Genomic DNA, 56,946 nt, shown 5'->3' with positions numbered 1-56,946 from the left:
CGGCCGGGCCGCTGGGGGAGCTGCTGTGCGCCATGCTCGACGCGGACCCCACCCGGCGCCCGGCGGCCGTGCAGGCCCGGGACGCCATCGTCCCGCCGTCCGCTCCCCCCGCGCAGTGGTCCCGCACGGCCACCGGCGAGCGCTTCGTGGTCGCCGATCAGGTCGAGGCCGGCCACCTCCCCGAGGTGCCGCTGGATGGCCCGGAGAGCCTCGCCGGGCTGGCCCCCGGGCTGCACGAACGGATCACGGCGCGGTCCGCCCCGAACCCGACTCTCTCCTCCGACCCGAGCCCGAGCCCGAGCCCGCGAGCGCGGCACGACTCCACCGAGGAGCTCATGCACGATCCGACGCGGCGCAATCCCCAGTCATACCTGCCACCGCATCCGGTGCAGGCTGCGCCGTCCGGGCCCGCGACCGCGCAGCCGCCTTCCCCGGCGGCTCGGCGCTCCGGCGCCTGGATCGGCGTGCTCCTGCTGGTGGTCGCCGCGCTGTGCCTCGCGGGTGCGGCTGCCCTGGTCGCGGCCGCCCTGATGTGACAGGTGCCGCGGTTCGGCGCGGTTCCCGGCCACTCCCGGACGGTCGCTCCCGGACGGTCACTCGCCCGCGCGGACCAGCCCGGCCTCGTAGGCGGCGACCACCAGCTGGGTGCGGTCGCGCAGGCTCAGCTTGCCCAGCATCCGGGAGACATGGGTCTTGACGGTCTGCTCGGCCATGTACAGCTCGTCGGCGATCTCGCGATTCGATCGTCCCCGGGCCACCAGCCGCAGCACGTCCAGCTCCCGCTCGGTCAGGGCCGCCAGGCTCACGTCCGGGCGCGCGGACTGCTCCGGTCGGGAGACGAAGTCCGCGATCAGCGTGCGCGTCACGCGCGGTGCCAGCAGTGCCTCACCGGCGGCGACCACCCGCACCGCGTGGACGAGCTCATCGGGTGTGGAATCCTTGTGCAGGAATCCGCTCGCTCCCGCCCGCAGGGCGGCGAACACGTACTCGTCGGCATCGAAGGTGGTCAGCATGATGATCTTCGGTGGCGTGCCGGGCATCTCGAGCACCGCCCGGGTCGCGTCCAGCCCGCCCACGTTGGGCATGCGGATGTCCATGAGCACCACGTGGGGCCGGACCTCCTCGACCATGCCGGTGATGCCGGCGCCGTCCGCCGCGGTGCCGACGACCTCGATCCCCTCCTGGGCGTTCAGCAGGGCCTCGAAGCCACCGCGGATCATCGACTGGTCGTCGACGATCAGCACACGGATCGCGGAGGCCGGCTCGGCGGGGTCGGTCATGCGGTCACCGTATCCCAGCTTCCCGGGAGGAGCGCCCCATGCTGCTGGTCCCTGACCGCCGCGCATTGGGCCGCCTCGGCCATGACCTGGCCCTGGTCCTGCCGGGCCTGCCGCTGACCCTGGTCGCCGTGGCCATGCTGACCCCGCTGATGGCCGTCTCCTCGGTCCTGGCGATCGTCTGGGTGGGCGTGCTGCTGTTCCCGGTGACGCTCACCCTCGCCTCGGTCTGCGCGAGTCTGGACCGCTGGCGGCTCGCCCTCTGGGGAGTCGACGTCACTCCCCCGCGCTACCGCCCCCGCGGACGGGGCGTCGCCGGGGTGCTCCGTCTGATCACCGACTCCCGTCGCTGGCTCGACCTCGCCTTCGAGGCACTGATCGCGCTGCCGGTGCGCGTATTGACGGTGGGGACCACGGTGCTCTGGGCGGTCGGTGCGGTGGCGGGCCTCACCTCGTGGGCGTGGGGACGGCTCCTGCCGCCCGGCAGCGGCGACGTCCCCGGCCAGGACCTGCCCGGCGGGTGGGCGGTGGCCCTGGTCGTCGGCCTCCTGCTCGCTCTGACGTTCCCCGCCATCGTCCATGCCCTGGCACTGCTGGACGTCGCGGTCACTGCCGCCCTGCTGGGTGGTGCCGTGCCGGGGGCCCGTCGCAGCGGAGAGGCCCCGGCGACGGTCGGATCGGATGCCGACGAACGGCTGCGGGAGAACGCCTGGACCCGCATGACCATCGCCTTCATCGGCTTCGTCCTGGTCGTCGTGGGCTGGCCCGTGACCGCCACCCTCTACCACGTCCATCCGGCCCTGGCGATGGTCGTGACCGTGGCCCACAGCGTCGCTGCCCTGCTGGCGGTGCGCTGGAACTGGGCGGGCCTGTCCCTGGGGGTCCTCGCCGCGCTGGCCACGATCCTGATCACCGCCGGCGAGCAGACGCTGGCCCCCTGGCCGTGGCCCGTGACCGCGCTGCTGGCACACTGCCTCGTCCTCGCCGTGCTGGCGGTCTTCCACCGCTGGTTCTGGGCGGTCTCTGCCTGGTCCGCCGGGGCCGCACTGACCCTCGGGGCACTGCTGGAGACCGATCCGGCCTCGATGCCGAGCGGGACGCTGCGCGGGGTGATGACCAACGGCGTGGTGCTGGTGGCCATCAGCGGCGGCGTGGTGCTGCTCGGGCTGACCGTGCGCCAGTGGGTGCTGATCAGCGGCCGCGTCGAGCAGGCCCAGACCGTCAGCGCCGAGGAGGTCCGGCGCCGGTTCGAGCTGGAGGAGCGCAGCCGCATCGCCCGCGAGCTCCACGACGTCGTCGCCCATTCGATGTCGGTGATCACCGTGCAGGCCGGCACCGCGAAGTTCCGACTCACGGGCCTGGATGCGCAGGCCGAGCAGGAGTTCGAGGACATCGCCGCCTCCTCCCGGCAGGCACTCGGTGAGATGCGCTCACTGCTGGCGACCCTGCGCACCGACGACTCCCTCGACGAGGTCCCCATGCCGGGCCTGGCGGACATCGAGCAGCTGGCCGAGGCCAGCCGCGCCTCCGGGGCCGCGATCGACGTCGACCTCGATGACATCGACGAGACGGAGGTTCCGCCCACGGTGGGGCTGACGGCCTACCGCGTCGTGCAGGAGGCCCTGAGCAATGCGCTGCGCCATGCGCGCGGCGCCGCGATCCAGGTGCGGGTAGTGGCCACCGGCGCCTCCCTGGACGTCGAGGTCTCCAACCGCGCCGCCGACGCCGGGCACGAGCCCATCCCCGGCTCCGGACTGGGCCTGGCGGGCACCCGGGAACGCGTCACCGCCCTCGGCGGCACCGTCGAGGCGGGCCCCAACGCCGACGGCGGGTTCACCGTGGTGGCCAGGATCCCCATCGCCGATCCCCTACCCCGGTAGGGGGTCGAGGTTCGCTCCCCGGAGGGACGCGGAACCGACCTGGCGACCTCTAGCGTCGAGGGCATGACGACCACCGCCGCACCGCGCCCCACCGGCGCGCGGTCCACACCGCCCAACCGCGACTACTTCGAGCTCTCCGAGCGCGCCAAGGCCGCCGGGCTCATGGGCCGACGGGTGGGCACCTACATGGTGCGCACCGCCGGTCTTGCTCTCGCGTTCCTCGGTGCCACCGCCGCGATGTTCGCCCTCGGCTCCTCGCCGTGGCAGCTGGCCATCGGCGGCGTGTTCGGGATCCTGTTCACCCAGGCCGCGTTCCTCGCCCACGACAGCGCCCATCAGCAGGTGTTCGCCTCGGGCCGCCGCAACGAGTGGTTCTCACGGATCGTGGGCAACCTTGTGGTGGGGCTGAGCCTCGCCTGGTGGACCCGCAAGCACAACAAGCACCACGCCCATCCCAACACCATCGGCAAGGACGGCGACATCGCCGGCGGCGTGCTGGTGTTCGTCCCCGGTGACGAGAAGGGGCGCACCGGCTTCATGGGCTGGCTCGCCAAGCGCCAGGGCTGGGCCTTCATCCCGATGCTGAGCCTGTTCGCCTTCGTGCTGCACTTCGAGGCCATCTCCTCGGTGGTGAAGAACAAGAAGATGAAGCACCGCGTCGCCGAGGGCCTGCTGGTCGCCATCCGTCTGATCGGATTCCCCGCCCTCGCCGTCGCCGCGATGGGCCCGCTGTGGGCGCTCGCCTTCCTCGGCGTCCAGTTCGCCGTGTTCGGCATCTACATGGGCGGCTCGTTCGCCCCCAACCACAAGGGCATGGCACTGCTGCCGGAGGACCTCGAGGTCGACTACCTCCGGCGCCAGGTGCTCACCTCGCGCAACATCACCGGTGGCCGGCCCATGGACTGGGCGATGGGCGGCCTGAACCTCCAGGTCGAGCACCACCTGTTCCCGCGGATGCCCAGCTCGAACCTGCGCAAGGTGCGCCCGCTGGTCAAGGAGTTCTGCGCCGAGAAGAACATCCCCTACACCGAGACGGACCTCGTGACGTCCTACGGGATCATCATCCGGTACCTCAACCGGGTGGGACTGGGCTACGCCGACCCGATGGACTGCCCGATCGTCTCCCAGCTGCGCACCGGCGCCCCCGTGCGGGCCGCCTGAGCCCTGACGCCCCGGCGCGCCGCCCACCGGGCCGGGGGCGAGGCGGTATGGTCGCCCCATACGCCTACCCCTTCACGGGCAGCGCAGCCCCGGCTCGGTGGCCGGACGGTACGGGGCGTCCGTGGAGGCCGATCCGGCCGGGATCACCACCATGTCTTGCACCCCGCGCTGGTCGCCCGGCGACCAGGTGACCTGGACCTACTACACCCCACAGCACCCGACCCGCACCGTCCGCCCCGGCACCGTCGTGCTGGACGACGACCGCGGCATCGTGGTCTGGATCGCGCCCGGCACCGAAGTGCTGCTGCCGGTCCTCGAATCCGGGGCGGCGCTGCGCCGCGCCGGGGACGAGGGCATGTTCACCGCCCCGCGCCTGCAGTCCAAGCAGCTGTGGACCGGCAACGGCATCCTCATGATCGGGCTGCCCGAGAAGCCGTACTCGGTGTGGCTGTTCTACAAGGACGACGGCTCGCTGGGCTGCTACTACGTCAACCTCGAGACCCCGTACGAGCGCACCGACGAGGGTGTGCGCACCCGGGATCTGGTGCTGGACCTGGTGGTGCTGCCGCGCCGCGACTGGCACTACAAGGACGAGGACGAGCTCGAGGGCGCCGAGCGCACCGGATACTTCACTCCCGAGGAGGTCGAGGAGATCCGGGCGGCCGGCCGTGAGGCCGAGCAGCACATCGCCGAGTGGACCTACCCGTTCTCCGCCGGGTACGAGTACTTCTTCCCGGACCCGTCGTGGCCCCTGCCGACGCTGCCGGAGCACTACACCTGGGATCTGGACCTGACGCAGCGGTGAGGGGTCGTGCGCTCAGCGCGGACGCTCAGCCCAGCTGCTGCGCGAAGATCTCGGAGAAGCGGGTTCCCGGAGCGGCAAGCTGCTCGAAGCTGCCGGACTCGAGCACGCGCCCGTGGTCCAGCAGGTAGATGCGATCCATCCCGCGCAGGGTCCAGGCCCGATGGGAGACGACGATCGTGATCCGGCCGGCGGCGCTCTCCCGCAGCTGGGCGAAGACCTCCTGCTCGGCCTCGGCGTCGATCGCCGACGTCGGCTCGTCGAGGATCCTGACCCCGGCATCGCGCACGTGGATGCGCGCCAGGGCGATCCTCTGCCACTGCCCGCCAGAGAGGCCCACCCCGTCGAACTGGGGCCCGAGCATCGTGTCCAGCCCGCGGGGCAGACGCTCGACCAGTGAGCGCGCGCGGGCCGCCTCGAGCGCCTGCCGGATCTCCTCGTCCTCCACGTCCCGGCGCGGGGTGCCGAGTGCCACGGCCTCGCGCACGGTCATCTCGTAACGACCGAACTCCTGGGTCACCAGAGCGAAGCGCGAGAACCTCTCCGGCAGGCTCAGCTGCGAGGCATCGGCCCCGTCGAGCTGCACGAGGCCGCCGTCGAGCTCGACGATGCCCAGCAGAGCGCCTACGAGCGTGGTCTTCCCGGCGCCGTTGACGCCGACCAGCGCGATCATCTCGCCCGCCTCCGCGTGGAGGCTCGCGTCGCGCAGCGCGGGAGTCGACGCGCCGGGATACGTGACGGTCCCCTCGCGGACATCGAGTCGCCGGATGCCGGGGGCACGACCGCCCTGCTCCCGCTCACCGGCAAGGTTCTCCTGCTCCCGGAAGCGGGCGACCTTCGGGGCGACGGAGATGACGTCGCCGAAGGCGAAGCCTGCTCCGCGGGTCGCCTGGAGGCCGGCGATCACGCCCAGCACCCCGGCGCTCAGGCCCGCGGTTCCGCCGCCCTCGGCGAGCACTGCGATCAGGGCCCCACCGAGCAGGCCCGCGGTGAGGGCTCCGCCGATCAGGTCACCGCGCATCAGCCGGGCATAGATCTGGTCATTGTGCGCGGTGAACCGGGCATGGGCCGCGGCCGCGGCGTCGGCGACCTTCGGCCCCGACCCCAGCGTCGCGAGCTCCGTGGCGGTCCGAGCGCCGACCAGCTGCTCGAGCAGATAGCGGAATCGTGCTCCATGCTTCGCGCCGACCTCGAACTGTGCGTCCTGCACTCCCGCGGACCATGCGAAGTTCACGAGGCTCGGAATCAGTGCCAGCACCACCAGCACCGCCGCGAGCGGGGAGAACGGCCAGATCGCCGCCCCGAGGGCCGCCGCCGCGAGCAAGGAGGCGACGGCGCTGATCACGGAGCCGGGAGCCCGAGAGAGCTCGAACGTGCTGGTGCGACACCCGTCGAGCAGAGCGTGGATCCGGGGATCGGCGATCTGGCGCGGATCGAGCCGGGCCGCGGTGCGGGCCAGCCGCGTGTTGAGCTCCCGCATCAGACGGAGACTCGCGCGCTGGCCCATGAGGTTCTCCGCGCTGGAGACGATCTGTGCGAGTCCCACCAGCACCGTCAGCAGGAGGACGGGGACGAGCGCAGAGCGCCACGACCCTGCGTCCGCTGTCTCCACCAGCCAGGCGACGGCACGGACCTGCGCGGCGGGGACCAGGGCGAGCAGGAGAGAGGTCGCGGCGGTCAGGGCGAGCCAGCGGGGGCTGCGGCGGGCGGCTTCGGCAAGACTCCACCCCGCGCCGGCGAGGATCGTCCGGAGTCCGACGGCACGCGGTTCGGCGTCCGTCCTCTCCCTCGACATGTCGCGGACCTTACCCGCGATTCGGCACGACGGGCCCGTGATTTAGTGTGCCGGTGCCGAACGTGGGCGGGTACGCGCCAGGCATCGTGCCGCGGTTGCTCAGCCGAGATGCTCTCGAGACCTCGTTCCCCCAAGCGGTGCGCGCGCCGGTGGCAGGATGGAGAGCATGTCAACCGAGAACCTCACGCGCGACGAGGCCCGCGGCCGCGCCTCGTTCCTCAGCACCGATTCCTACGAGATCCGCCTGGATCTGACCACCGGCCCGGAGACCTTCCGCACCGAGACCACCATCCGCTTCTCCTCCGCCGAGGCCCGCGAGACCTTCGTCGACCTGATCGCGAAGGAGGTCCACGAGATCGAGCTCAACGGCGAGCTGCTCGAGGATCCCGGCTCCCGCTTCGACGGTGCCCGCGTCCGCCTGCCCGCCCTGGCCGAGGGCGAGAACGTCGTGCGCATCCTCGCCGACGGGAACTACATGAACACCGGCGAGGGCCTGCACCGCTTCGTGGACCCGGTCGACGACGAGGTCTACCTGTACACCCAGTTCGAGGTCTCCGACGCTCGCCGCATGTTCGCCTGCTTCGAGCAGCCGGATCTCAAGGCCACCTTCCGTCTGACCGTGACCGCTCCGGATCACTGGCGGGTCATCTCCAACGCACCCAGCCCGCAGCCGGCCCCGCTCGAGGGCCGCGACGGGGCCGCCACGTGGAGCTTCGAGCCCACCGAGCGGATCTCCACCTACCTGGTCGCGCTCATCGCCGGCAACTACCAGGGCGGCACCGGCGAGATCACCTCGCGCGACGGCCGCATCGTGCCGATGGGCGTGTTCGCCCGCGCCTCGCTGGCCGAGCACCTGGACGCCCAGAACGTCATCGACGTGACCAAGGCGGGCATCGACTTCTACGAGGAGGCCTTCGATCAGGACTTCCCGTTCCCCAAGTACGACCAGGTCTTCGTGCCGGAGTACAACATGGGCGCGATGGAGAACCCCGGGGCCATCACCTACGTCGAGACCTACGTGTTCCGCTCCGAGGTCTCCGACGCGATCCGCGAGCGGCGCGACCTCACCATCCTCCACGAGCTCGCCCACATGTGGTTCGGCGACCTGGTGACGATGCGCTGGTGGGACGACCTGTGGCTGAACGAGTCCTTCGCCGAGTACGCCTCCACGCTGGCCAGCGCCGAGGTCACCCGCTGGGCCGACGCCTGGACCACCTTCGCCGTCTCCGAGAAGGCCTGGGCCTACCAGCAGGACCAGCTGCCCTCGACCCACCCGATCGTCGCCGACATGGTCGACTTCGACGCCGTGGAGACCAACTTCGACGGCATCACCTATGCCAAGGGCGCCTCGGTGCTGCGCCAGCTGGTCGCCTACGTCGGCCGTGACGCCTTCTTCGCCGGAGTGCGCGCCTACTTCGCCAAGCACGCCTGGGCCAATACGGAGCTGACGGACCTCCTGGTCGAGCTCGAGGCCACCAGCGGCCGCGACCTGAGCTCCTGGGCGCAGCTGTGGCTGCAGACCGCCGGCGTGAACACGCTGCGGCCACTTATCGAGCGGGACGCGGGCAGCTCAGAGCGGGACGCGGGCAGCTCAGAGCGGGACGACAGCGGCGTGGTGACACGCTTCGCCATCGCCCAGAGCGCTCCGGAGGAGCACCGCACCGTGCGCCCCCACCGTCTGCGCGTGGCGGGCTTCTCGCTCCAGGACGGCGCGCTCGTGCGCACCGACGAGGTGGAGCTGGACGTGGACGGTGAGCTGACCGAGGTGCCGGAGCTGACGGGCAGACGCGCCGATCTGTGGCTGCTCAACGACGGCGACCTCGCCTATGCCAAGGTCCGCCTCGACGACGCCTCGCTCGCGGTCGCGATGGACAACCTCCGCACACTCGACGACTCGCTGGCCCGCACGCTGCTGTGGTCGGCCGCGTGGGACATGGTGCGTGACGGCGAGCTGCCCAGCGGCCGCTATCAGCAGCTGGTGCTGGCCAACATCACCGGTGAGGCATCCTCGTCGGTGGTGCGGACCCTGCTGCAGCAGCTCGAGGCCGTGGCCGGGCCCTACGCCGCCCCGGCCCGACGCGCGGAGCGGACCGCCGCCGCGGCCAGCGCCCTGTGGGAGCTGGCCCGGGCCGCCGAGGCCGGCAGCGACGCCCAGCTGCAGTTCGTGGAGTCGTTCGCGCGACTGGCCCGGACCGAGGAGCACCGCACGATCCTCGAGTCCCTGCTGGAGGGCAGCGTGGAGCTGCCCGGCCGCACGATCGACACCGACCTGCGCTGGAAGCTGGTGATCGCCCTGGCCGTCCTCGGCGGCATCGACGAGGCCGGGATCGACCGCGAGCTCGCCTCGGACGACACGCAGTCCGGCCGCAAGAGCGCCCTGACCGCGAAGGCCGCGCTGCCGACCGCGGAGGCCAAGGCGGAGGCATGGCGTCTCACCGTCGAGCAGGACACGCTGGCCAATGAGTCGATCACCGCGGTGATCCAGGGCTTCTCCCGCGTGAGCGACGAATCGCTGATCGCGCCGTACCGGGACCGCTACTTCTCGATGATCGAGAAGGTGTGGGAACGTCGCTCGACGGAGATCGCCAACCGCATCGTGCGGGGCTACTTCCCGTCCTCCTACGGCGGCCAGAGCGTGCTGGATGACGCCGACGCGTGGCTCGCCGACGCCGAGGAGGCCGCCTTCGGACTGCGTCGCATCATCGTCGAGGGACGGGACACCGTGGCCCGGCAGGAGCGGGTGCGCGCCGCCGACATCGAGTGAGGGCGGCCGAGGAGGCGCTCGGCTCAGGCGCCGAGCGCCTCCTCGATCTGGGGAACCATCTCCTCGAGGGCGTACTGCATCGACAGCACCGAGCCCAGCGAGTAGGCCGAGGCCAGGTCGCCGTCGATGACCAGGGCGCGTCCGTCGGCGACCGCCGGGATCTGCTGCCACTGCGGGTCCTCGGAGATCTCCGTGGTCTCGATGTAGATCGGGAAGGCGACGACCAGGTCCGCATCGAGCAGATCGAGCTGCTCGGAGGAGATGTCGGCCGAGAAGCCGGAGGCGCCCGCCTCCAGCTCGGCCACGGACGTGGCCAGTACGAAGCCGAGATTCTCGAGGAACTCCACTCGCTCGGTGCCGTCGATGTAGGCGCCCCAGCCCTCGGAGGTGCGGGTCGCCGCCGAGACGCTGCGCCCCTCCCACTCGGGGTGGTCGGCGGCGGCCTGCTCGAACTGGGCGTCGAGCTCGCTCTGGAGCCGCTCACCCTCGTCGGGCAGGCCCAGCGCCTGGGCGATCATCTGCAGCTGCTGCTCGGTGGTAGTGAGGTAGTTGTCGCCCCCGTCGGGCACGCCGACGGTGGTGGTGATCTGGCTCAGCCGGTCGTAGCGCTCCTGGTCCCCGGAGCTCTTCACGTCCAGGATGAGATCGGGTTCCAGCGCCGCGATCGCCTCGAAGGACGGCTCCAGGGTCTCGATGAGCGTCGGCGCCTGGTCGTACATCCCCTCGGCCCAGGGGCCGACGCCCTCCCCGCCGAAGGCCAGCCAGTCGGAGGCGCCGACGGGCTGGATGCCCAGGGCGAGCGCGGTCTCGGCATCACCCCAGCCCAGGGCGACGACGCGCTGGGGCGGGGCCTCGACGGTGACGGGGCCGAACTTGGTGGCGATCTCGGTGGGGAAAGCGCCTCCGCCGCCGTCGGACGCACCGGAGCCGGACCCCTCGCCCCCGCCCGAGTCGCTGCAGGCGGCCAGTGCGAGCCCGGTGCCTCCCGCGAGGACGGCCAGCAGGCCCCGGCGGGAGAGCCGTGGGCGCTGTGAGATCTGGCGGGACAGAGGGGTCTGAGAGAGCTGAGGGATCATGGTGGCTGCTCCGTGGGTGTGAAGGTGGTCCGGCACGAACCGTCGCTAAGGCTACCCTTACCTCAGCATGAGCCGACAAGCCCCCGACGTCTCCGGAAGCAGACTGTGAGCGGACCCTCCTCCCTCGCCCTCCCGCGGCGCCCTCGCCCCGGGACCGTTCCATCGCGCCCGCGGGCAGCCGTCGCACTCGTCCTGGCCCTGGTCGCCCTGGCACTGCTGTGCGCCGCGAGCCTGTATATCGGGTCGCGCCTGGTCCCGCCCGCGACCGTCGGGCGGATCCTGGTCGATGCGGCCACCCACGTCGGCTCCGAGGAATCGGTCCAGCAGCGTGCCGACGCGCTCGGGATCGTCGTGCAGGACTACTCGGCCGTGGCCTCGCTCCGGGTGCCGCGCACGGTGATCGCTCTGGCCGCCGGCGCCGCGCTGGGCCTGGCCGGGGCGCTCATGCAGGTACTGACCCGCAACCCGCTCGCCGAGCCGGGGATCCTCGGCGTCAACGCCGGGGCGGCCTTCGCCGTCGTGCTCGCCATCGTGCTGGTGGGCGCCTCCTCCCCCGCGGCGTTCGTGGCGGCGTGCCTGGTGGGTGCCTTCGTCGCGACCCTGGCCGTGTTCACCATCGGCACCCTGGGCGCCGGCGTCATCACCCCGGAGCGGCTGACCCTGGCCGGGGTCGCGCTCGGTGCGGTGCTGGCCGGGCTGACCTCGGCCTTCCGCCTCTCCGCGCCGCGCGAGTACTCCATCCTGTTGATCTGGGAGAGCGGCGATCTCTCCCAGCGCGGCTGGGACACGGCCGCTCCCTCCCTGCCGGTCGCCGCGGCCGGCGTCGTGCTCGCCCTCGCGCTCGCGGGTGCGATGAACGTGCTCTCCCTGGGAGAGGACATGGCGGCCTCTCTCGGCGCGCACGTCCAGCGCACCCGGATGCTCATGGTCCTCGCCATCACCCTGCTGGCGGGCTCGGCCACCGCTCTGGCCGGCCCGATCGTCTTCCTGGGTCTGATGGCGCCCCACGTGGCGCGCTGGACCGTCGGCCCCGACCAGACCCGGCTGCTGCCGCTGGCGGCGCTGCTGAGCGCCGCGATCATGGTGCTGGCCGACGTGCTCGCACGCGTGGTGCTGTGGCCCGGCGAGGTGCCCGTCGGCATCGTCACAGCACTGATCGGCGCGCCGGTGCTGATCGTGCTGGCCCGGCGCCGACGGGCGAGCAGCATATGAGCGCCCCCGACGCCTCCGCACGCACCGGGACCCCGCGCCGCAGGCGCCACGTCCTCGTGTGCGCCGTGCTGACCGCGCTCGCCCTGGCCATCACCCTGGTCTCCCTCTCCCGCGGCGACTATCCGCTGGATGCCGGCCAGCTGTTCGAGGCGCTGACCGGCCGCGGGGACTTCGCCTCCACGATCGTGCTGCAGTGGCGGCTGCCGCGGTCGCTGGCGGCGATCGTCTTCGGGGCGGCGCTGGCGCTGTCCGGGGCGATCTTCCAGACCCTGACCCGCAATCCGCTCGGCTCGCCCGACGTGCTCGGATTCTCCACCGGTGCCTACACGGGCGTGCTGGTGCTGACGCTCGCGGCCGGCGGCGCCGCCTCGGGTGCACTGGGCGGCGCTGCGACCATCGTCGGAGCCCTGGCCGGCGGCCTGGGCACCGCGGTGGTGGTCTACCTGCTGGCGCGGCGCGACGGCCTCCAGGGGTTCCGCCTGATCGTCGTCGGCATCGGGATCTCGGCCATGCTGCACGCGGTGAACGTGTGGATGCTGCTGCAGGCGCAGGACGAGGTGGCGATGGCCGCGAGCATGTGGGGCGCGGGATCGCTGTCGCTGATCGACTGGCCCGCGCTGCTTCCCGTGCTGGGGCTGCTCGTGCTGGCGGTGCCGGCGCTGATCGTCTGCGTGCCGCTCATGGCCCAGCTCGAGCTCGGGGACGACGTGGCCACGGTCCACGGCGTCGGCGTGGAGCGGAGCCGCCGCCGGATCCTGCTGCTCGCCGTGATCCTGGTCGCGGCGGTGACCGCTCTGTCGGGCCCGATCGCCTTCGTCGCCCTGTCCGCGCCCCAGCTCGCCAAGCGCCTGGTGCGCGGGACCGGGATCCCGCTGGCTGCGAGCGCCGCGATGGGCGCCGTGCTGCTCGGAGGCGCGGACCTGGTGGCGCAGCACGTGCTGCCGACCGCGCTTCCCGTCGGCGTGGTCACCATCGTCCTGGGTGGGATCTACCTCGTGGGGCTTCTGCTGGCTCCCGCCCTGCAGACACGATCCACCCCCGGGCGTTATCGTCAGGGGCATGCCTGACGAACCCCTCGATCCCGGTCGGCTGCTGGCTGCTCCCGGCGCCGACGAGGCCGTGTCCATCGCCGATTCCCTGATCCAGTGGGTGCTGACCAGCGGCGTCCGGATCGTGCTGATCCTCGTGGCGGCCGCGCTGGTCAGCCTCGTGGTGACGTGGCTGCTGCGGCGCTTCTTCCGCACCATGGTCGAGTCATCCTCGAAGCTGACGAACGTGGCCGGCGCGGTCGTCAAGCGCGACCCGCGCTCGCTGAAGGCCGCCCAGGCCCGCCGCGAGCAGCGCGCCGAGACCCTCTCGAACGTGGCCCGCAACGTGGCCCACATGGTCATCTGGGCCGTGGCGCTGGTGATGATCCTCTCCGAGATCGGCGTGGACATCGCCCCGGTGATCGCCTCCCTCGGCGTGATCGGCCTCGCCGCCGGCATCGGCGCCCAGACCATTATCCGCGACATCGTCGCCGGCATCGTGATGCTCTTCGAGGACATCGTCGCCGTGGGTGACTTCGTGGACATCGAGTACGCCAGCGGCACCGTCGAGTCCATCAACCTGCGGGTCACGCAGGTGCGCGCGATCGACGGCGTGCTGTGGACCGTCCGCAACGGCGAGATCATCCGCATCGGCAACATGTCCCGCGGCTACTCCAACGCCGTGGTGACCCTGGACATCGACGCCGGCGCGGACGACGACCGCGTCACCGAAGTGCTCGAGAAGGTCACCGGCGAGCTGGCGACGGACCCCGACTGGGTGGAGATCATCCAGAGCCCGGCGGACATCAGCGGCATGCTCGACGTCGACGGCAACCGCTACCAGCGCCGCATCATCATCCAGGCCGCCCCCGGCGAGCAGTGGACGCTCGAGCGCGAGCTGCGCGGGCGGATCCGCGTCGCCTTCGCCGAGGCCGGCATCGACTTCGCCATGCCCCGCTTCGGCGAGACCCTCAAGCCCTGATCGCGAGCACCCCGACATGACCAGCGAGCCCAGCGAGAGCACGCCGCCCAGCGAGAGCACACCGCCCGAGCCGGTCAGCTTCTACGAGGCCGTCGGCGGTCGCGACACGTTCGTCGCCCTGGTGGACCGGTTCTACGCGGGAGTGGCCGAGGATCCGCTGCTGCGGCCGATGTACCCCGAGGAGGACCTCACCGGGGCGAAGGAGCGGCTGCGGACCTTCCTCGAGCAGTACTGGGGCGGGCCCAAGACGTACGGCGAGCAGCGCGGCCATCCCCGTCTGCGCATCCGTCACGGACCGTTCCCCGTCTCCCCGGCCGCCCGGGACGCCTGGCTGAGGCACATGCGCGAGGCGGTGGTGTCTCTCGAGCTGGCCCCGCAGCACGAGGAGACGCTGTGGGAGTACCTCGAGCGGGCGGCGCACTTCATGGTCAACACCGACGACGGCGGCGAGGCACCCATGTCGGGGCAGTCCGTGCCCACGCGCCTGACCTGAGGCGCACACCGCCGGGCTGGACGGATCGAGTCCGGCGGAGCGGCCGGCGCGTCAGTCGCGGAAGACGAGGGGCTGAGCGGCGAACTCCTGCAGGCGCCGACGGGAGTCGTCGTCCAGTCGCACCGGGGCGCCGCTGTCGGCGTCGACCATGACCACCACGGTGCGGGCGCGCGCATAGGGCGCCTGACCCTCGGGATCCTCGCGCGTGAGCACCAGGTAGTCCACGGACAGGCTCGCCCCGCCGATGCGGGAGAGCCACAGCCGCACCACCGCGCCGTCGCGCCGGTGCCCCATCGAGCGCACGTACTCGATGCGCTGGGAGGCGATCACGGTGCCGACCGCGGAATCGGTTCCCCCGCCCGGAAGCGCGGCCACCGGCGCCGGTGCCCCGAGGGCGATCTGTTCGTCGGGCGCCTTCCAGAAGGCGGCGATGCGCGCTTCCTCGAGCAGCCGCACCATCGCGGCGTTGTTCACGTGCCCGTAGGCGTCCAGGTCCGTCCAGCGGACGGCGACGGGGATGTCGATCGGCGAGGACGCAGAAGAGGGAGCCGACGACGAGGACGGAGACGGAGAAGAAGCCATGGTCACCATCGTATGACCAGCGCCTCCGGTGACGCTCCCGCACACCGCAGCCCAGTACGATCGAGGACATGACCACGCCGTCCGCACCCGAGAATCCCCGGCACGATCCAGCGGCCGTCGCGTCGGGCCTGATCGACCTGCTCGATCTGCGCGCGATCGATCTGGATCCCGCCTTCGCCTCCCCCGCCACCGTCGCCGCCTACGAGGGCGACTCGTCGCCGCAGCCCGGCGGTCACGTCTTCGGCGGCCAGGTGATGGGGCAGGCGGTCACCGCCGTGGGCCGTACCGCCCCCGCGGGCCGCCGCATCCACTCGATGTACTCCTATTTCCTCGCCCCCGGGGATCCGGACCATCCGATCCGCTTCCAGGTCGACGCCCTGCGCGACGGCGGCTCGTTCTCGGTGCGTCGCGTTCTGGCCACACAGCCGGGCCGCACCGCCGAGGAGGGCGAGCGCACGATCCTGGCCATGACCGCATCGTTCCAGGAGCAGCAGGAGGGACTCGAGCACCAGGAGCGGGCCCCGCAGGCTCCCGATCCGGAGGGCCTCCCCACCACGGCGGAGGTGCTGTCCGGGATCGATCATCCCGTCGCCCAGTACTGGTCCACCCAGCGCCCGATCGACATCCGGCACGTGACGGACCCGATCTACTTCCGGCCGGACACCAATGCGGCCGGCTCCGACGCGCAGATGGTGTGGATGCGCACGATCGCCCCGATCGAGGCCGAGCCGCTGCTGCACGATGCGATCCTCGCCTTCGCCAGCGACTACACGCCGTTCGAGCCGATCCTGCGCCGGCAGGGACTGAGCTGGATCACCCCGGGCCTGCGGATGGCGACGATCAACCACGCCATCTGGTGGCACCGCCACGTCGACGCCAACGAGTGGCTGCTCTACGTCCAGCGCTCGCCCTCGGCCTCCGGCGGGCGCGGCCTCACCCATGGTCAGGTGTTCGACCGGGCCGGCGACCTCGTCGCGACGGTGACCCAGGAAGGCATGATCCGCGTCAAGACCGGCGGCTGACTCCACTCCCGCTGCCGGGACGGTGGAAGCTTCCTCAGGCGGTGGCGACCAGTCCCAGCTCCGCGCGTGAGGACAGCACCGGATGCTGCGGGGTGACCCGCACGGTGTACCCCACGTCACCGGGGACGGTGAGCGCGAACCGGGCGGCCCAGCGACGATCGTCGGCGCGCTGCAGCGGGATCAGCTGGGGCTCGGTGATCTCGCCGTCCGGACCGATCGGCCCCAGCACCGCTTCGACCACCACGTCCTCGTCCCGCAGGCCGCCGAGTTCGATGTCGGCCAGCAGCGTGACCTCGCCGCCGGTGGCGACCACCCCGCCCTCGTCCTCGCGCGCACCCTCGAGCGCCACGTCGGTCACGGACACCTTCGGCCAGGCCGCCTGGACGTCGGCCTTCCACGAGGTGAACGAGCCGGCCAGGGTCGGATCCGCGACGAAGGCCGAGGCCGCGCGAGCGGCCGGGAGATAGAGGTCGGTGACGTAGTCGCGGACCATCCGGGCAGCGGTGATCTGCGGGGCGATCGTGACCAGCGAGGAGCGGATCTTCGTCAGCCAGCCGTGCTGCATGCCCCGGGCGTCGCGCTCGTAGAACAGCGGCACGATCCGGCTCTCGAGGATCTCGTACAGCGCCTCGGCCTCGAGCCGATCACGCTCCGACTGCTCGGGGACGTGCGCGGTGGGGATGGTCCATCCGGCCTCGTCGTCCTTCATCTCGTCCCACCAGCCGTCGGAGATCGAGAACGTGAGCCCGCCGTTGAGCACGGCCTTCATCCCCGAGGTCCCGGAGGCCTCCTCGGGTCGGATGGGATTGTTCAGTCATACGTCCGAGCCGGCGATCAGCACGGAGGCCATCCGGATGTCGTAGTCGGGCAGGAAGACGATGCGGTGACGGACCCCGTGGTCGTCGGCGAACCGGACCAGCTGCTGGAGGAACTCCTTGCCCGGCCGATCGGCCGGGTGGGATTTGCCGGCGATGATGATCTGGACCGGGCGCTCGGGGTTCAGCAGGATGCGCCGCAGCCGCTCGGGGTCCGAGAGCATCAGCGTCAGGCGCTTGTAGGTCGAGACCCGTCGGGCGAAGCCGATGGTCAGCGCGCCGGGGTCGAGGATGTGATCGGTCCAGGCCAGTTCGGCCTCGTCCACCCCTCGGCTCAACCAGGAGTCCTTGACGTGGGTGCGGGCCATGTCGACCAGCTCCGCGCGCAGGGTGTCGCGGGCCTCGGTGAGCTCGTGATCGGTCAGCGTCGCCAGGGCGCTCCAGTCGCTGAGGGAGGAGACGTCCACGTCGCCGAGGGCCTTCTTGAACAGGTCGTCCATGGGGGCCGAGGTCCAGGTGCGCCGGTGGACGCCGTTGGTGACCGAGCCGATGGGGATCTCGGGGACGTCGAAGCCCGGGTAGAGGTCCTGGAACATCGCGCGGGAGACGGCCCCGTGGAGCTCGGCCACCCCGTTGGCACGCTGAGCGGTGCGGAAGCCCAGCTGGGCCATGTTGAAGATGTCTCCGCCCTCCTCGATGCCGAGCGCCAGAGCGGCCTCGACCGGGAGCGAGGGGATGAGATGGGAGATGCCGTTCTCGTCGGCGCCGAGGTAATGGCGCAGCTGGCCCGCCTCGAACCGGTCGATGCCGGCCGGCACCGGGGTGTGCGTGGTGAACACCGTGCCGGCACGCACCTCGCTGACCGCCTCGGCGAAACCGGCGCCGGACTGCATGAGCCGGCCGACGCGCTCGAGGCCGGAGAAGCCGGCGTGGCCTTCGTTGAGGTGGAACACGCTCGGGGCGGGGAACCCGGTGGCCGCGACGTAGGCGTCCACGGCGCGCACCCCTCCGATGCCGAGCACGATCTCCTGGACGATCCGGTGCTCGTGATCGCCGCCGTAGAGCCGGTCGGTGATCTGGCGGGCCTCGTCGTCGTTGACCTCGACGTTGGTGTCCAGCAGCAGCAGCGGGGCGCGGCCCACCGATGCCTGCCACAGGGCGATGGCGACCTCGCGGTCCCCGGGCAGGGTCACCGCGACGCGCAGCTGCTGCCCGTCGGCGCCGCGGACGGGCTGGACGGGGAGCTGATCGGGATCGTTGAGGCGGTAGTTCTCCTGCTGCCAGCCGCTGCGGTCCAGCGACTGCGAGAAGTAGCCCCACTGGTAGAGCAGGCCGACGGCGACCACCGGCACCCCCAGGTCCGACGCGGACTTCAGGTGGTCCCCGGCCAGGATGCCGAGGCCTCCCGAGTAGATCGGGAGCGTCGGGGTGATGCCGAACTCCATGGAGAAGTAGGCGACGGCCGGGGTCCCGGCGGCGGAACCCGGCGCGGACCCGGAGCCCGATCCGGGCACGGTGCGCTGGAACCAGCGACCGGAGTCGAGGTAGGTGCGCAGGTCGCCGACCTCGGAGCGCATCTTCGCGAGGAAGGACTCGTCACGGGCGGCTTCGGCCAAGCGGCCGGCGGGGACCCGGGAGAGCATCCCGATGGGATTCTCCCCACTGGCGGCGAACGCCTCGGGGTCCAGCGAGCGGAACAGGTCCAGGCACTGGCGGCGCCAGGTCCAGCGGAGGTTGAAGGCGAGTTCGCGCAGAGGCTCGAGAGCGGCCGGGAGCTGAGAGGACACCGTGATCGTGGAGATCGGCTTCATGCCTGCACGGTACCGGAGATCCGAGCGCTCGCTTGCACCCCTCGTGCGGTCCCCCGTCGGCCCCTCGCGACGGCATTCCAGCGCTGCGGCCTGCAGTGATACCCGCAGAGCCGGTGGCACGACCGCAGCGATCGGATCCGCGACTGCGCGCCTCGCACGAGTCCTCTGCCCGTGCCGGGGCGGCCCCCGGAGCCAGCGACGAGCCGCCGGCGGGCTCCGCCTGCGAGAATGGATCGGCATCGCGGGGCGAGGCCGTCTCTCAGCCGAACACGTGGAGGGGACCGATGGGGAGCGACACCCGGACCGGGGACATCCCGGAGGACACCGTGGACCTCCGGGAACGGCACGACCCGGTGCGCACACTCCTGCGTGCTGCCGCGCGCGGCGAACAGGGCGCCGCCGCCTCCCTGGTGGACGTGCTGGCCCCCCGCATCCATGGACTGGCGGTGCACGTGACCGGCTCCTCGGCCCGGGCCGAGAAGCTGACCGTCTCGGTGCTGCGGTCCTGCCTGGCCGACGCCGGCGAGCTCGCTGCGAGCGGCCTGCCCGGCGAAGTCGCCGTGCTGGACCGTGCCAGGCGCGCATGCGTGGCCACGCGCCCCAGCGGCGACGTCCGCTCCCTGGTGGCGTCGGACCCCGCCGACGAGCGCACCCGCGATCGCCGGGAGAACGAGGTCCTGCGCGTCCTGTTGAGATTGCCGGCGAGCCACCGTGCTCTCGTCGAATCCGCTGCCCAGGGGCGCTTCCACCACACCGGGAGCCGGCGCTCGGAGGCGGCCGAGGTGCTCGCCGGAGTGCTGGATCAGCTGGTCCCGCTCGGCGGACCGGTCCACGCCGAAGCGCCGACCCTCTCCGCGCTGGACGCGCTGGCGCTGGCCGATGAGAGTGAGCGCCGGCGGCTGCAGGAGCTCAGCAGCTCCCCCGCGACCTCCGCCGTGCGCCGCCATGCCATCGAGGCCGCGGCCCAGTTGACCCTGCTGACCGCGATCGTGCCCTCCCGTGATCTGCGACCGCCGGTGCTGGAGGGGTTCGGGCCGGGGCCGCAGCCGGGGCCGGAGACGGAGACGGAGCCGCAGCCGGAGACTGCGTATCGCGGTGACTACGCCACGCCGGTGCTCGGCACCGACTCGCAGCGCCGCGTCGTCGGCCCGCCGGCGATGCCCGGCTCCCTCCACACCATCTCCGCGGCCTCGTCCGCCTCGCCGCAGACGCACACCACGGACGCCGCGCCCCCGGGCGACGATGCCCGGCCGACGCCGGCGCCCGCCTTCAGCTTCCGTGACAGCGGCTCCCCGGCGGCCCGAGGAGCCTCGGGCAAGCGCCCTCGGCCGGAGCACGGTGACCGGCCCGCCCCGCGCGGCGTCCCCTGGTTCTCGCGTGCGATCGCGGCGCTCGCGCTGATCGGCGCTCTGCTGCTGGCGTGGTTCCTCCTCGACGCGCGACGGGAGCTCGCCGCCGCGCACGAGTTCACCTCGACCTGGACCGAGCTCAGCGTCGAGCCCGAGGCCATGCTCGTTCCCGGCCTCAGCGACAACGGCAGCTGGCAGGCCGTGATCACCGCGGACGCCATCGCGCTGCGGGCCGAGGGCGTCTCGGGCTATGAGGGCGAGGTCCTCCAGCTGTGGGGTGAGCAGGACGGGGTGCCGACGGATCTCGGTGTGCTCGAGCTCGGCCGCGACGGGCTGGTGCGCGCCACCCTCGCGGAGACTGCCGAGAGTCTGGTCGTCACCCGCGAGATGGCACCGCGGAACAGGTCCGGCACGCCGTCCGAACGGGTCGTGGCGAACCTGGACCCGGAGCTGACCGCGGATCCGGCGCCGCTCGGCGACTGACGGCCGCTCCTCGTGCGGCGATGAGTGGGCCGGCGGCCGGTGGACGGGCCGTGGACCCGATGCACCGGCCGCCGGACGACGGCGCCCGGCGGTGCGGTCCCCGCAGGGACGCGCCGCCGGGCGCCGTGGTCTGGGCCTCGTGGACCGCGGTCCCTCGCGGGTGCCGCGGAGTCAGTCGCGCGTCAGGCGACGGTAGGTCACCCGGTGCGGGCGGGCGGCGTCCTCCCCGAGTCGCTGGATCTTGTTCTCCTGGTAGGCCTCGAAGTTGCCCTCGAACCAGTACCAGTTCGCGGGGTTCTCCTCGGTCCCTTCGTAGGCCAGGATGTGGGTGGCCACGCGGTCGAGGAACCAGCGGTCGTGGGAGACGACCACGGCGCAGCCGGGGAACTCCAGCAGGGCGTTCTCCAGCGAGCCCAGCGTCTGGACGTCGAGGTCGTTGGTGGGCTCATCGAGCAGCAGCACGTTGCCGCCCTGCTTGAGGGTCAGTGCCAGGTTCAGGCGGTTGCGCTCACCGCCGGAGAGCACCCCCGCCTTCTTCTGCTGATCCGGGCCCTTGAAGCCGAACTGGCTGACGTAGGCGCGAGAGGGGATCTCGACCTTGCCGACCTGGATGAAGTCCAGCCCGTCGGAGACGACCTCCCAGAGGTTCTTCTCCGGATCGATGTTCTCGCGGTTCTGATCGACGTAGCTGATCTGGACGGACTTGCCGATCTTCAGCTCACCGCCGTCCAGCGGCTCCAGGCCCACGATGGTCTTGAACAGCGTGGTCTTGCCGACGCCGTTGGGACCGATGACGCCGACGATGCCGTTGGGCGGCAGGGAGAAGGAGAGCCCGTCGATGAGCACGCGCTCGCCGAAGCCCTTCTTCAGGTCCGTACCGTCGATGACCTGGTTGCCCAGGCGCGGCCCCGGCGGGATGGTGATCTCCTCGAAGTCGAGCTTGCGGGTGCGCTCGGCCTCCGCGGCCATCTCCTCGTAGCGGGCCAGACGGGACTTGGACTTCGCCTGACGCCCCTTCGCGCTGGAGCGGACCCACTCGAGTTCGTCCTTGAGCCGCTTGGCCAGCTTGGCGTCCTTCCGGCCCTGGACGGCGAGCCGCTCCTCCTTCTTCTCCAGGTAGGTGGAGTAGTTGCCCTCGTAGGGGTAGAGGTGGCCGCGGTCGACCTCGGCGATCCACTGGGCGACGTGGTCCAGGAAGTATCGGTCGTGGGTGACGGCGATGACGGCGCCCTCGTACTGCTGGAGGTGCTGCTCCAGCCACAGCACGCTCTCGGCGTCGAGGTGGTTGGTGGGCTCGTCCAGCAGCAGCAGATCCGGCTTCTCCAGCAGCAGCTTGCACAGCGCCACGCGGCGCTTCTCGCCGCCGGAGAGGTGGGTGACGGGCTCGTCGCCGGGCGGGCAGCGCAGCGCATCCATGGCCTGCTCGAGCTGGGAATCCAGGTCCCAGCCGTTCGCGGCGTCGATGTCGGTCTGCAGCGTGCCCATCTCGGCCATCAGCGCATCGAAGTCGGCGTCGGGCTCGGCCATCTCCTCGCCGATGGCGTTGAAGCGCTGGACCTTGCGGAACAGGTCGCCCAGCCCCTCCTGGACGTTCTCCAGGACGGTCTTGGACTCGTCCAGCGGGGGCTCCTGCAGCAGGATGCCGACGCTGTATCCGGGCGAGAGGCGGGCCTCGCCGTTGCTGGGCTGATCGAGCCCGGCCATGATCTTCAGGATCGTCGACTTGCCGGCGCCGTTGGGGCCGACCATGCCGATCTTCGCGCCCGGGTAGAAGCTCATGGTGACGTCATCGAGGATGACCTTGTCGCCCACGGCCTTGCGGGCCTTGTACATGGTGTAAATGAACTCTGCCAACTCGTTGTCCTGTTCGGAGGGTTCTGTGCGGAGGAATTCGGGGATCGGCCGGCGCGCCGCAGCTCGGCGCCGCACGGGACGTGTCGCGGTGTCCGACTCTACCCGCATCGGGTCGAGCTCTCCCCGGTGACGGTGAGCCGTGCCACCGGTCTCCGTGGGGCTCAGTCCAGCGGGACGCCGCGCTCGGTGAGCACGCGACGGGCCATGGTCGCCCCGTGCTCGGGCGGCTCCGACCCGGCGGGCGGCTGCTCGCCGTTGCGGGGCCACAGGTGCGCATCGATGCCCAGCGCCCGGGCCGCCTCGACGTTCTCGGCGCGGTCGTCGAAGAAGATGACGGCCGAGGGGATCGACACTCCCCCGGTCTCGTGGGCGAGCACGTCCAGCAGCATCTCGTAGATCTCCCGGTCGGGCTTGACGGCCCGCTCCTCGCCGGAGATCACGGCGAGCGTGAAGGCCTCGAACCAGTCGGTGCGCCGCACCGCCTCACCGAAGGCCTGGGAGGCGTTGGACAGCAGCGCCAGGCGCACCCGGTTGCGGGCGAGATCGTGGATCAGCGCCCGGGAGGCGGGGTCCAGCTGCAGGAAGTAGCGGTCGTCGACGTCCTGGAGCTCGGCGACCTCGTCATCGCTGAGCTGGTCGATGCCGGCCGCGGCCGCCACGGCGCTCCAGTACTGCGACGGCGTGCTCGCGCCGCGGTCGTAGGCGGGGCGTCGTTCCCACAGCTCCCGGCGCACGGCCTCGATGTCGCCGCCGAGGAGGTCGTGGACGTCCGGGACCGGGTCGTGCCCGGCACTGAGAACTCCTCCGAAGTCGAAGACGACGGTCGGTTTCGGCGGTGTGCGGCGTCGGTTTCGCTTGCTCATCGGTCCTCGTGGTCCTCACAGGTGGGCAGGCCGTCGGTGGTGCCGGTCTCGGCGATCGTCTCGGTCGCCTCCAGCGCCTCGTCGAAAGTGGACACGGCGACGACCTCGAGCCCGTCGGGCTCATAGCCCACCACCTGATCGCAGTTCTCCGCGGGGGCGAGGAAGTACTCGGCGTCGGAATCGTGGGCGCCGACCATCTTCTGGCGGATCCCGCCGATGGGGCCGACGGCGCCGTCGGCCGAGATGGTGCCGGTCCCTGCGATCTCGTGTCCGCCGGTGAGGGCGCCCGGGGTGAGCTCGTCGTAGACGGACAGCGAGAACATCATGCCGGCGCTGGGGCCGCCGATCTCCCCGACGCCGATCTCGACGTCCATCGGGAAGTCGTAGCCCTTGGCGAGGACGACGCCCATGCGGGGCTCTCCCTCGACCATCTCGGTGGGGACCTCGAGGTCGGTCTCCTCCCCGTCGCGCCGCACGGTCACCGCCACGGGCTCGCCCTCGGGCGTGGCGGCGGCCAGCTCCTGGTAGCCGGCGACGTCCTCGGCGCTCTCGCCGCCGATGGAGACGACGACGTCCCCGGGCTCGAGGACCCCGTCGGCCGGGGTGCCCTCCTCGACGCCGGCGATCATCACCACGGGCTCGTAGTCGACCCCGACCTCGTCGAGGGCGACGGCGACGGCGCCCTGCTGCGACGTGCTCATCGAGACGGTGTTGGTCAGGGTCGTCTCTTCACGGGTCTGGCCCTCGGGGAAGAGGAGTTCCCGCGGCATCACGGACCGGGTGCGGTCGAACCAGGAGGCGACCACCTCGACGGGAGTGACCCGGTAGCCGGGACCGCCGTCGACGGAGACGGTGGTCATCATCAGCGATCCGTCCGTCGGGTGGGTCTGGGTGCCCGTGATCTCGAGGACCTGCTCGTCCTCGTACTCGCCGAGCACGTCGATCGCCGGGCCGGGTCGTTCGATCACGTAGGGCACCGGCATCAGGGAACCGCCCAGGATCATCAGGCACAGCAGCGCCATCGAGACCAGGGCGAGCCGCGGGCGGGCCAGCTGGGCGTCGTCGACCGAGCGCGAGATCGCCGAGCGGACCCGCTGGAGGCGGGCAGGCCGGGGCTGGTCGTCAGTCACCCGGACATTGTGCCCCACGCTCCTCGTCCCTCCCGCGCTTCCCGCTCGCCCCGGTTCCCCACTCACCCAGCCGCGGTCGATACGCTGGACCTTCACGGACTGCTGGAGGTGGCCATGAGCGACGAGCCGAGCCCGGGAGGACCCGGGGACATGGACGAGGAGGCGCTGAAGCGCTTCTTGAAGGAGACGTTCGGGGACGCCCTGCCCGAGGGTGCCCTGGACGGACTGGACCTCTCGGCGCTGGCCGAGCAGGCGCAGCTGCCGCAGGATCCGGCCCAGCTGCGGGCGGCGGCCGCCCAGATGCAGCACCTGTTCGCCGCCCAGGGAGACAATCCCGTGAACTGGGACATGGCCGAGGACATCGCGCGCCGCACCGCCGCGGGCATGGCCGGCATCCCCGGCACGCCGGAGCCCACCGGCACGCCCGGCGACCCGAACCCCAGCGAGTCGCAGATCGAGGACCTGCGCCAGGCGGCGCAGGTGGCGCGGCTCTGGCTGGATCCGGTGATCGCGATCGACGTGCCCGCCCATGAGCTCGGCGTGTTCAGCCGCGGCACCTGGCTGCACCGCACCCTGCCGCACTGGAAGACCATCGTCGAGCCCGTCGCGAAGTACATGGCCGGCGCCATCGGCGAGGCGATCGCCTCCCAGATGGGCCAGGACGGGGAGCTCGGCGGGCTGGGCGAGGCCGGGATGCCGATGCCGGGTGACCCGGCCGCGATGATGGAGCGGATCGGCGGGACCATGTTCGGCGTGCAGTTCGGTCACGCCATCGGGTCCCTGGCCCGGGAGGTCTCCGGCACCACGGACCTCTCGCTGCCGCTCGGCCGCGAGGGCGAACCGGCCCTGGTCGCCAACAACGTCGAGGACCTCATCACCGCGCACGGCCTGGACGCAGGGGCCGCCCGGATCTTCCTGGCCGCCCGCGAGCTGGCCCACACCGCACTGTTCGACGCGGCGCCCTGGCTGGGCAAGGCACTGTTCTCGGCGATCGACGACTACGCGCGCGGGATCACCCTGGATCTCGACGCCCTCGACGAGATGGTGCGCGGACTGGATCTCTCGGACCCGGAGGCGCTGCAGGCCCGTCGCCCCGAGGAGATGTTCGTCTTCACCCGCCGGGCCTCGCAGGAGCGGGCCCTGGAGGAGCTCGCCACCACCCTCGCCCTGATCGAGGCCTGGGTCGACCACGTCACCACGCGCGCCCTCGAGGGCAAGCTGCCCGAGCTCGAGGCCATGCGCGAGGTGCTGCGCCGGCGCCGGGCCGCGGGCGCTCCGGCCGAGCAGATGCTCTCGCGCACCATCGGCATCGAGCTGCGTCCCCGCCGCGTGCGCGAGGCGCTCGCCTGGTGGGACAGCGTGCTGGCGACCGAGGGCGAGCAGGCCCGCGAGAGCAAGTGGGAGCACCCCGACCTGCTGCCGACCGCCGAGGTGCTCTCCGGGCGTCCGCAGGCGCCGCAGCCGGCCGCGGAGGACGAGGCCGAGGCCCTGGCCGACGTGGACATCCCCGCCGACTTCGACGCGGAGCTGGAGCGCCTGCTCTCGGACGTCCGCGGCAGCGGTGAGGCGGCGGGCACCGACGGCACAGCCCCGCAGGACGACGCCGGGGAGGTCGACCGGGAGGACGACGGCAGCGGCGGCGACGGCGAGTCCGGCGACAGCGGGACGGACCCGGGCCGGCCCGATGCCCGCTGAGAGCGCTCGCACCGAGCTCGGTCTCGCCCGCGAGGCCGTCTCCGGTCCGGAGGTCGCCGAGGACTACCTCGCACTGCTGGGGTCCGAGCCGCGGGCGCTGTACCGCGACGGCGGACCCCGCCACCTCACGGCGAGCGCCGTGGTGATCGACGCCCCCGCCGAGCACGTCGCACTGGTGTGGCACCGCAAGGGACGATTCTGGGTCCAGCCGGGCGGCCACCTCGAGCAGGGTGAGACGAGCTTCGAGCAGGCCGCCCGCCGTGAGGTCGCCGAGGAGATCGGCCTGACCGTTCTCGAGCGCGTCGGTGCGGGGCCGGCCATGCTGCACCGTCACCGGCTCGATGCGGCCTTCGGCGCCTGCAGCGAGCACTGGGACGTGCAGTACCTGCTGCGCGCCCCGGCCCCGGCATCCGAGCTGCCGCTGACCGCGAGCGAGGAATCGCCCGAGGTCACCTGGGCCCCGTGGCCGCTCGTGGGCGAGGGGCCGCAGCGCTCGAGCGCCGCCCTGCCCGAGGGCACCGTCACCGACCTGCCCGGCACCCTCGACGGCCTGGCCCCGTTCGTGGCGCGCTACGCCGTCTGATCCGCGCGGCCCGGGGCCTCGTCGACGTCGCCGCCGACGGGCAGGTTCTGGGCCCAGGAGACGCCGTCGAGGAAGCCCTGGGCCTTCTCCGCCTGCGGATAGCGGTTCATCAGCGCGCGGAACTCCGGGCCGTGCCCCGGCACCAGCAGGTGGACCAGCTCGTGCATGAGCACCGAGCGCACCACGAAATCCGGCATCCCCTCGAGGTTGTGCGACAGGCGGATCGTGGCATCAGCGGGGGTGCATGACCCCCAGCGCTGGTTCTGACGTGTGGACCAGGTCACCGAACGGGGCCGGGCACGGCCGTCGAGATAAGCCTCACTGAGCTCCTCGGCCATCGCCGCCAGGGACGCGTCGCTGCGGCGCGCCGGGGCGGAGCGGGCCTCCTTGCGGCTCAGCTGGTCGACCATCTTGCGGACCCAGTCGCGCTCCTGACGACGGCTGAACGACGCCGGGATCGCGATCACCAGGTCCCCGTCGCGGCGCGTGATCGAGACGGTGCGGCGCCGGCGCTGCGAGCGCCGCACCAGCACCCGCTCCCCGCGCGGCCCGGTGACGTGCTCGTGCTGGACCAGATCGTTCATGGACACCAAGCCTGGCACGTCCGGTGACCAAAAGACTTCGTCCACACCTGTGCGCCGTGGAAGTGCTCGTCACAGCGTCGTGACCGCGGTGGACGGACCGTCCTCCACACTGGCCGCACCGCCACGGCACGGATGTCCACAGGCCCTGGCGAGTTGTCCACAGCCGGTCCCCCGGACTCCTTTGACCCGCCCGGTGCGCAGGGGCTAGGTTTCCCTGCACGTGGGACCCCGGGATAACTAGCAGGACGCACACGGGGAAGGTGCGCGTGGTGCTGAGCGCCCCCGGGGCCCCACGGCCCTCCAGGCCATCCTCACCTGCGTCCGGGCCTTACGATGTCGGCTCGTCGCGCGCACTTCCTCGGCTCCGCGGAGCCCCTTGAACCCGAAGCGCGCGACGGGCCGACCCGGCCGGCGAGGTCCTCCGGATCGTCGTCCGGAGCGGTGACGAACCCGTCCCGGGCCTGCGCCGCCCCCCCTGCTCGGTTCGTGCGGCCCCCTCGCCCCCGTTACAGTGGATCGATCCCGGCCTCGCGGCATCCGCGGCGCGTCCGGGGAACCGAACACCACCGACGATTCTTACGAGGAGCGGATATGGCCGACGAGACCTATGCCGGAGAGTTCTACTGCGTGAAGTGCCGCGAGAAGCGGGAGGCCGAGGGCGACGTCGTCGTCTCCAACGGTCGTCGTATGGCCAAGGCCGTGTGCCCCGAGTGCGGCACCAAGCTGAACCGGATCCTCGGCAAGGCCTGATACGGACCGGCCGGTTCGACCCGGCGCACGACGAGGGGCGAGGCACCGCAGCGGTGCCTCGCCCCTCGTGCGTCCGGGAACGTCGGTCAGGACGCCGTTCAGGCGGCGTCCTCGCTCCGGTCCGGCTCGCGGTTCTTGCGGGGCCGCCCGCGGCCGCGCTTGACCGCGATGATGCGGCCGGACTCGAAGATGGCGCCGCCCCACACGCCCCAGGGCTCAGCGCGCTCCAGGGCGCCCTCACGGCACTCCTGGATCAGCGGGCAGTCGGCACACAGGGCCTTGGCCCGCTCGAGGTCGGCGGGCCGCTCCGAGAAGAACAGGTCAGCGGCGTCGGCGTCGTGGCACGGCAGCATGTGCGCCGCCGTGGTGACAGGGCTGGGGAAAGTGGTGAAAAGAGAAGTCATCGTCTCGCTGCTTCGAAGATCGTCGGGGACGAGCCCGTGAGGGCGAAGGTGCGGCGGCGGTGCCGCACCGTGCAGCGAGAAGTGGTCTCGTCAGCTGGAAGCGGTCACCGTCGGGGCGAAGGCCCGTTCGCGTGGCAGAAGGGTGGGCGCGCCGATGTGGCCGCCGTACTCCGCGAGATTCCTGGTATCGATCACGGATCACACCCCCTTTCTGCTGCGCGTTCCCCGGTGTCCCGGGTCACGATGCGGACGATTGACGATGATGAGTCTACACACGGCCCGGCGATCGCACATCTATTTTTTGACCTGCACTTTCGCGCGCTCGGGCCCGGGTCGAGGCGCCGGCCGGACTGATTCTCGCGGCCTCCCCCGCTCAGGATCCCGTCCCGCTCCAGGACTCCTCCCGCCGGACGGGGACCGTCCGTCTCACGACGTCTCTGGCGACTTCTCGGCATCGCCCGTCTCGGCGGCCAGCAGCTCGAGGAGCTCGCCGCCGAAGGCCTCGACCTTGGCGGGGCCCACGCCCGGCACCTCCAGCAGCTCCGCCCGGGTGCGCGGCCGCCGCTCGGCGATCGCCTCCAGGGCCGCATCGGTGAGGACGGTGTACGCCGGGGCGCCGCTGCCGCAGGTCCTCTCCCGCCGCCAAGCCCGCAGAGTCTCGATCAGCGTGTGAGCGGCCGTGGCCGGGCAGCCCTGGTGGCGGCCGATCCGCTGCTCGCGGGGGCTGACCAGTCCCTGCCCGCACACACGGCACTCCGCGTAGACGGTGGCGCCGCGCCGTCCCGTGCGCCGGGGACCGGCGCCGGGAGCCGTGCTCGGGGCGTCGGGATGCTCGAGGACCCCGTCGAGGAAGCGGGAGGGCTTGCGGGACCCGCGGGCCCCCGGGGTGCGTGCGGCGGACCAGCTCACGGTGAGCAGGTCCCGGGCCCGCGTGAGGGCGACGTAGAACAGTCGCCGCTCCTCCTCGATCTCGGCGGCGGTGCGGGCCATGGAGATCGGCAGCAGGCCGTCGCTGGCGCCGACCACGTGGACCACCGGCCACTCCAGACCTTTGGCGGCGTGCACGGAGGCGAGCGTGACGCCGTCGACGACGGGGGCGGACTGGGCCTCGGCGCGCTCCTCGAGCTCGCGGACCACATCGGCCATGGTCGCCCCGGGACGGGAGGTGATGGTGTCGGCGAGGGAGACGAGCGCGTTCAGGGAGTCCCAGCGGTCCCGGACAGCGCCCGTGGTCTCGGGGGCCTTCTGCGACCAGCCCTGCTGGGAGAGGACGTCGCGCACGGCGCGGGCGGGGTCGAGCTGCTCGACGCGGGTGGCCGCGCGCAGGGCCACCATGGCCCGCCGCACCTCCTGGCGCTCGAAGAACCGGTCCCCGCCCCGCACCAGATAGCCGATGCCGCGAGCGGTCAGCGCCTGCTCGAAGGCCTCGGACTGGCTGTTGGTGCGGAACAGGATCGCGACGTCGGCCGCCGGGCGGCCCTCGGCGACCAGGGCCGCGATGCGGTCGGCGACGCCGTCGGCCTCGGCGGGATCATCGGCGAAGGACTCCACCACCGGGGGCGGGCCCGCCTCCCGCTGGGAGACCAGGGTGAGGCGGCTGTCCCGCGTGCGGCCCCGGGCGCCGTCCAGCACGGTGTTGGCCATCCGCACGATCTGCGGGGTGGAGCGGTAGTTGCGCTCGAGCCGGATGGTGCGGGCGCGCTTGAACTCCCGGGGGAAGTCGAGCAGGTACGAGGCGCGGGCCCCGGCGAAGGTGTAGATGGTCTGGGCGGCGTCGCCCACCACGCAGACGTCGTCGCCCGAACCCAGCCAGAGACGCAGCAAGGTGTGCTGGAGAGCGGAGACGTCCTGGTACTCGTCGACCACGTAGTGGCGGTACTGGCTGCGCACCTCGCGGGCGACGTCGGCGCGCTCGGTGAGGAAACCGACCATGTGCAGCAGCACGTCCTCGAAATCGATGACGCCGCGCTCCTTCTTGACCTCCTCGTACTGGGTGAGGATGCGCGCGATGGAGCGGGAGTCGAAGCCGGAGACCCCGGGACGCTTGGCCGCGGTGGCGGCCTCCGGATAGGACTCGGGGGTGAGCATCGAGACCCGGGACCATTCCACCTCGGCGACGATGTCGCGCAGGGCGGCGCGGTCCACGCTCATGTGCAGCCGCTGGCAGGCCTCGCCCACCCCCGGGAACTTGTTGGGCATGATCTCCGGCATCCCTCCGCCGACCACGCGCGGCCAGAAGTGGCGCAGCTGACGCAGAGCGGCCGCGTGGAACGTGCGGGCCTGGACGGCCGGGACCCCGAGATCTCGCAGCCTCGAGCGCATCTCGGCGGCGGCCTTCGCGGTGAACGTCACCGCCAGCACGTGGCGGGGATCGAGCTGACCGGTCGCGACGCCGTAGGCGATGCGGTGCGTGATCGCTCGGGTCTTGCCGGTGCCCGCACCGGCAAGCACGCACAGCGGGGTGCCGAAGCTGCGCGCGACCTCCTGCTGCTCCGGGTCCAGCGCCGCCAGGATGCTCTCGGCATCGGGCGGCGGGGCGGGAGCCGAGGGCGTCTCGTGCGCTGCGGACTGGGGTGGGTGGGTCATCACCACTCATCCTGCCAGCGGGAGCCGACGGATCGCGGCCCGGTGTGGACGGTGGTGCCTCACACCTCGGCCGGGGCCCCGTACCAGTCGTCGATCAGGGCTCGGCCCAGGGAGGCCTGACCGGGAAGCTCGACCTCGCCGGCCTCGAGCGCGGCGGCCAGCTCCTGACGCGTGAACCAGCGGGCCTCGGCGATCTCGTCCTCCTGCAGGGTGAGCTCGACCGAGCCGGGCACCCAGGCCCGGAATCCCAGCATCAGCGACCGCGGGAACGGCCACGGCTGGCTGCCGACGTACTCGACCTCCTCGACCCTGACGCCGACCTCCTCGGCCACCTCGCGCGCCACCGCATCCTCGAGGCTCTCCCCCGGTTCGACGAAACCGGCCAGCACCGAGTGGAACCGGCCGCGGAAGTTCACGTTGCGCGCCAGCAGCAGCCTGTCGGCGCTGTCCCGCACGGCCATGATCACCGCGGCGTCGGTGCGCGGGAAGTGCTCGGTGCCGTCCTCGCGACAGCGCAGCACCCAGCCGCCGGTCTCGGCCTCGAGCAGCTCGCCGCACAGCGGGCAGTGCCGCATGGAGCGGTGCCAGGCGCCCATGGCGACGGCGGTCAGGGCGAGGCCGGCGTCCTCCGCCTCGAGCTGCTCCGCGACGCGCCGCAGGTCACGCAGATCACGGCCGGGGTCGTCGAGCTCGGGGCTGGGCTCGGGGATCTCGACGGCGAGGACCCGCATGCCGTCTCGACGGCCCAGCAGCACGAGCGGCTGGCGGGCACCGCCGCGGGGGTCCTCGGTCTCCAGCGCGATGGCCAGGGTGCCGTCCTCCTGCTCGTGCACGGCCGCGGCGCCGCCGCGGGTGACGAGGTAGCGGGCGTCCTCGCCGGGAGCCACCATCGCCGGGTCGATCCGACTGGCCGCCTCCCGGTCCGTCGCGAGCAGGGTCAAGGGGGTGTGCAGAGAGGGGCCGCGGAGCTTCGCCATACCCTCGAGCCTACGCGGCGTCCAGGGGTGGGCCGGGTACGGTGGAAGGGTGCATCGCAACTCCTATTCCTTGGCTGCTCTCGCCGCGGCGGCGGTCCCCGGCCTGGTCCCGGCGCGGACCACGGCGATCGCGACCCCGGCTGAGGATCTGGACGTCGCCGGGGTGGTCGGCGACGACGACCGGCGCGTCATGGTCCTCTCCCCCGCCTCGACGTCGGCGGGGATCCGTCTCGAGCGCGACCTGAAGGTCACCGACGCGCTCTCGGGGACCTCGCTGCGCGGTGTGATCCCGCCGGTGCTCGGTTTCGTGAAGCTCTCCGAAGGTGGCCGGGCGGCCGTCACCGAAGCTCCCGTCGGGCGCCCGCTGATGCTCGAGGATCTGCACCGGTCCGCAGAGCTCGCGCGGTCGCTGGGCCGGATCCTCGCTCGCATCCACACGGTCCCGCGCTACGCCGCCGAGGCGGCGGGGGTGGAGTCCTTCACGCCGGAGGTCCTCCACGCCGAGCACGTCACCCGGGTGCGCACGGCCAAGGAGGGCGGGCATCTGCCGGCAGCCGTCGCCCAGCGCTGGGAGGCGCTGCTGGAGGACACCGAGCTGTGGGACTTCTCCCCGCAGTTCATCCATGGCGACCTCTCCGAGGAGAGCCTGTTCCTGACCGGTGACCGGGTCAGCGCGGTGCGCGACTGGTCCTCCTCCAAAGTGGCCGATGCCGCCACCGATCTGGCCTGGCTGATCTCCTCGCTGGACCCGGACCGCTTCGACGACCTGTACTCCGCGTACCGCGAGGAGCTGCCGACCTCGACGCATCCGCGGCTGATGGAGCGCGCTCAGGCGCTCGGCGAGTTCGCCGTCGCCGAATGGCTGGCGCACGGCCTGGAGACCGGCGACGAGACGATCGTGGCCGACGCCCGCGGCATGATCGCCGACCTCGATGCCGATCTGGCGCAGATCGCGCGGGACGAGGCCGAGCGGGCCTATGAGGAGATGAACCCCCGCCAGGACGAGGCCTGAGCGACTCCTCACCGGGTGCCGCCCGCGCAGTCCGCGGCTGGTGGACGGGCTCGCCCGCCGGCGAGCGCGGTCAGTCGCCGGTGAGCATCTGGGCGATCCGGGCGCGCGAGGGATGGCGACGCACCTCGTGCGTGACACCGTCGGCCACGAAGTGGAAGGCCGTGCGGATACGCCCCAACGGGATCCCGGTTCGCTCGTGCCAGGCGATGCGGTACACGGACAGCTGCAGGGAGCGCTCGCGCAGCTGAGCCGGTCGTGGCAGCCGTCCGGTCTTCCAGTCCACGATGATCACGCCCCGGGCGTCATCGGGATCGGGGAAGACCGCATCGATCACGCCGCGCACGGTGATCTCCCCGACCCTGGTGGTCACCGGCTGCTCGACGGCGAGCGGGGTGCGGCCTGCCCATTCGGAGGCGGCGAAGGCTTCTCGCAGGGCGAGCTCCTCGGCCCGGGACCCGGATCGCCCGTCCGGGGCATCGTCGGAGCCGCTCGGGCCCGGGACGTCCGAGCTCTCGGCGACGTCCCCGACGTCGGCCAGATCCGCCAGGTCCTCGTAGTCCAGCAGGGTCGCGCTGTCGTAGCGGGACTCCAGCCAGGCGTGGAACGCGGTGCCGCGGGCCGCAGCGGCCGAGGGCCGCCGGGGCAGCGGCCGCAGCAGGTCGATCGCGGCGCCGTGGGGGTCCCGCGCCTGGTGGACCACCTGCGAGGCCGACAATCGCGGCGGGGAGTGGACGACCGGGGGCGCGGCCTGCTGCTCGAGATCCGCGACGGCCCGGCGCACGATCTCCGCGAGGTGCGGGTCGGCCAGCGCGGCGAGATCCGGCCCGGGACCGGCGGTGCCTGCGCTGGGCGAGACGCCGGTCCCTGCGGGAGCCTGCGTGGCGGAGCCGGCCTCCTCATCGCCTGTGCCGGTCGCCGCCTCGAGCAGCTCTGCGGCGCGCCGACGGGCCAGCTCCGCCTCACCGGGAGCGGGCGGCCACTGGGCCTGCGGCCGTTCGGTCTCCATCGGGTTGTGCTCGGGGACCTCCTGCACGGTGCGCAGCTGCGGCGGAACCAGATTCGCGACCTCGATCAGGTAGCGCGAGCGGGGCCGGGCGGTGGCCAGCCCGGCGCGCCAGGCCGCCGAGGTCAGCAGCAGCCTGCGGCGGGCACGGGTGACCGCGACGTACATCAGCCGCCGGTCCTCGCGCAGGGACTCCTCGCCCTGCGCGAACCGGTACTCCTCGATCAGGGACTCGGCATCGACCTGCGTGTCGGCCTCCGCCCAGGCCAGTTCGGGCAGGGTGTCCGCGTCCCCGCGCAGCGCGGTGGGCACGGACGCGGAGGCGAGCTTGTCCAGCCACCCGTTGGCGGGGACCCGCACTCGGCCGGCCTCGTCGACCTTCGCGCGTCGCAGGTCGTAGGAGGGCACGCTGCCCTCGGTGAGCCCGGCCACGGCGACCAGGTCCCATTCCAGTCCTTTCGCGGAGTGCATGGTCACGATCTCGACGGGCTCCGCCCCGTCATCGCCCTCGGACGCAGCGGCCTGGGCATGCTCGGGGGCGGCGTTCACGGCGAGCCCGGCCTCCTCGTCCTCGCTGATCTCCAGCAGGTCGAGGTAGGCGCCGAGGCCGCCTCGGGGAGCGGTGCGGTCGAAGGCGGCGGCGTGATCCCGCAGGGCTTCGAGGTCGGCGAGGGCGCCCGAGGCGGGGTCGCGCTCCTGCAGCGCCAGATCCACCTCGAGCACGCGCACGGCGGCGGTGACCAGGTCCGGCAGGGGCAGGGGCAGCAGCCGGCGCATCTCGCGCAGCAGCTGCTGGACCTGCTCGAGCCGGGCCCTGCCCGTGGCTGTCAGGGAGCGCCCCGAGGGATCGCTCCAGTCCGCCGGCGGGAGGTCGTCGACCGCGTCGATGAGGGAGACGGACTCGGCCTCGTCCTCCCCGCCCGGGGTATCGGCATCCCGGCGCAGGCGAGAGGCCAGCCGGTCCCGCCATCGACCCAGCACGGCGAGGTCCCGGGCCCCCACCCGGAACCGAGGGCCGGACAGCAGCCGCATCAGGGCATCACCGCGGCCAGGGTCGTGCGCGCATTGCAGCACGGCGCGCACGTCGGCCACCTCGGGGCGATGCAGCAGGCCGCCGAGCCCGACCACCCGGACCGGGAGTCCCTTCTCCTCGAGTCCTTCGACCAGGGCGGGGATCTGGCGGCGGGCACGGACCAGCACGGCGGCCGAGGCCTGGTCGTCCTCGGCCTCGGCGCGACGGGCGAGGACCCAGTCGGCGATGGCCCGGGCCTCGGCGCGCTCGTCGGAGGCCTCGCTGATCTCGGCGCCGCCCTCCCCCGCCCCGGGCCGGGCCGCCAGCTCGGGGATCCTCAGCCCGGCGGCTCCGCTGCGCAGGGGGGCGGCCAGCGTATTGGCCACGGCCAGGACGGCCTCGTCGTTGCGCCAGGAGGTGGACAGGGTGCGCTGCAGGACGGGCTGCTCGTCCGTGGCGAAGGCCTCGGCGAAGCCGGCCAGGGACGCGGCCGAGGCGCCGCGCCACCCGTAGATCGCCTGCTGGGGATCGCCGACGGCGCAGGCGGCGTGCCCCGGCCCGAAGAGGTCGGTGAGCATCTGCAGCTGGGCGACCGAGGTGTCCTGGAACTCGTCCAGCAGCACCACCCGGTGCATGCGCCGGGCGAGCCGGCCCGCGGCGGGAACCTCGCGCGCCACCCGGGCGGCGAGGGAGACCTGGTCGGCGAAGTCGAGGGCGGCGGACTCGGCGCGGACCCGGGCGAAGCGTTCGAGCAGCGGGATCAGGGCGAGCCGGGACTCGAGCGCGGACAGGACCGAGGCGACGGCCTTGGGTGTGGTGCGGCGACGTCCCTCGACCTGCAGCGGGATCCCGGAGAGGTGGTCGCGGATCGTGCTGAGGTGCTCCTGCAGCTGCTCGGGGCTCACCAGGTGGTCGGCGAGCGAGGAGGTCAGCGACAGCAGCGCCGCGGTCAGGGTCGCCGGGGACGCCTCGAGGTCCAGGCTGTCGTCCCAGGACTCGACGATGGAGTGGGCCAGCTGCCACGAGGCCGAGGTGGACATCATGGTCAGCTCGGGGTCGATGCCGACGGCCAGGGCATGCTCGCGCACCAGGTCGAGGGCGAACCCGTTGTAGGTGCCGACGGTGGGGCGCTGGCCCACCAGGTCGTCGTGGCCGCGCTCGAGCCCGGCCGGCAGCGTCAGCCCCTCCTCGCGCATCGCGGTGGCCAGGGTGCCCAGGCGCGCCGAGATTCGGGCGGAGAGCTCGTGGGCGGCCTTGCGGGTGAAGGTGAGGCCGAGAACCTGGCGGGGCTCGACGATGCCGTTGGCGATCAGCCACACGACCCGGGAGGCCATCGTCTCCGTCTTGCCGGAGCCGGCCCCGGCGACGACCAGCATCGGGGCGAGCGGAGCCTCGATGACGGCGGTCTGCTCGGCGGTCGGTGTGGGCTGGCCGAGCAGGTCGGCCAGCCGCTGCGCCGACAGCGCCGGCGGGGCTGCCGCGGCTGGCAGGGCTGACCGGGTCGAGGGGTCCGACGGGCCGTGCCCCGGAGCCCGGGTCGGGCGGGAGGCGGACGAGCTCATAGCTGCTGTCCTTCCGGCTGCAGGGGGCAGCTGCTGCGCACGGCGCAGTGGGCGCAGTGGGCGTTCAGCCGGGCGGTGACCTGCGAACCGGACACCTCCGTCGCGACCGTCTCCACCAGGTCGTCGAACCACGCGGGATCCTCGGCCCGCGGCAGCGCGTTCTGGGTGCGCACCGCGGCCTTCTTCCCTCCGGTGCCGACGTAGACCAGCTGGGCCCCGCCCAGCCGTTCGGGGGCGTCCTCGCCGAGCTGCTCGGCCAGGGCGCCCTCGCGCACGGCTGCCTGGTACGCGGCCAGCTGCAGGTCGCTCTCGGCCGCGGCGGCGGATTTGGGATTCCTGCCGGTCTTGAGATCGACGACCCGCAGTCCGGTCGCGTCGCCCTCGATGCGATCGATGCTGCCGCGCAGCCGCACCCTGCCCAGCTCCACCTCGAAGGGGGCCTCGACGGCCAGCGGGGCGGGGGCGCTGCGCAGGTGCTCGGCGAGCAGCCGGGCGGCGTCCTCGGCGTGGCGGATGCGGCGGCGCCCGGACCAGGTCTCGGTGCCGGGCACCGAGCGCAGCAGCGCGTGCAGCTCGCGCAGGAGGTCCTCGGTGCCGTTCTCGGGGCCGCGGGGATGGACCTGGGCCAGATGGTGCAGTGCGGTCCCGATCAGCTGTGCGGGCCCACCGGCGCGGGTGCCGCCGGAGCGCTCCATGAGCCAGGACTGGGGGCAGTCGACGGCGCGCTCGAGCGCCGAGGGCGACAGGGCGATGGGGGCGCCGGGATCGTGCAGGGGCTCGGTGGTGCTGGGCTCCTGGTGGTACCAGCGCGCCGGGTCCGTGCCAGGGGCGCCGGCGCGGCCGAGGGCCGCCAGTGCGATCGCGGCATCCCGCGCCCGCTGCGGGTCGTCCTCGTGCAGACGGCGGCGCAGGGCGGCGACGAGCCGGCGGGCATCGGGCGCGGGGCCGGGGTCCTGCCGCAGGGTGTCCAGCTGCGTCCAGGGCTCACCGGGCAGCGTCTCGACGGCTTCGACCAGCGCCGACGGGGCCAGCTGATCGTCCTCGACCGCAGTGACCAGCACTCGGGTGCGGGCACGGGCGACGGCGCTGACGGCAAGACGCAGTTCGTCGGCGACCACCTGGGAGCGCTGGATGGCGCGCAGCGATTCGGGGTCCTCGAGGCCGGTGGGGATCCCGGCACCGGCCTCCGTCCCCGCATCGGCGCCGGCACCGGCCAGCAGCGAGAGCTCCGCAGCACCGAACAGGGTCGAGCGCAGGCGCAGGTCCGGCCAGGCTCCTTCCTGGACGCGGGCGAGGACGACCGTGTCCCGGTGCTCACCGGCGAGCTGGGCGGGTGTGAGCACGCTCAGCCGTCCCCGCGGGGCGGCGGCCGGGGCGAGGGTGTCCTCGACCACGGCCTGGGAGCGGATCTGCTCGACGAGATCGAGTGCGCCGGCGCCGGGACGGCGATCGGTCAGACGCTCCGCGGCGGCGAACAGCTCCAGCAGGGCGTCGAGCCGGGATCCGGCCAGGCGGGAGCGGGCACCGTCGACGTCGCCGGGGGCGCCGAGGGCGGCGCGGCGCCAGCCTGCGGCCAGCCCGGAGGCATCCCAGGCGTGCCAGATCACCTGCTCGGCGTCGGCGTCGCGGTGCTCGCGGACGGCGCGGATCATCGCCCGCACGCGGTGGACCGGGGCGGCGGCCCGGTCCCGGGCATCCGGGGCGGGCAGGCCCGGGACCTCGTCCTCGGTGAGGGCGCGGGCCAGCAGCTGCTCGCTGGCCACCTCCTGCCCGGTCCCGGCGGCGCGGTGCGCAGCCAGCAGCAGCCGGCGGATACGGCGCAGACGCAGCGTGTCGGCGTCGCCGAAGGGACCGCGCAGCAGGCGATCGGCCACGAGGGGATCCGGCACGGTCCCCTCCGGGGCGAGCCCGGTCTCGAGGATCGTGAGCAGGTCGGCGATGGCCGGGACGTCGCGCAGCGGCTGGGGGCGGCGCGGCGTGCGCACCGGCAGGCCGGTGCGCGAGAGCAGATCCGCGACGTCGGCGACGGCGGCCCCGGAACGGCACACGACGGCCATGTCGTCGTAGGGGATCTGCTCGCGGTGGTGGAGATCGCGCAGGGCGGAGCCGATCAGTCGAGCCTCGTCCAGCGGGTCGCTCGCCCGCAGCACCGCGATCCCCGTGGTGCCTGCGGTGCCTGCGGTGCCTGCGGACCGAGCGTCGGAGGACGGGCCTGCGGGCGCCTCGGGAGCGCGAGCGAGGGACACGGCATCGGGCCGCGGGCGACGGGAGGCCGCCGGGGCACCGGCCAGCGGGAGCCGGCCGCGCAGTGCGTCGACTCCCGTGACGATCCGCTCCGACGCCCCGTGGGACCGGCGCAGGGTGACCTCGGTCACCGGGCGGCGGAGGAGCCCGCGTATGCGGTCGGCAGCATCGGGCAGGGCGCCCCGGAACGTGTCCACCGCCGCGTCCGGGCAGCTGCACACCAGCACCGGCGCCCCCGCCCCCGCCAGGGCCGCGACCAGGGAGATCCCGGCCGTGGTCAGATCCTGCGCGTCATCGATCACGACGGCCCGGAAGGGCGCGGGCGTCCGCGGGTCCTCCAGCAGGCGGGCAGCGCGCCGGACCAGGCCGCCGGCGTCGAGCCGCGGCCCCGCGTCCAGGGCGGCCGAGGACTCGAGATCGAGGACCCCGAGATAGTCGCGCAGGATCGCCGCGGCGTCCCGCCAGGCCGGGCGGTCCCGTCGGCGGCCCAGCTCCTCGAGGTCCGACGGGGCCAGGCCCAGCTCGGTCGCTCGCGTGATCAGGTCTCTCAGCTCGGTGCGGAAGCCCGGCAGAGCGCGCGCCCCCGGATCGGCGTCCAGATACCAGGATTCCCGGTCCGCGATCAGCTCGGCCAGCAGGGCGTCCTGCTCTGCGCCCGTGACCAGGGTCGGCTCCCCCAGCCCCCGCTCGAGCGCGTCGGAGCGCAGGATCGCGTGGGCCAGGGCCGGCGGGGTCATGGCTCGCACCTCGCCGGCGCCGCCGGCGCCGAGAGCGTCGCGCAGATGGCCGGCGGCGAGGCGGCGCGGGGCGAGCAGCAGCGCGCCGTCCCCGCGTGCGGCCGCGGCAGCCAGGGCGAGAGCACTGCGCCCGCTGGCCGGTCCGCCGTGGACGATCACGTCATCGCCCGCGGTGAACGCGTCCAGTGCCCGGCGCTGATCCCCGTCGAGCTCCTCACGGTCACGCAGCGGCGGCAGCGACCCGAGATCCGGCCCGAGCAGACGGATGCCCTCGCCCGTGGTCGCTCCTGCTCGCCTCGCCATGGCCCTATTGGACCGCACCGGGCCGACACCTGTCGGGGGCCGACCGTGCCCGCCGGGACGGTAGAGTGTCACGGATCACCGCGGATCAGCCACACCCTCCGGAGGTCGACGCCATGTCTTCGCCGTCCAAGGCGCCCACGGTCCGGATGCCTCGCGCGCAGCGGCGCTCCCAGCTGCTCGAGCTCGCCACCCGTGTCTTCACCGAGAAGGGCTTCCAGGCGACGTCGATGGACGACATCGCCGCCGCGGCGGGCGTGACCAAACCGGTCCTCTATCAGCACTTCGACTCGAAGGAGACGCTGTACGTCGAGGTCATCGACATCCTCGCCGGGCGGATGCTGGACGAGGTCCGGGCGATCGGGGACCACGCGGGCGGCACGGCGGCCCGGGTGCGTCACGGTCTCGGGCGCTTCTACCAGTTCGTGTCCCTGGAGAACGCCCTGCGCCTGTTCACCGGCCACGAGTCGATCTCCCCACGGGTCCAGGAGCGCGTGGACCTGGTGCTGGACGAGATGGCGATCGAGCTCGCCGGGGTGCTGACCGCTGCACGCCGCTTGAGCACGGTCCAGGCACGGGTGGTGGGCCGGGGGTTCATCGCCATCGCCCAGACCACCGCCCTGCTGCTCCATGCCGCCGCCGACGAGGCCGAGCGGGAGGAGGTTCTCGAGACGATGACCGCGGCGATGGTGCACGGACTCACCGGATTCGAGCCGCTGGAGCACCCGCAGGTCGCCGGGCCCGTGCTGGCGGGGGACGGGAGCGCACGCCCCGGTTCCGAGCGGTAGACTTCCGGCGCACAGCATCGGACATCCGCCCCCGAGGCGGAGGGAAGGATTTCGACATGGAGATCCGCATCGGCATCCAGCACTCCCCCCGCGAGATCGTCGTCGAGTCCGGGGAGAAGGCCGACGAGGTCCTCGAGCGCCTCAACGCCGCCGTCACCGACGGCACCCCCGTCACGCTGGTCGACGACAAGGGCCGCACGGTGCTGATCCCCGGTGCGAAGCTCGCTTTCGCGGAGCTCTCCACGGAGGAGCCCCGCCGCGTCGGCTTCCTCGGCTGACCCACCGTGGCCGCCGCCCACGAGGACTCGCCGGGCGAGTCCTCGACGGATCCGGATGCCGCGGCCGCGCACGAGGACTCGTCGGCCACCGCTGCGGACGCGCCCCCGGAGGACTCCGCGGCCGGGCGTCGCCGGCGCAGACGGCGCAGCATCCGTCTCCTGCATCTGAGCACCACGGTGCTGGTCGCCGCCCTGGGGGCGGTCGTCGGCATCCTGCTGACCCCCGCGACCCGGGTCGACGTCGGCCCGCTGACCGCGACGGTCCACCTGCGTCCCTCGTTCGCCTCCGAGACCGTCCTGCTGCTGCCCCCGGTCGGCGAGATCGCCTTCGACACGCACGTCGCCCCGGTCAGCATCGAGGCCCGCGTGCAGGGCGTGGACATCGACAAGGCCGAGGCGCTGTTCTACTCCGACCAGGGCCTGAGCGACCTGACCCGGACGGCACCCGAGGCGCTCACTGCCGCCGCCGCCACGAATGCGGCCCTGAACGCGCTCTGCGGGGCCGCAGGGGCCGGCCTGGCCGTCGGCCTCACGTTCCGCCGGGTACGACGCTCGCTGATCGCCGCCGGCGGAGTGGTCGCCGTGGTCGGGGTCTCGGTGGCCGCCACGTCGGTGACGTTCAGGCCCGAGTCGCTGTACCAGCCGAAGTTCGAGGGACTGCTGTCCCAGGCCAGCTACGTCGCCGACATCGGCCAGGGCAAGGTCGTGGACTACGAGAACTACCGCGACACGCTCGCCGAGTTCGTGGGGCAGGTCTCCGCTCTCTACATCGCGGCGGACTCCCTGCCCGTGGGGATGGACGCCGAGAACGTCATGACCGTGCTGCACGTCTCGGACATCCACGACAATCCCCAGGCGTACGACGTCATCGAGCAGCTGGAATCCCAGTTCGCGATCGATCTGGTCATCGACACCGGCGACATCATCTCCTGGGGGACGTCGCTGGAGAACGAGCTGCTCAGCTCGATCGGCGACCTGGATGTGCCCTACGTCTACATCGCCGGCAACCACGACGGGGCGAGCACCGCCGCCGTGATCGCCGACCAGCCCAATGCGACCGTGCTAGAGAACGAGGTCACCGAGGTGGCCGGGCTGCAGATCGCCGGAATCGGCGATCCCCGCTTCGCGGCCGACGACGACTCGGACGCCGGCGGATGGCGTGAGGGGAAGGAAGCCGTCGCGGCCAGCGGGTTCCAGCTCGGCGAGACCATCACCGACTACGACCGGGAGCACCCCGAGGACCCGGTCGATCTCGCCCTGATCCATGACCCCACCCAGCCGGAGGGCCTGCTCGGCCGGGTGCCGCTGGTGCTGTCCGGCCACATGCACACCTCGAACGTCGAGCTGGACGTCGAGAGCTCGGGCACGAACTGGCTGACGGTCGGCTCCACCGGCGGGGCGCTCGCCTCCGGCGGGATCGCCCCGGTGCTGCAGGGTGACGACCCTCTCGATCTCACGGCCCGGATGCTCTATTTCGACAAGGAGACCGGGGATCTGGTCGCCTACGACGACATCGTGATGGGCGGGATGGGCCTGGTCTCGGTGTCGATCCAGCGCTCCCAGATGCCCGCCGAGCAGCCTGAGCTACGGATTCCCGAGGAGGACCGGACGCCGGAGGCGCCCGTCCCCTCCGAGCAGGAGGTCGAGCCGGGCGAAGGGCTGCCGGACGAGGAACGCGTCACTCCCACGGATCCCAGCAGCCCGCTGCCTGCCTCCAGCGACGGCGGCGCCGGCTGAATCGGGGCACTCCCCCGGCGCCCCGCGGGCATGGGGGCTACCATGGCAGTGCACATCCATGACTTAGAGAGTTGAACGGTGCCTGAAACCATCCCGCACACCGATGAGGCCGTGTCGGCCTCCCCCGCCGTCGAGCAGAGCTCCGGCAACGCTGCTGACCAGACGACCGACCAGACCGGTCGGACCAGCGCGCCCGAACAGACCTTCGCGGACTTCGACGTCCGCTCCGACATCATCGATGCCCTCGCCGCCAAGGGCATCGTCACTCCGTTCCCGATCCAGTCGATGACTCTGCCGGTCGCCCTGCGCGGCCGCGACATCATCGGCCAGGCCAAGACGGGCACCGGTAAGACGCTCGGCTTCGGCATCCCCCTGCTGCAGGCAGCGGTCGCACCCGGTGAGGACAACCCCGACGGGCGCCCCGTCGGGAAGCCGCAGGCCCTCGTCGTGCTGCCCACCCGTGAGCTCGCGGTGCAGGTCGCCGCGGACCTCGAGGCGGCCTCGGCGAAGCGTCCGGTGCGCATCCTGACCGTGTACGGCGGTCGCGCCTACGAGCCGCAGATCGAGGCCCTCGAGCGCGGCGTCGAGGTGGTCGTCGGGACCCCCGGCCGCCTCCTGGACCTGCTGCGTCAGAAGTACCTGGACCTGTCCCAGGTGCGCACCGCGGTGCTGGACGAGGCCGACGAGATGCTGGACCTCGGCTTCCTCGAGGACATCGAGAAGCTGCTGCAGGCGGTGCCGACCACACGCCAGACCATGCTGTTCTCCGCGACGATGCCCGGGCCGATCATGGCTCTCGCCCGCCGCTTCATGAGCCAGCCGACGCACATCCGTGCGCAGGATCCCGGCGACGAGGCGCGCACCAAGGCCGACATCAAGCAGGTCGTCTACCGCGCCCACCAGCTCGACAAGATCGAGGTGATGGCGCGCATCCTGCAGGCCCGCGAGCGTGGGCTGACGATCATCTTCATGCGCACCAAGCGCCAGGCGGACCGGGTGGCCGGCGATCTCGCCGACCGCGGCTTCGCCGCCGCCCCGCTGCACGGCGACCTGGGCCAGGGTGCCCGCGAGCAGGCCCTGCGCGCCTTCCGTCACGGCAAGATCGACGTGCTGGTCGCGACCGACGTCGCCGCCCGCGGCATCGACGTCACCGATGTCACCCACGTCGTGAACTGGAACTGCCCCGACGACGACAAGACCTACCTCCACCGCACCGGCCGCACCGGCCGCGCGGGCAAGAAGGGCACCGCGGTGACCTTCGTGGACTGGGAGGATCTGGCCCGGTGGGCGCTGATCGCCCGCCAGCTCGGCCTGGAGTCGACGGAGGCCGTGGAGACGTATTCCACCTCGGAGCACCTCTACGCCGAGCTCGATATCCCCTCCGATGCCAAGGGCTCGCTGCCCCGTGACAAGCGCACCCGCGACGGCCTGGACGCCGAGGCGATCGAGGATCTCGGCGGCCCGGACTCCGGCTCCCGCGGGCCGCGGGACAGCGGACGCGGCGGAGGCCGCGGCGGTCGTGACAGCGGCGGCCGTGGTGGCCGTGACAGCGGCGGTCGCAGCGGCTCAGGACGCGGCGGTGAGCGCCGCGAGCAGTCCTCGAGCGAGGACGGGAAGACGGAAGGCTCCGGCGACCGCTCGCGCCGCAACCGGTCGCGCTCGCGCACCCGCCGGGTCAACGGCGAGGTCGTCGCCGAGAGCAGCTCGGGCCCGGCTGGACCCCGCGAGGGCTCCGACGCCGCGGGGTCCAGCGAACGTCCCCGCCGTCGCCGCTCCCGTGGCGGCCGCGGCCGCAGCGGCGGCAGTGGTGGCAACGGCGGCGGCTCCTCCGCCCCCGCCGAGGGCTGAGCGCGCCGAGAGCTGAGCATCGAGAATGCCCGCGACCCGAGTGATATCCGGGTCGCGGGCATTCGTGCTCTCACGGGGAAGGTCCTGACGAGGAACGCCCCGATAGGGCAGATCCGCAGGGCAGATCCGCAGAGCGGCTCCGCACGTCAGGCCGGGACGACGCCCCAGGCGGCGAGGAAGGCGTGGATCGCGTCGAAGATCATCTGCGTGCTGATCGCGGCCAGCAGCACGCCGGAGATGCGGGTGACCAGCGTGACCCCGCCCTCGCCGAGGATCCGGGCGATGACGCCCGCGAACCGCATCGCGAGGTAGATCGCCACGGCCAGCAGCACCATGGCGATGGCGAGCGAGCTGATCCGAGCGACCTCGCCCTCGGTCTGCTGGACGAAGAGCATCACCGCGACGATCGCCCCGGGGCCGCCGAGCAGCGGCGTGCCCAGCGGCACGAGGGCCACGTTCACGCCCTCGCTCGCGGCCATCTCCCCCATCTTCCCGGTCAGCAGCTGCAGCGCGACGATCAGCAGCAGGAGCCCGCCGGAGAACTGCAGCGCCGGCAGCGAGATGCTCATGTAGTCGAGGATGAACCGCCCGAACAGGGCGAACACCGAGATGATCAGCATCGCCACACCGACGGCCACCAGCGCCGCCCGGTGCCGCTGCTTCGCGGTCATGGTGCTGGTCAGCGACAGGAAGATGGGCACCGTGCCCGGCGGGTCGATGATGACGAAAAGGGTGACGAAGACCCCGGTCAGGAAGCTCGGATCGACCAGGTTCACGGGCGGATGACCTCGGTGGTGCTCGTGGCGCGCTCGGTGATCGCCGCTAGGACGGACGGCTGCGTGAGGTTCTCCCCGAGCCGGTTGGGTTTGCCGGCGCCATGGTAGTCGCTGCCACCGGTGATCAGCAGATCGTGGCGGCGCGCGAAGTCACGCAGCCGGGCGCGCTCGGCCTCGTCGTGCTCGCGGTGATCGACCTCCACGCCGGCCAGGCCCGCCTCGACCATGGACTCCAGCAGCTCCAGCGGAAGGTCCCCGTCGCGGGCGACGGAGCCCGGGTGAGCGACCACGGCCACTCCCCCGGCGTCGCGGATCGCGCGCACCGCGACCGTCGGCGAGGGCGCGTAGTACGGCACGTAGTACGGCCCGGAGGGGCTGAGGATCTCGCGGAACGCGGCGGAGCGGTCCGGGATGCTGCCCTGGGCGACCAGGGCGTCGGCGATGTGGGGGCGCCCGATCACGGTGCGCTCACCGGCCACCTGCGCCTGCACGTCCTGCCACGTGATCGGATAGTCGGCCGCGACCAGCTCGACCATCCGGCGAGCGCGCTGGGAGCGGGAGGAGCGCGCACTGGCCATCTCCATCGCGAGCTCCGTGTCCGGAGAGGGGTCCACCAGCAGCGCCAGGATGTGCACGCTGAGGCGTTCGTGCTCGGAGGAGACCTCGACGCCGGGCACGGCCGCCACCCCGCTCGCGCTGACCGCGCCGGGCAATTCCGCCCAGCCGGCCACGGTGTCGTGATCGGTCAGTGCGAGAGCGCCCAGCCCCTCCTCGCGGGCGCCCCGGAACAGACCGTGGACATCGCACGTGCCGTCGGACCACGAGGTATGGGCGTGCAGGTCGATGCGCTCCGCGCGGGTGGGATCGGACCTGTCGCTCATAGTTCCAGGGTAGACCGGCGCGTGAGACCATCGGGGGGTGAGCACCGAGAGCACCGACACCAGCACGCCCGCCACCGGCAACGGTCTCGCCTCCCGCGGCGATGCCCGCTCGCAGCGCCCCACCAACGAGGCGTTCCGCGAGTTCATCGCCTCCGGATGGGACGAGACGGTTCCCGACGCCGAACGCCGCGAGGCGGCGGATTTCACACCAGCGCGACGCGACGCGCTGGTGCGACGTCTGCCCGCCACCCGCATGGTGCTGCCCGCCGGCGTGCTCAAGGTCCGCTCCAACGACACCGACTACCAGTTCCGCCCGGACACCGCCTTCGCCTACTACTCGGGCCTGGGCACCGACGAGGAGCCCGACAGCGTCCTCGTCGTCGAGCCCTCGGCGGAGGATCCGGGCACCGCGCAGGCGACCTACTTCTTCCGGCCCCGCGCCGGCTTCGACAGCAGCGAGTTCTATGCCGACTCGCGCTACGGCGAGATGTGGGTGGGTCGCCGGCCGACGCTCGAGGAGGCCTCGCAGCGCCTCGGCATCGAGGTGCGGCACATCGATGATCTCCGCGACCACCTCGCCAAGGACGTCGGCGCGCAGCTGTCGCTGTCGGTGATGCCGGGCGTCGATGCCGCCGTGGAATCGATGGTCCAGGAGATCCGTACCCAGAACGGGCTCCCCGGCGGGGACGACGCCGCCGCGCAGCACGCCGAGCTGAAGGAAGCCACCAGTGAGCAGCGTCTGGTCAAGGACGAGTACGAGGTCCGCCAGCTGCGCAAGGCCGTCGACGCGACCGTCCGCGGCTTCGAGGACGTCATCGCCCACCTGCCCCAGGCCGTCGCCCACGCCCGCGGCGAGCGCGTGATCGAGGGCGTCTTCGCCCGCACCGCGCGCGTCGAGGGGAACGGCGTCGGCTATGACACGATCGCCGCCGCCGGCGACCACGCCTGCACCCTGCACTGGATCCGCAACGACGGGACCGTGCACGAGGACGATCTGGTGCTGCTGGACGCCGGCGTCGAGGTCGATTCGCTCTACACCGCCGACGTCACCCGCACCCTGCCGGTCTCCGGCACGTTCGCCCCGGCGCAGCGGAAGGTCTACGACGCGGTGCTGGAGGCGGCCGACGCCGCCTTCGCGATCGCCCGGCCCGGCGTGCGCTTCCGCCAGCTGCACGCGACTGCCATGGAGGTCATCGCCGCCCGGCTCGAGCAATGGGGGCTGCTGCCGGGGACCGCCGAGCAGTCGCTCTCGCCCGAGGGTCAGTGGCACCGGCGCTGGATGGTCCACGGCACCAGCCATCACCTGGGCATGGACGTCCACGACTGCGCGCAGGCCCGTCGCGAGATGTACCTCGACGCGGAGCTCCGGCCCGGGATGGTCTTCACGATCGAGCCCGGTCTGTACTTCAAGGAGAACGACCTGCTGGTCCCCGAGGAGCTGCGCGGCATCGGCGTGCGCATCGAGGACGACGTCCTGGTCACCGCCGACGGCGTCGAAAACCTCTCGGCCGCGGCTCCCCGTCGGGCCGAGGACGTCGAGAAGTGGATCGCCGAGATCAGCGGCCGGCGGCCGTGAGCAGGTCCGGGGCAGTGAGCAGCGCCCAGCTGGCGCGCTTCTACGCGGCTCGGCTCGCCGGCACCACCGTCTTCGATCCCATCGGGGACGTGGTGGCGAAGGTGCGGGACGTCGTCGTGCTGCCCCAGGCACGCAGCTCGGCGCGGGCCGTCGGGTTCGTGGTCGAGGTCGCGGCCAAGCGCCGCGTGTTCCTGCCCATCACCCGCGTCACCTCCATCTCGCCGGGCCAGGTGATCTCGACCGGGGTGCTGAACGTGCGCCGCTTCGAGAAGCGCGCCGGCGAGCTGCTGGTGATCGGTGACCTGCTCGATCGCGCGGTCACGCTCAACGACGGCTCCGGCGAGGCGACGGTGCTGGACATCGCCCTGGACCAGAACCGGCACAAGGACTGGGAGGTCTCCCGGCTGCACGTGCGCCGCCGTCGCCGCGGCAGCTCGCTGAGCCGCCTGGTCTCGCGCGGGGAGACGCTCACCGTCCAGATCACCGAGGTCAGCGGACTGTTCGGCACCCAGGCGGAGCAGTCGGCGCACCTGCTGGCGGCCTCCTACCAGGATCTCAACCCCGCCGATCTGGCCGAGATCATCCAGGAGCTCGATGCCAAGCGACGGATCGAGCTGGCCGGGGAGCTGGCCGACGAACGCCTGGCCGATGCGCTGGAGGAACTGCCCGAGGACGTCCGGGTCGAGGTCGTCACCGGCCTGGATCCCACCCGCGCCGCCGACGTGCTGGACGTCATGGACCCCGACGACGCCGCGGACCTGCTGCAGGAGCTGCCCGAGCAGGTCGCCTCCCAGCTGCTGGGCCTGATGGAGCCCGAAGAGGCGGAGGACGTGCGCCGCCTGCTGGCCTACGACGAATACACCGCCGGCGGCATGATGACCACCGAGCCGATCATCGTCGCCCCCGAGACCCCGGTGGCGCACTGCCTGGCGATGATCAGCCGCGAGGATCTCCACGCCGCGCTCGCCGCGACCGTGCTGGTGTGCCGCGCCCCGCTCGAGACCCCGACCGGCAGGCTGCTGGGGATCGTCCATTTCCAGCAGCTGCTGCGGGAGCGGCCCGACCGGCCCGTCGGCGAGATCCTCGATGCCGACCGCGTCGCCGTCGGCCCCACCGCGCCGCTGTCCGAGGTCACCCGTGAGATGGCGACCTACAACCTCGTCTCCATCCCCGTGATCGACGACGACGGCCACCTGCTCGGCACGGTCACGGTCGACGACGTGCTCGATCACGTCCTGCCCGATGACTGGCGCGAGCAGGACGAACCCGTGCCCACCACCGGACAGATCGACCTGTCCGAGATCGCCCGGGCGACCGCCCGTGATGACGCCGAGGAGGAGTGAGAATGGCCGAGCACAACCCCGCTCCCCTCGACGACCCCGGTCCCCGCCGCCGCACGTGGCTGCGCAACCCCCTCCGTGGCGACGCATTCGGCCGCGCGGCGGAGGCCTTCGCCCGGATGATGGGCACCCCGGCCTTCCTGGTCGGGATGACCCTGTTCTGTGCGGTCTGGCTGACGTGGAACTCGCTGGCCCCCGAATCGGCGCAGTTCGACCCGCGTGCCCTGAACTTCACCCTGCTGACCCTGATCCTGTCCCTGCAGGCCTCCTATGCGGCTCCTCTGCTGCTGCTGGCCCAGAACCGCCAGGACGACCGCGACCGCGTGCAGGCGGAGCAGGATCGCCAGTCCAACGAGATCAACCACGCCACGACGGACTTCATCACCCGCGAGATCGCCTCACTGCGCCTGGCCCTGAACGAGGTCGCCACCCGCGACTTCGTGCGCGGCGAGCTGCGGGACCTCCTCGAAGGGCTCGAGGAGCGCACCGGCTCCGAGACGGACGACGCCGAGGCGCCCTCAGAGAGCGGGAACCGCACGAAGCCCGACAGTTCCCACAGGGACCCCGCCGACGCCTCGACTGCGTCCGGCGCGGGAACCGAGCAGTCCCCCGTCATGACCCTCGAGACCAGCGCTCTGCGGACCATCCTCCGCGAGGAGGTCGCCGCCGCGCTGGCCGAACGCTCCCCCGACCACCCGAAGGAGAACGACCTCTCGTGACCACCACAGAGCAGACCTCCGCCACCGACGACCGCGCCGCCCTCATCCACGAGGCGCTCAGCGGCGTCATCGACCCCGAGATCCGTCAGCCGATCACCGACCTCGGCATGGTCGACGACGTCACCGTCGACGCCGAGGGCACCGCCCACGTCAAGGTGCTGCTGACCATCGAGGGCTGCCCCATGCGTGACCGGATCGAACGGGAGACCGCCGAGGCCACCGCCACCGTGCCGGGCCTGAGCCGCGTCGAGGTCACCACCGGGGCCATGAACGAGGAGCAGCGCCGCGAGCTGACCGCACGCCTGCGGCAGGGGCGGCGCCAGATCCCGTTCAACCAGCCCGGCTCCCTGACCCGCATCTATGCGGTCTCCTCCGGCAAGGGAGGCGTCGGCAAGTCCACCGTGACCGCGAACCTCGCCGCCGCGATGGCGGCCGACGGACTGCGCGTCGGCGTGATCGACGCGGACATCCACGGATTCTCGATGCCCGGCATGTTCGGCGTCACCGACAAGCCGACCAAGGTCTCCGACCTGCTGATGCCGCCCGAGGGCCACGGCGTGGCCGTGATGAGCATCGGCATGTTCGTGCCGGAGGGGCAGGCCGTGGTGTGGCGCGGGCCCAAGATGCACCGCGCCATCGAGCAGTTCGCCTCCGACGTGTACTGGGGCGACCTCGACGTGCTGCTGCTGGACCTGCCGCCCGGCACCGGGGACGTCGCGATCTCCGTGGCCCAGCTGCTGCCCTCGGCGCAGATGCTCGTGGTGACCACGCCGCAGCAGTCCGCCTCCAGCGTCGCTGAGCGCGTCGGCTCGCTGGCCACCTCGACCGGCCAGGAGATCGCCGGGGTGATCGAGAACATGGCGGGGCTGACGCTTCCGGACGGCTCCGTGATGGACGTGTTCGGCTCCGGCGGCGGCGACCGCGTGGCGGCGACCCTGGCCGAGGCCGTCGGCCATGACGTGCCGGTTCTCGGCCGGGTCGGTCTGGACCCCGCGCTGCGCGAGGGTGCCGACACCGGTGTCCCGATGGTGGTCTCGGCCCCGGACTCCCCCACCGCGATGGCGCTGTCGGGCGTGGCCCGCTCGCTCGTGCACACACCGCGGGGGCTGGACAAGATGAAGCTGCCGCTGACTGTCTCGCGGTCCTGAGCGACCGGTCTCGCGGTCCTGAGCGACGCTGTCGGGCGCGTTTCCGGCCCGTGCTGGGCCCGGCGGCTCCGGCCTGTGCGAGCCCGTGTCCCGAGCCGCCTGATGGCGTCCGGGTCGGCTCAGCAGGTTCGGGGTCTGCCCAGCGGGTTCCGCGTCGGCTCAGCGGGTTCCGCGTCGGCTCAGCGGGTTCCGCGTCGGCTCAGGTGGCTTCGGGATCGAAGGGGGCGCGCTGGGGGCCCTTGTCCTTCTTCGCCTTCCCGCCCTTCGAGGAGCCCTTCTTCGCCGCGGCACCGGCCGCTCCCGCTCCCGCGACGGCGGACATCGCTTCCTTGCTGGGCAGGAGATCCTCGGGGTCGGTATCGCCCCAGGCCTCACGGATGATGCGGCGCGGGTCGTACTGACGCGGGTCGTACTTGCGCAGGTCCTCGATGGCGATACCCATCTCGTCCTCGACCGTGGCGCGGGAGTCGTCGACCCACTGCCGGGCCTGACGGACCCAGCGGACCAGCTGACGGGTGAGATCAGGCAGACGCTGAGGTCCCACGATGACCAGGAACACGATCAGCAGGATGACGACTTCCCACCCGCCGAGTCCCAAGAATCCCTGGCCGCCCATGCTCCACCTGTACGTGTCGTCCGCTGATATGCAGTGCCATTATTGCACCGCAGTCGGTGAGGAGTTCTCAGCCGCTGTCGTAGTCTTAGCCGACCGTGACGGGACCGAAGGAGAGGATGCATAGATGTCGTCGGGAAAGGTGGCCAGCTGGGCCCATGGCGAGGAGTTCGTCGACGAGGCGACCCTCTACGCCGACGACGGCGTCCTGGCACGGGCCAGGGAACGTGGCAACGAGCTCGGGGCCACCCCGGTGCTGCCCGGCGCCGGTGCGCTGATGCGGGTCCTCGCCGCGGCCGTGCAGGCCAAGTCCGCCGTCGAGATCGGCACGGGCAGCGGCGTCGGCTCCCTCTACCTGCTCTCGGGCATGCATGCCGACGGCGTGCTCACCACGATCGATCCCGAGGTCGAGAACCACCGCGCCGCCCGCGAGTCCTTCGCAGAGGCGAAGATCCGCTCACCGCGGGTGCGCACCATCGCCGGCAGCCCCCGCGAGGTCATCGGACGCCTCACCGACCACGCCTACGACCTCGTCAGCTTCCCGGCACAGGCACCGCACGCCCTCGACCTGCTCACCCATGCCCGCCGGCTGCTGCGTCCCGGCGGGGTGCTCGTGATCCCTCACGCGCTCTACCACGATCGCGTCGCCGATCCGGCGGCCCGGGACTCGACCACGCAGTCCGTGCGGGCAGTGCTCAAGGCCGTCTCCGAATCGGAGGACCTGGTCCCGGTGCTCACCGGCAGCGGCGACGGCGTGCTGGCCGCCGTGCTGCGCCCCGCCGGCTCCTGAGACCCGCCCCCACATCTTTCGCCTCCGCGCTCTCGCCGGATCCGTGACCCGGTTGCCACGGGCCTCGAATTCCCACCGGGTCACGGATCCGACGAGCTCTCTCCTCCCCCGGGGAACGACAGCAGCCCCGCACCGTGGCGGTGCGGGGCTGCTGGGCGGCGTGCTCGCAGCACGTCGGTCAGACTCTGCACACCCTCCTGACCTCCTACCGCTCGCAAGCTCGCAGCACGTCGGTCAGACCTTGATAACGCCTTGGAGGGCGTCTCGCAGTTCTTCGGCCTCAGATGCCGCGATCTCGACCACGAGGCGCCCGCCCCCCTCGAGCGGGACCCGCATGATGATGCTGCGCCCCTCCTCCACGACCTCGAGCGGACCGTCCCCGGTGCGCGGCTTCATAGCAGCCATGGCGTGCCTCCTTGATGGTGTCGCTGTCCCCGAGTGGCTCCCCCGGACGGGGCCTCGGACAGCGCGCGTACGGTGGCCATTATCTCAGGTCTTGTGACGTGGTCGAGCGACGCGCTCTGCGACGCCGCTCCGGCACGCTGATCCCGTCGCCCAGACGCCCCAGCGCCACGAGCACCATGACCACTCCGACTACCGCTGCGGCCAGCAGCAGGAGCAGCACGATGGGGCTGACGGCGGTCATCGCTGCGCCGCCTCCCGGAGCACGGCGATGGCCTCGTCGGCGGTGTCGACGACACGCATGAGGTCCACGTCGGGGCTGTTGATCGCCCCCGAGTCCAGCACCGCGCTGCGGAGCCAGTCGATCAGTCCGCTCCAGTAGTCCCGGCCCACCAGCACCACGGGGAACATGGCGATCTTGTGGGTCTGCATCAGGCACAGCGCTTCGAACAGCTCGTCGAAGGTGCCGAACCCGCCGGGCATCACCACGAATCCGCTGGAGTACTTCACGAACATCATCTTGCGGGCGAAGAAGTAGCGGAAGTCGACCCCGAGATCCACGTAGGGGTTCATGCCCTGCTCGTGCGGGAGCTCGATACCGAGGCCCACGGAGACGCCGCCCGCCTCCTGAGCTCCACGATTACCGGCCTCCATGATTCCGGGGCCGCCGCCGGTGATGACCGCATATCCCATGTCCACCAGGCCGCGCGCGATCTCCATGGCGACCGCGTAGTGGGGATGGTCCTCGGCGATGCGGGCGGAGCCGAAGATGGAGACCGCCGGGCCGAGCTCGGCGAGAGCGCCGAAGCCCTCGACGAACTCCGACTGGATGCGCAGCACCCGCCACGGGTCGGAGTGGACCCAGTCGCCGGGACCGTCCTCCTCCAGCAGCCGTTGATCGGTGGTGCGGGTGGGGCGCAGGTTCCCGCGCAGCGTGACGGGTCCCTTCCGGTGGTCGTGGCGGTTCTGTGGAGCCTGGGACGTCATGGAGCGAGCGTATCCCCGGGCGCCGACGGCGGGGCGAGGAACCGGCGCAGGCCGCGCAGGGATTCCTCCAGGTCCGCGACCGGCACGTGCTCGTCGTCGGCGTGGGCCAGCAGCGGATCCCCGGGGCCGAAGTTCACGGCGGGCGTGCCGAGGGCCGCGAACCGGGCGACATCCGTCCATCCCTGCTTGGCGGCCACCGGGACGTCCTCGCCCAGCGCTGCGAGGAACTCCCGCGCCGGCGGGGTGTCCAGGCCCGGCAGCGCACCGGGGGACGCGTCGGTGACTGCGATGTCGAGGTCGAGGCCGGCGAGGACCTCGCGCACGTGCGTCTCCGCCTGCCGGACGGTGGTGTCCGGGGCGAAGCGGTAGTTGATCGTCGCGCTCGCCCGGTCGGGGATGACGTTGCCGGCGATGCCGCCGGAGATCGCCACCGCGTTGAGGCACTCGCGGTACTCCAGCCCGTCGATCACCGCCCGCCGGGCCTCGTACCCGGCCAGGCGCTCCAGCACCGGCGCCAGGTGGTGGATGGCGTTCTCGCCCACCCAGTCGCGCGCGGAGTGCGCGGCCACGCCCCGGGCGGTGACCTCGAGCCGCATGGTGCCCTTGCAGCCCCCCTCGACCCCGGCCGAGGTCGGCTCGCCGAGGATCGCGAAGTCCGCCTCGAGGTACTCGGGGTGTTCGGCGGCGATGCGGGTCAGCGAGTTGTCCGCCGCCGCGACCTCTTCGTGGTCGTAGAAGACCCAGGTGAGGTCGACGGGCGCGGCGTCGGCCTCCACGGCCAGCTTGAACAGGACCGCGACGCCGCCCTTCATGTCGCAGCTGCCACGGCCGACGAGCTCCTCACGACCCGCGCGGGTACGGCGCGACGACGGCAGGTTGGCGGCGACGGGCACGGTGTCGAGGTGGCCGGCCAGCAGCACGCGCCGGCCGAGCCCGCGATGGGTGCGAGCGATGACGGTGTCCCCGTCCCGGATCACCTCGAGATGCGGTGCCCGCCTGCGCAGGGCGGTCTCGATCGCATCGGCGAGCGCGCGCTCGTCGCCGGAGACGGACTCGATGTCGACGATCGCCGCCGTGAGGTCGACGATGTCGGCCGACGGGTCGAGTGCGGGGGCGCCGTGGGTGGTCATGGGCGCCATCGTGCCATGCCCTGCCCCTGCCTCTGCCCCTGCCTCACCGTTCGACCCGCTCCCGTTCCTCGGCGAGTGCGCCCCCGGCGCGGGCCAGCCGCAGAGCCACGGCCTCGGCGTGGCGCAGCAGCTGGGCGGAGGTGCCGGGCTCGGCGCTGATCGCCGAGCCGGGCTGGGCGGTGCTCACCGGCACTCCGACCATGAGGCGACGCTCGTAGACGGTGCCGTCGACCCCGATCGGCGCGTACAGGCCGTCCACGGCGATCGAGCCGGTGAGCATGCGGCGCCGGGTCCCGCGAGAGGCCCAGGAGTCCTTCTGCACCTCGCCGCGCTCCCGCCAGGCACCGAGCAGGGCGCTGCGGTAGGCCGGCAGATCCACCGGCGGCAGATGCGCCTCCAGCACGCCGTCGCACAGGATGGTGCTCCCGTCCGCAGCGCGCGCCGCGAAGCGGCCGGCCTCCTCGTCGATGTCCAGGTGCATGCGTGGGCCCGTGAACGTCACCAGGCCGGCCTCCTCCAGGGCGAGCAGCTGGCGCACGCGCAGCACCGGAGGACCCGACGCCCAGGAGGCGAAGGCGTTGCGCAGGTGCCCATCGATGTCGCGGCGCACGGACTCCGTCGTGTACGCGCCGAGGTCCGTCAGTCGGCCCACCTGGAGGCGCAGGGCGACCAGCACGCGGTAGATCAGCACCCACGCCGGATCCGGCTCCGTGGCGGCGCACAGGGCCTGGCGCAGCACGTCGCGGGTGCGACGGTGGGGCTCGTGGCTCTCGCCGCCGCGCCGGCCGAAGGGGAACAGCAGGTGCAGCAGCGCCTCGTCGGTCGCGAGATCGGTGAACCCTGCCTCGGCGAGGGCGCGGCGCAGCTCGGCCAGCATCAGCGGCATCACGTCGCGCTCGTGGTCGACGCCGGCGGGGCGCACCGCGAGCTCGAGCACCCGCTCCCCGGTGAGGACCTGCGGGACGTAGGGCGCGAGGGAGTCGGGCGGCAGGTCCGGCTTGGGCCGGTAGACCATGCCGGAGCGGGAGCCGACCACCAGGCGGGGCTCCTCGCCACCGGGAACATAGCGCAGGCCCGACGGCGCCTCGGCGTCGGGTTCGAAGCGGCCGCCGGCGACAGCCGTGAGCATGCCGATGGCGTCGTAGAAGTTCAGGCCCATCCCCTGGACGGCGACCGCGTCCCGGCCCAGCAGGGAGGAGTAGTCGACCTCGAGCGGGTTGGCGGGCCCGATGTGGATCAGGCCGTGGCGCTCGGCGGCGTCGGCGAGCTGCTGGGAGCGGGGGCCGAGCGCAGTGGGCAGGTGGCCCAGGGCGAGCGCGACCGCGTCGGCGCGCAGCACGCGCCCGTCGGACAGTCGCACCCGCTGGGCGCCGTCGGCCGGACCGGTGACGTCGACGGCCTCGGCGGCGTGCTGGACGATGCGCAGCCGGGCGCGGTCGGCGTCGGCCTCCGCGGTGGCCAGGACGCGGGCGAGGTAGCGCCCGTGGGCGGCGCGGGAGGCGAAGTCGCCCGGTCCGAGGCCCTCGCGGGCGAGATGATCGGCGAGCGTCTCGGTGTGCAGGGTCGGCAGGAGGGGGCGGCACGACTCGTCGGGGTACATCGTGGTCTGGCAGGTGGTGGTGTTCATCAGCAGCACGTCCGGCTGGTCGTGGCGCCACACCGACCCGCCGCGGCCGACGTGCGGGTCGATCAGGTGCACCGTGAGGTGTCCCTGCCAGTCCGCGCGCCTCGAGGCGGCGACCAGGCGCTCGACGATCGCCGTGCCCCGCGGGCCGGCTCCGACGACGGCGACGGTGCGGGCGGGCTCGGTGGCGGCGGTCATCGCTCCAGTATGGCGCGAGCGGGTCCCGCTGCCGCGCAGCGCGGGGTCTGGGAGCATGAGACCCATGGAGAACCCATCGACGCCGCCGAGGCATCAGTCCCATGGCGCCCCTGCCGCCCGGGGCGGTCTCTTCGGCGGGCGCCGGGCCGCACGGATCCGTGCGCTCGCGAACTCGAGTCAGATCCCCGAGGAGCGGGCCCTGGCGGACGCTCTGGTGCTGACCGCCTGGCTGACCTCTGCTCAGCGCGCCACCTACGCCGTGTCCCTGCGGGCGCTGGAGAGC

The 56,946-nt window shown here is 72.4% G+C and carries 46 protein-coding genes and 1 pseudogene (2 of these 47 running past the window's edge); 25 read left to right on the top strand and 22 right to left on the bottom strand.

Annotated features, from left to right (window positions below):
• Window positions 1–536: the 3' portion of a protein kinase gene (locus ACFQRJ_RS10925; protein ID WP_377019107.1), read on the top strand. Its footprint begins 715 nt before the window's first position; 536 of the gene's 1,251 nt are visible here — the last part of the coding sequence; the start codon falls outside the window, past its left edge; its stop codon occupies window positions 534–536.
• A 57-nt stretch (window positions 537–593) separates the two neighbouring features.
• Here ACFQRJ_RS10925 and ACFQRJ_RS10920 read toward each other — a convergent pair whose 3' ends face one another.
• Entirely contained in the window at window positions 594–1,280 is a 687-nt protein-coding gene (locus ACFQRJ_RS10920) for a response regulator (RefSeq protein ID WP_377019106.1), read from the bottom strand.
• A 38-nt stretch (window positions 1,281–1,318) separates the two neighbouring features.
• Between ACFQRJ_RS10920 and ACFQRJ_RS10915 the strand changes: the two genes are divergently transcribed.
• From ACFQRJ_RS10915 to ACFQRJ_RS10905, 3 genes are all read left to right on the top strand, one after another.
• The gene (locus ACFQRJ_RS10915) at window positions 1,319–3,157 is read left to right on the top strand and encodes a sensor histidine kinase (protein WP_377019105.1); all 1,839 of its coding nucleotides are present in this window, start codon (window positions 1,319–1,321) and stop codon (window positions 3,155–3,157) included.
• A 63-nt stretch (window positions 3,158–3,220) separates the two neighbouring features.
• Entirely contained in the window at window positions 3,221–4,318 is a 1,098-nt protein-coding gene (locus ACFQRJ_RS10910) for a fatty acid desaturase family protein (RefSeq protein ID WP_377019104.1), read from the top strand.
• A 121-nt stretch (window positions 4,319–4,439) separates the two neighbouring features.
• Entirely contained in the window at window positions 4,440–5,123 is a 684-nt protein-coding gene (locus tag ACFQRJ_RS10905; RefSeq protein WP_377019103.1) for a DUF402 domain-containing protein, read from the top strand.
• A gap of 25 nt (window positions 5,124–5,148) precedes the next feature.
• On the opposite strand, the gene ACFQRJ_RS10900 is transcribed toward ACFQRJ_RS10905, so the two are convergent.
• Window positions 5,149–6,915: an ATP-binding cassette domain-containing protein gene (locus ACFQRJ_RS10900; protein ID WP_377019102.1), complete on the bottom strand. Its 1,767-nt coding sequence runs from the start codon at window positions 6,913–6,915 to the stop codon at window positions 5,149–5,151.
• A 166-nt stretch (window positions 6,916–7,081) separates the two neighbouring features.
• Here ACFQRJ_RS10900 and pepN point away from each other — a divergent pair, with 166 nt between their 5' ends.
• Window positions 7,082–9,679 (top strand): aminopeptidase N, encoded by a 2,598-nt coding sequence (gene pepN, locus ACFQRJ_RS10895; RefSeq protein ID WP_377019101.1) that lies wholly within the window; start codon window positions 7,082–7,084, stop codon window positions 9,677–9,679.
• A 23-nt stretch (window positions 9,680–9,702) separates the two neighbouring features.
• Here pepN and ACFQRJ_RS10890 read toward each other — a convergent pair whose 3' ends face one another.
• Window positions 9,703–10,755: an iron-siderophore ABC transporter substrate-binding protein gene (locus tag ACFQRJ_RS10890; RefSeq protein WP_377019099.1), complete on the bottom strand. Its 1,053-nt coding sequence runs from the start codon at window positions 10,753–10,755 to the stop codon at window positions 9,703–9,705.
• Between the two features lie 105 nt (window positions 10,756–10,860).
• Here ACFQRJ_RS10890 and ACFQRJ_RS10885 point away from each other — a divergent pair, with 105 nt between their 5' ends.
• From ACFQRJ_RS10885 to ACFQRJ_RS10870, 4 genes are read left to right on the top strand one after another with little or no spacing between them, the layout of a single operon-like run.
• On the top strand, window positions 10,861–11,967 hold the full coding sequence (locus tag ACFQRJ_RS10885) for a FecCD family ABC transporter permease (RefSeq protein WP_377019098.1): 1,107 nt from the start codon (window positions 10,861–10,863) through the stop codon (window positions 11,965–11,967).
• On the top strand, window positions 11,964–13,034 hold the full coding sequence (locus ACFQRJ_RS10880; protein ID WP_377019097.1) for a FecCD family ABC transporter permease: 1,071 nt from the start codon (window positions 11,964–11,966) through the stop codon (window positions 13,032–13,034). The genes ACFQRJ_RS10885 and ACFQRJ_RS10880 overlap by 4 nt, the downstream gene beginning before the upstream one ends.
• Window positions 13,027–13,977, top strand: a complete 951-nt coding sequence (locus ACFQRJ_RS10875) for a mechanosensitive ion channel family protein (RefSeq protein WP_377019095.1) — start codon at window positions 13,027–13,029, stop codon at window positions 13,975–13,977. The genes ACFQRJ_RS10880 and ACFQRJ_RS10875 overlap by 8 nt, the downstream gene beginning before the upstream one ends.
• A gap of 16 nt (window positions 13,978–13,993) precedes the next feature.
• Window positions 13,994–14,470 (top strand): globin, encoded by a 477-nt coding sequence (locus ACFQRJ_RS10870; protein WP_377019094.1) that lies wholly within the window; start codon window positions 13,994–13,996, stop codon window positions 14,468–14,470.
• 51 nt (window positions 14,471–14,521) lie between these two features.
• Here ACFQRJ_RS10870 and ACFQRJ_RS10865 read toward each other — a convergent pair whose 3' ends face one another.
• Window positions 14,522–15,052 (bottom strand): acyl-CoA thioesterase, encoded by a 531-nt coding sequence (locus ACFQRJ_RS10865; RefSeq protein ID WP_377019093.1) that lies wholly within the window; start codon window positions 15,050–15,052, stop codon window positions 14,522–14,524.
• A 68-nt stretch (window positions 15,053–15,120) separates the two neighbouring features.
• Here ACFQRJ_RS10865 and ACFQRJ_RS10860 point away from each other — a divergent pair, with 68 nt between their 5' ends.
• Window positions 15,121–16,074 (top strand): acyl-CoA thioesterase, encoded by a 954-nt coding sequence (locus ACFQRJ_RS10860; RefSeq protein WP_377019092.1) that lies wholly within the window; start codon window positions 15,121–15,123, stop codon window positions 16,072–16,074.
• 34 nt (window positions 16,075–16,108) lie between these two features.
• Here the strand turns inward: ACFQRJ_RS10860 and glgP are convergent.
• Window positions 16,109–18,700: pseudogene (glgP, locus tag ACFQRJ_RS10855) on the bottom strand (alpha-glucan family phosphorylase).
• A gap of 284 nt (window positions 18,701–18,984) precedes the next feature.
• Here glgP and ACFQRJ_RS10850 point away from each other — a divergent pair.
• Window positions 18,985–20,532, top strand: a complete 1,548-nt coding sequence (locus ACFQRJ_RS10850; protein WP_377019091.1) for a hypothetical protein — start codon at window positions 18,985–18,987, stop codon at window positions 20,530–20,532.
• A 171-nt stretch (window positions 20,533–20,703) separates the two neighbouring features.
• On the opposite strand, the gene ettA is transcribed toward ACFQRJ_RS10850, so the two are convergent.
• From ettA to ACFQRJ_RS10835, 3 genes are all read right to left on the bottom strand, one after another.
• The gene (gene ettA, locus ACFQRJ_RS10845) at window positions 20,704–22,386 is read right to left on the bottom strand and encodes an energy-dependent translational throttle protein EttA (protein WP_377019089.1); all 1,683 of its coding nucleotides are present in this window, start codon (window positions 22,384–22,386) and stop codon (window positions 20,704–20,706) included.
• 161 nt (window positions 22,387–22,547) lie between these two features.
• The gene (locus ACFQRJ_RS10840; protein ID WP_377019088.1) at window positions 22,548–23,249 is read right to left on the bottom strand and encodes an HAD family hydrolase; all 702 of its coding nucleotides are present in this window, start codon (window positions 23,247–23,249) and stop codon (window positions 22,548–22,550) included.
• Entirely contained in the window at window positions 23,246–24,379 is a 1,134-nt protein-coding gene (locus ACFQRJ_RS10835) for a PDZ domain-containing protein (protein WP_377019087.1), read from the bottom strand. The genes ACFQRJ_RS10840 and ACFQRJ_RS10835 overlap by 4 nt, the downstream gene beginning before the upstream one ends.
• A 114-nt stretch (window positions 24,380–24,493) precedes the next feature.
• Between ACFQRJ_RS10835 and ACFQRJ_RS10830 the strand changes: the two genes are divergently transcribed.
• Window positions 24,494–26,074, top strand: a complete 1,581-nt coding sequence (locus ACFQRJ_RS10830) for a zinc-dependent metalloprotease (RefSeq protein ID WP_377019085.1) — start codon at window positions 24,494–24,496, stop codon at window positions 26,072–26,074.
• The gene (locus ACFQRJ_RS10825; RefSeq protein ID WP_377019084.1) at window positions 26,064–26,657 is read left to right on the top strand and encodes an NUDIX hydrolase; all 594 of its coding nucleotides are present in this window, start codon (window positions 26,064–26,066) and stop codon (window positions 26,655–26,657) included. Before ACFQRJ_RS10830 ends, ACFQRJ_RS10825 begins: the two co-directional genes overlap by 11 nt.
• Here the strand turns inward: ACFQRJ_RS10825 and ACFQRJ_RS10820 are convergent.
• Window positions 26,645–27,241, bottom strand: coding sequence for a SprT-like domain-containing protein (locus ACFQRJ_RS10820; protein ID WP_377019083.1), 597 nt, complete (start codon window positions 27,239–27,241; stop codon window positions 26,645–26,647). The two genes, ACFQRJ_RS10825 and ACFQRJ_RS10820, sit on opposite strands and share 13 nt — an antisense overlap.
• 591 nt (window positions 27,242–27,832) lie before the next feature.
• Here ACFQRJ_RS10820 and ACFQRJ_RS10815 point away from each other — a divergent pair.
• Window positions 27,833–27,991, top strand: coding sequence for a DUF5679 domain-containing protein (locus ACFQRJ_RS10815; RefSeq protein WP_209901997.1), 159 nt, complete (start codon window positions 27,833–27,835; stop codon window positions 27,989–27,991).
• A 98-nt stretch (window positions 27,992–28,089) separates the two neighbouring features.
• Here ACFQRJ_RS10815 and ACFQRJ_RS10810 read toward each other — a convergent pair whose 3' ends face one another.
• From ACFQRJ_RS10810 to nudC, 3 genes are all read right to left on the bottom strand, one after another.
• Entirely contained in the window at window positions 28,090–28,395 is a 306-nt protein-coding gene (locus ACFQRJ_RS10810) for a WhiB family transcriptional regulator (protein WP_377019082.1), read from the bottom strand.
• Between the two features lie 426 nt (window positions 28,396–28,821).
• A complete protein-coding gene (locus tag ACFQRJ_RS10805) occupies window positions 28,822–30,981 on the bottom strand; it encodes an ATP-dependent DNA helicase UvrD2 (RefSeq protein WP_377019081.1) in 2,160 nt (719 codons plus the stop codon).
• Between the two features lie 59 nt (window positions 30,982–31,040).
• Entirely contained in the window at window positions 31,041–31,958 is a 918-nt protein-coding gene (nudC, locus tag ACFQRJ_RS10800) for an NAD(+) diphosphatase (protein ID WP_377019080.1), read from the bottom strand.
• Window positions 31,959–32,007: 49 nt separating this feature from the next.
• Here nudC and ACFQRJ_RS10795 point away from each other — a divergent pair, with 49 nt between their 5' ends.
• Window positions 32,008–32,970, top strand: a complete 963-nt coding sequence (locus tag ACFQRJ_RS10795) for a phosphotransferase (protein WP_377019078.1) — start codon at window positions 32,008–32,010, stop codon at window positions 32,968–32,970.
• A 70-nt stretch (window positions 32,971–33,040) separates the two neighbouring features.
• On the opposite strand, the gene ACFQRJ_RS10790 is transcribed toward ACFQRJ_RS10795, so the two are convergent.
• Both ACFQRJ_RS10790 and ACFQRJ_RS10785 read right to left on the bottom strand, forming a co-directional pair.
• Window positions 33,041–36,547: an ATP-dependent helicase gene (locus tag ACFQRJ_RS10790; protein ID WP_377019077.1), complete on the bottom strand. Its 3,507-nt coding sequence runs from the start codon at window positions 36,545–36,547 to the stop codon at window positions 33,041–33,043.
• A complete protein-coding gene (locus ACFQRJ_RS10785) occupies window positions 36,544–39,831 on the bottom strand; it encodes a PD-(D/E)XK nuclease family protein (RefSeq protein ID WP_377019076.1) in 3,288 nt (1,095 codons plus the stop codon). Before ACFQRJ_RS10785 ends, ACFQRJ_RS10790 begins: the two co-directional genes overlap by 4 nt.
• 113 nt (window positions 39,832–39,944) lie before the next feature.
• Between ACFQRJ_RS10785 and ACFQRJ_RS10780 the strand changes: the two genes are divergently transcribed.
• The 4 genes from ACFQRJ_RS10780 (at window position 39,945) to ACFQRJ_RS10765 (ending at window position 44,479) form a co-directional block, all read left to right on the top strand.
• Window positions 39,945–40,616 carry a TetR/AcrR family transcriptional regulator gene (locus tag ACFQRJ_RS10780; RefSeq protein ID WP_377019074.1) on the top strand — a complete coding sequence of 224 codons (672 nt, stop codon included), beginning with the start codon at window positions 39,945–39,947 and terminating at the stop codon, window positions 40,614–40,616.
• Between the two features lie 56 nt (window positions 40,617–40,672).
• On the top strand, window positions 40,673–40,894 hold the full coding sequence (locus ACFQRJ_RS10775; RefSeq protein WP_377019073.1) for a DUF3107 domain-containing protein: 222 nt from the start codon (window positions 40,673–40,675) through the stop codon (window positions 40,892–40,894).
• A 6-nt stretch (window positions 40,895–40,900) separates the two neighbouring features.
• Window positions 40,901–42,631 (top strand): metallophosphoesterase, encoded by a 1,731-nt coding sequence (locus ACFQRJ_RS10770; protein ID WP_377019072.1) that lies wholly within the window; start codon window positions 40,901–40,903, stop codon window positions 42,629–42,631.
• A 78-nt stretch (window positions 42,632–42,709) separates the two neighbouring features.
• Entirely contained in the window at window positions 42,710–44,479 is a 1,770-nt protein-coding gene (locus ACFQRJ_RS10765) for a DEAD/DEAH box helicase (RefSeq protein WP_377019071.1), read from the top strand.
• Between the two features lie 146 nt (window positions 44,480–44,625).
• Here the strand turns inward: ACFQRJ_RS10765 and ACFQRJ_RS10760 are convergent, their stop codons facing one another.
• Entirely contained in the window at window positions 44,626–45,255 is a 630-nt protein-coding gene (locus tag ACFQRJ_RS10760; protein ID WP_377019069.1) for a MarC family protein, read from the bottom strand.
• A complete protein-coding gene (locus ACFQRJ_RS10755) occupies window positions 45,252–46,136 on the bottom strand; it encodes a PHP domain-containing protein (RefSeq protein WP_377019067.1) in 885 nt (294 codons plus the stop codon). Before ACFQRJ_RS10755 ends, ACFQRJ_RS10760 begins: the two co-directional genes overlap by 4 nt.
• Before the next feature lie 37 nt (window positions 46,137–46,173).
• Between ACFQRJ_RS10755 and ACFQRJ_RS10750 the strand changes: the two genes are divergently transcribed.
• Genes ACFQRJ_RS10750 through ACFQRJ_RS10735 form a run of 4 tightly spaced genes read left to right on the top strand, consistent with a single transcriptional unit; the run spans window position 46,174 to window position 50,919 of the window.
• A complete protein-coding gene (locus ACFQRJ_RS10750; protein ID WP_377019066.1) occupies window positions 46,174–47,712 on the top strand; it encodes an aminopeptidase P family protein in 1,539 nt (512 codons plus the stop codon).
• Window positions 47,713–47,726: 14 nt separating this feature from the next.
• Entirely contained in the window at window positions 47,727–49,055 is a 1,329-nt protein-coding gene (locus ACFQRJ_RS10745) for a magnesium transporter MgtE N-terminal domain-containing protein (RefSeq protein ID WP_377019065.1), read from the top strand.
• Between the two features lie 2 nt (window positions 49,056–49,057).
• On the top strand, window positions 49,058–49,771 hold the full coding sequence (locus ACFQRJ_RS10740; protein WP_377019064.1) for a DUF1003 domain-containing protein: 714 nt from the start codon (window positions 49,058–49,060) through the stop codon (window positions 49,769–49,771).
• Complete coding sequence (locus ACFQRJ_RS10735; protein WP_377019063.1) at window positions 49,768–50,919, top strand: P-loop NTPase; 1,152 nt, start codon at window positions 49,768–49,770, stop codon at window positions 50,917–50,919. The genes ACFQRJ_RS10740 and ACFQRJ_RS10735 overlap by 4 nt, the downstream gene beginning before the upstream one ends.
• A 199-nt stretch (window positions 50,920–51,118) precedes the next feature.
• On the opposite strand, the gene ACFQRJ_RS10730 is transcribed toward ACFQRJ_RS10735, so the two are convergent.
• Window positions 51,119–51,535 carry a twin-arginine translocase TatA/TatE family subunit gene (locus ACFQRJ_RS10730; protein WP_377019062.1) on the bottom strand — a complete coding sequence of 139 codons (417 nt, stop codon included), beginning with the start codon at window positions 51,533–51,535 and terminating at the stop codon, window positions 51,119–51,121.
• A gap of 124 nt (window positions 51,536–51,659) precedes the next feature.
• On the opposite strand from ACFQRJ_RS10730, the gene ACFQRJ_RS10725 reads away from it, so the two are divergent.
• The gene (locus ACFQRJ_RS10725; RefSeq protein WP_377019061.1) at window positions 51,660–52,322 is read left to right on the top strand and encodes an O-methyltransferase; all 663 of its coding nucleotides are present in this window, start codon (window positions 51,660–51,662) and stop codon (window positions 52,320–52,322) included.
• Window positions 52,323–52,556: 234 nt separating this feature from the next.
• Here ACFQRJ_RS10725 and ACFQRJ_RS10720 read toward each other — a convergent pair whose 3' ends face one another.
• The 5 genes from ACFQRJ_RS10720 to ACFQRJ_RS10700 form a co-directional block, all read right to left on the bottom strand.
• A complete protein-coding gene (locus ACFQRJ_RS10720) occupies window positions 52,557–52,727 on the bottom strand; it encodes a DUF3117 domain-containing protein (protein WP_377019059.1) in 171 nt (56 codons plus the stop codon).
• 79 nt (window positions 52,728–52,806) lie between these two features.
• Complete coding sequence (locus ACFQRJ_RS10715) at window positions 52,807–52,968, bottom strand: hypothetical protein (RefSeq protein WP_377019058.1); 162 nt, start codon at window positions 52,966–52,968, stop codon at window positions 52,807–52,809.
• Window positions 52,965–53,711 carry a TIGR00730 family Rossman fold protein gene (locus ACFQRJ_RS10710; RefSeq protein ID WP_377019057.1) on the bottom strand — a complete coding sequence of 249 codons (747 nt, stop codon included), beginning with the start codon at window positions 53,709–53,711 and terminating at the stop codon, window positions 52,965–52,967. The genes ACFQRJ_RS10715 and ACFQRJ_RS10710 overlap by 4 nt, the downstream gene beginning before the upstream one ends.
• A complete protein-coding gene (gene dapE, locus ACFQRJ_RS10705; RefSeq protein ID WP_377019056.1) occupies window positions 53,708–54,841 on the bottom strand; it encodes a succinyl-diaminopimelate desuccinylase in 1,134 nt (377 codons plus the stop codon). Before dapE ends, ACFQRJ_RS10710 begins: the two co-directional genes overlap by 4 nt.
• A gap of 43 nt (window positions 54,842–54,884) precedes the next feature.
• Window positions 54,885–56,663: an FAD/NAD(P)-binding protein gene (locus ACFQRJ_RS10700; protein WP_377019055.1), complete on the bottom strand. Its 1,779-nt coding sequence runs from the start codon at window positions 56,661–56,663 to the stop codon at window positions 54,885–54,887.
• Between the two features lie 64 nt (window positions 56,664–56,727).
• On the opposite strand from ACFQRJ_RS10700, the gene ACFQRJ_RS10695 reads away from it, so the two are divergent.
• A protein-coding gene (locus ACFQRJ_RS10695; RefSeq protein ID WP_377019054.1) for a hypothetical protein crosses the window boundary here: on the top strand, window positions 56,728–56,946 show its start. Its footprint extends 675 nt past the window's final position; the window shows 219 of its 894 coding nt (coding positions 1–219); its start codon is at window positions 56,728–56,730; its stop codon lies off the right edge, out of view.

It is taken from the genome of Brachybacterium sp. GCM10030252, from assembly GCF_042666535.1.
Classification (GTDB): Bacteria; Actinomycetota; Actinomycetes; order Actinomycetales; family Dermabacteraceae; genus Brachybacterium.
Note: the sequence above shows the minus strand (reverse complement) of the source record. Positions and strands in the feature narration are given on the sequence as shown.

Bases quoted from the DNA above. Each gene is read 5' to 3' on its own strand.
- ACFQRJ_RS10920 (WP_377019106.1), bottom strand. From the start codon at position 1,280: ATGACCGACCCCGCCGAGCCGGCCTCCGCGATCCGTGTGCTGATCGTC.
- ACFQRJ_RS10915 (WP_377019105.1), top strand. From the start codon at position 1,319: ATGCTGCTGGTCCCTGACCGCCGCGCATTGGGCCGCCTCGGCCATGAC.
- ACFQRJ_RS10910 (WP_377019104.1), top strand. From the start codon at position 3,221: ATGACGACCACCGCCGCACCGCGCCCCACCGGCGCGCGGTCCACACCG.
- ACFQRJ_RS10900 (WP_377019102.1), bottom strand. From the start codon at position 6,915: ATGTCGAGGGAGAGGACGGACGCCGAACCGCGTGCCGTCGGACTCCGG.
- pepN (WP_377019101.1), top strand. From the start codon at position 7,082: ATGTCAACCGAGAACCTCACGCGCGACGAGGCCCGCGGCCGCGCCTCG.
- ACFQRJ_RS10890 (WP_377019099.1), bottom strand. From the start codon at position 10,755: ATGATCCCTCAGCTCTCTCAGACCCCTCTGTCCCGCCAGATCTCACAG.
- ACFQRJ_RS10880 (WP_377019097.1), top strand. From the start codon at position 11,964: ATGAGCGCCCCCGACGCCTCCGCACGCACCGGGACCCCGCGCCGCAGG.
- ACFQRJ_RS10875 (WP_377019095.1), top strand. From the start codon at position 13,027: ATGCCTGACGAACCCCTCGATCCCGGTCGGCTGCTGGCTGCTCCCGGC.
- ACFQRJ_RS10870 (WP_377019094.1), top strand. From the start codon at position 13,994: ATGACCAGCGAGCCCAGCGAGAGCACGCCGCCCAGCGAGAGCACACCG.
- ACFQRJ_RS10865 (WP_377019093.1), bottom strand. From the start codon at position 15,052: ATGGCTTCTTCTCCGTCTCCGTCCTCGTCGTCGGCTCCCTCTTCTGCG.
- ACFQRJ_RS10860 (WP_377019092.1), top strand. From the start codon at position 15,121: ATGACCACGCCGTCCGCACCCGAGAATCCCCGGCACGATCCAGCGGCC.
- ACFQRJ_RS10850 (WP_377019091.1), top strand. From the start codon at position 18,985: ATGGGGAGCGACACCCGGACCGGGGACATCCCGGAGGACACCGTGGAC.
- ACFQRJ_RS10840 (WP_377019088.1), bottom strand. From the start codon at position 23,249: ATGAGCAAGCGAAACCGACGCCGCACACCGCCGAAACCGACCGTCGTC.
- ACFQRJ_RS10830 (WP_377019085.1), top strand. From the start codon at position 24,494: ATGAGCGACGAGCCGAGCCCGGGAGGACCCGGGGACATGGACGAGGAG.
- ACFQRJ_RS10825 (WP_377019084.1), top strand. From the start codon at position 26,064: ATGCCCGCTGAGAGCGCTCGCACCGAGCTCGGTCTCGCCCGCGAGGCC.
- ACFQRJ_RS10820 (WP_377019083.1), bottom strand. From the start codon at position 27,241: ATGAACGATCTGGTCCAGCACGAGCACGTCACCGGGCCGCGCGGGGAG.
- ACFQRJ_RS10815 (WP_209901997.1), top strand. From the start codon at position 27,833: ATGGCCGACGAGACCTATGCCGGAGAGTTCTACTGCGTGAAGTGCCGC.
- ACFQRJ_RS10810 (WP_377019082.1), bottom strand. From the start codon at position 28,395: ATGACTTCTCTTTTCACCACTTTCCCCAGCCCTGTCACCACGGCGGCG.
- ACFQRJ_RS10805 (WP_377019081.1), bottom strand. From the start codon at position 30,981: ATGACCCACCCACCCCAGTCCGCAGCGCACGAGACGCCCTCGGCTCCC.
- nudC (WP_377019080.1), bottom strand. From the start codon at position 31,958: ATGGCGAAGCTCCGCGGCCCCTCTCTGCACACCCCCTTGACCCTGCTC.
- ACFQRJ_RS10790 (WP_377019077.1), bottom strand. From the start codon at position 36,547: ATGAGCTCGTCCGCCTCCCGCCCGACCCGGGCTCCGGGGCACGGCCCG.
- ACFQRJ_RS10785 (WP_377019076.1), bottom strand. From the start codon at position 39,831: ATGGCGAGGCGAGCAGGAGCGACCACGGGCGAGGGCATCCGTCTGCTC.
- ACFQRJ_RS10780 (WP_377019074.1), top strand. From the start codon at position 39,945: ATGTCTTCGCCGTCCAAGGCGCCCACGGTCCGGATGCCTCGCGCGCAG.
- ACFQRJ_RS10775 (WP_377019073.1), top strand. From the start codon at position 40,673: ATGGAGATCCGCATCGGCATCCAGCACTCCCCCCGCGAGATCGTCGTC.
- ACFQRJ_RS10755 (WP_377019067.1), bottom strand. From the start codon at position 46,136: ATGAGCGACAGGTCCGATCCCACCCGCGCGGAGCGCATCGACCTGCAC.
- ACFQRJ_RS10740 (WP_377019064.1), top strand. From the start codon at position 49,058: ATGGCCGAGCACAACCCCGCTCCCCTCGACGACCCCGGTCCCCGCCGC.
- ACFQRJ_RS10730 (WP_377019062.1), bottom strand. From the start codon at position 51,535: ATGGGCGGCCAGGGATTCTTGGGACTCGGCGGGTGGGAAGTCGTCATC.
- ACFQRJ_RS10725 (WP_377019061.1), top strand. From the start codon at position 51,660: ATGTCGTCGGGAAAGGTGGCCAGCTGGGCCCATGGCGAGGAGTTCGTC.
- ACFQRJ_RS10720 (WP_377019059.1), bottom strand. From the start codon at position 52,727: ATGGCTGCTATGAAGCCGCGCACCGGGGACGGTCCGCTCGAGGTCGTG.
- ACFQRJ_RS10715 (WP_377019058.1), bottom strand. From the start codon at position 52,968: ATGACCGCCGTCAGCCCCATCGTGCTGCTCCTGCTGCTGGCCGCAGCG.
- ACFQRJ_RS10710 (WP_377019057.1), bottom strand. From the start codon at position 53,711: ATGACGTCCCAGGCTCCACAGAACCGCCACGACCACCGGAAGGGACCC.
- dapE (WP_377019056.1), bottom strand. From the start codon at position 54,841: ATGACCACCCACGGCGCCCCCGCACTCGACCCGTCGGCCGACATCGTC.
- ACFQRJ_RS10700 (WP_377019055.1), bottom strand. From the start codon at position 56,663: ATGACCGCCGCCACCGAGCCCGCCCGCACCGTCGCCGTCGTCGGAGCC.